Here is a 57,671-nt window from a genome sequence, read left to right as displayed (position 1 = left end):
CCAGAGCTGATCTGGGTTCATTTCACCCAAGCCCTTATAACGCTGCACAGATAGCCCACGCTGGCCCTCTTGCATTAGCCATGCCAGCACTTCTGAGAAGTGCGACACAGGCTTCTGACGCTCACCACGGGCAATAAAGGCGCCCTCTTCCAGAAAGCCATCCAGGGTTTCGCCCAGCTCAGCGATACCGCGATAGTCGGCACTTTCAAAGAAATCAAGACCCCACCTATACTCAGTCGTCACACCGTGAGCAACCAGCGAGACGGTGGGTAGGAAAAGTCCACGCTCAGAATCTTCTTGAAGATGGAAGTGGTAACGAGGCCCGCCTTCATAGGCAACCATATCATCCATTATCTTCTGGAGTTCATCAATCCAGTTCTGCATGGTCACACGGTCTTTCAGGCTCTCTTCACCCTTCAGTGCCGAAGCATGAACGATTTGCTTAAGCACTTCATTGGGATATACCCGCGACAAGCGATCAATCCGCTTCATCACATTGCGGTACTGGTTCACTAACGCTTCAAGCTGCGAACCGGAAATACCTGGTGCATTCGCGTTAACATGCAGGCCTGCACCATCCAAGGCCGTGGTGGTTAAATAATCCACCATTGCCTGTTCATCTTTCAGGTAAAGCTCTTGCTTGCCGCGCTTAATTTTATAAAGGGGTGGTTGCGCGATAAAGATATGACCACGCTCTATCAACTCCGGCATCTGACGGAAGAAGAACGTCAACAGCAGCGTTCGAATGTGCGAACCATCGACATCGGCATCGGTCATGATAATAACCGAGTGGTAACGCAACTTATCAGGATTAAACTCTTCACGGCCAATACCACAGCCCAGCGCCGTGATTAGCGTGCCCACCTCTGCAGAGGAGAGCATTTTATCAAAACGCGCTTTTTCAACGTTCAGGATTTTACCTTTGAGCGGCAAAATAGCCTGAGTACGGCGGTCGCGGCCCTGTTTGGCACTGCCACCTGCCGAGTCACCCTCCACCAAGTAAAGCTCTGACTGGCTGGGGTCTTTTTCTTGGCAATCCGCCAACTTGCCAGGTAAACCGGCAATATCCAACGCGCCTTTACGGCGGGTCATATCCCGCGCTTTGCGTGCTGCCTCACGTGCGCGGGCGGCATCCAGCATCTTATTAACGATCGCTTTGGCTTCATTAGGCTTTTCAACAAGATACTCGGAAAAGAGACGGCTCATTTCCTGCTCAACTGCTGTCTTCACTTCGCTGGAGACTAGCTTATCTTTTGTTTGAGACGAAAACTTAGGATCCGGAACCTTAACTGAAATAATAGCCGTTAGCCCCTCACGAGCATCATCGCCCGTGGTATTCACCTTGGCTTTTTTCAGCAGGTTTTCAGCTTCAATATAGTTATTGAGCGTACGGGTAAGACCTGCCCGGAACCCCGCCAAGTGCGCGCCGCCGTCTCGCTGAGGAATATTATTGGTATAGCAGAAAATGTTTTCAGTGAAGGCTTCGCTCCACTGCATGGCTACCTCTACTTCAACGCCATCATCACGAACAGCGTTAAAGTGGAATACTGGGTTAATCACACTTTTATTGGTATTGAGGTGATCAACAAAGGCTCTCAAACCACCTTCGTAGTGAAACAGCTCTTCTTTGCCGCTGCGCTCATCCAGCAAGCGGATAGCCACACCGGAGTTCAAGAAGGAGAGTTCGCGTAGCCGTTTGGCTAAAATATCAAAATGGAACTCGATATTACCAAAGGTTTCTGGCGATGGGCGAAAGTGAACCCGGGTACCGCTTTTTTCGGTTTTGCCCACAACGCCCAGTGGCGCTTGAGGAACACCGTGACGGTACATTTGTTCGAATACTTCACCCTGACGCCAAATCGTTAGGCGCAGCTCAGCGGAAAGCGCATTGACAACAGAGACACCGACGCCGTGCAAACCACCGGAAACCTTGTAGGAGTTATCATCGAATTTACCGCCTGCGTGCAGAACCGTCATAATAACTTCTGCAGCGGAAACACCTTCCCCTTCATGAAGCTCGGTAGGTACGCCACGGCCGTTATCACTCACGGTGACCGACTCATCGGGGTGGATGACAACGCGAATTTCACTGCAATGCCCAGCCAATGCTTCGTCGATGGAGTTATCCACCAATTCGAAAACCATGTGGTGGAGACCAGTACCGTCGTCGGTGTCACCAATATACATTCCTGGCCGCTTACGTACCGCGTCCAGTCCCTTGAGCACCTTGATGCTTGATGAATCGTAAGCCTGCTCGCTCATTGACCACTCCGTTGTGAAGTCTGTCTCATCCTGTATCGTCCTACCCTTTCTGCATTAGTCGGCTTTCTCTAAATCACTAAGCCCCTCTTTGCCATGTTTCACGTGAAACATTTTTACAGGGGTATCAGTGCGCCAGGCATTCTTTAATGTAGAAGGTTCGACACTGGTAATAAATGCTTGGCACTGCATATCTTCGAGTAAACCACAAAACTGATAACGATTTTGCTCGTCAAGTTCTGCGGGCAAATCGTCGATAAGATAAATACAGTGCCGCTGTGCTGTTCTTTCCAGAAACCGCCCTTGGGCAAGCTTTAATGCACTCACCACTAACTTTTGCTGGCCTCTGGAAAGCACTTCTACAGCAGGCTGTTTGTTTATCCTGATACGTAAGTCAGCGCGCTGCGGTCCTTGCTGAGTAAACCCCATCTGCTGATCAGTTGGTCGACTATCATGTAACACCGCTGCAAGAGATCGATCTTTATCCCAACCTCTAGCGTAGTGAAGCGACAATCCCGGCAAGGGAAGCAACACCTTAAGGGTCTCTTCAAAGACGGGCAAAAAATCACTAAACCAAGCACGGCGCAACGTATCCATCTGTTCACCCCAAGTGGCTAGCTCCTGCTCCCACACCACCATTTCCTGAGGCTGTATTCTACCACGCCTGAGAAGTGCATTCCGATGTTTCAACGCACGTCGTGTGCGCTTCCAGATGGCTAAAAAGTCATGTTTAACGTGAAACACGCCCCAGTCGAGAAACTCACGACGTCCGGCTGGAGAACCTTCCAGCAATCGAAAAGCATCTGGGTTAATTAATTGAAGTGGCATCGCCTCTACCAACTCCGCCAACCGAGCGTTTTTATCACCCTTTAAACGTAGTTCCAGCTCTCTCTGAGCACGCAAACGGCGCACACCAAGGGTAATCTCAGGCTCTCCACTTAACCGTCCGTACAGCGTCATATACGGCTTATCCGTTTGAATGGCGTGTTTTAACTGACGAGTGCGAAAAGAGCGCCCCATGCCTAGGATATGCACCCCCTCCAACAGGCTGGTTTTGCCGCTGCCATTAGCACCGCTAATGACATTGATATGCGAAGAGGGCGTTATCTCAACGGGTTGGAGATTGCGCAAAGCGTGGAAATTAAGCAGTGTCAGGCTCATCCTATTATCACCACTTAAAATATCCTCGAAAAAAGGGAGTATACCAACGCGTTAGCGGCGCTTCTGCTACCAGAAGCGCCGCTAACGTAGCTTGCTTACGTATTGCTGCTACACACCCAAATCGTTTACAGGCGCATCGGCATAACGACATAAAGTGCATCACCGCCGCCGGGCTCTTCCAGCAGCGCGCTACTGTTGGGGTCGGCCAGGGTAATCTGCACGCGCTCCTCATTTAGCACTGTCAGCACATCAACTAAATAGCCGACGTTAAAACCAACTTCCATTGCCCCGCCATTATACTCAACAGCGATATTCTCCTCCGCTTCTTCCTGCTCGGGATTGTTGGCCATTACCTTAAGGTTGTTCTCCTCAAGATAAAGGCGCACGCCACGGTACTTCTCATTAGAGAGGATGGCAGTACGTGAAAGTACTTGGCGAAGCTCCGCGCGCTCGGCAATCAGTACTTTATCGCCATTGCGCGGCACAACACGCTCATAATCAGGAAATTTACCGTCGATTAACTTGGAGGTGAAAGTAAAGTCACCGGTATGAGCACGCACATGGCTGGAGCCAAGCGTCAGGCTGACAGGCTCATCGCTATCGTCTAGCAAGCGCGAAAGCTCTAGAATCCCCTTCCGAGGCACAATCAGCTTTTGAGACTGGCTAACAGAGACTTCGATTGGCCGCGAACACATCGCCAAGCGGTGCCCGTCTGTAGCGACCGTGCGAAGTAAATTGCTTTGAATTTCCAGCAACATACCGTTGAGGTAATAACGCACGTCTTGCTGCGCCATGGCAAACGAGGTCGCTTCAATCAGATGCTTCAAGGTTCCACGGGGTACACTAATCTCCTGGCTACCGTCCGCATCTTCAATATTGGGAAATTCAGCGACCGGGAGAGTCGACAACGTAAAACGGGAGCGACCACTGCGCAGTACCGCGCGGCCCTCTTCAACGGCAAGCTGAATATCAGACTGATCGGGCAATGATTTACAGATATCCATCAGCTTACGGGCAGGCACTGTCGCGGAGCCCGCCTGATCGACCTGGCTTGCCACTGTGCGGCCCACGAGCTCGACTTCTAAGTCAGTGCCGGTGAGCGATACCTGGTCACCCTCTACCTGAATCAGCACATTAGACAGTACTGGCAGCGTCTGACGGCGCTCAACAACACCAGCGACCAGAGTCAGCGGACGTAGCAGCGCCTCTCGGGAAATCGAAAATTTCATCAATACTCCGGTTCTATATCCTGAAAGACCTGCGCATAACAGGCCCGTCCCATGGGATGATTAACTGGTCAACAGGCGCAGTAAATTCTTGTAATCCTCACGAATATCCGCGCTCTCTTCCTGCAATGATTTCACTTTTCGGCAAGCATGCAACACCGTTGTGTGGTCACGCCCACCAAAGGCATCGCCAATCTCAGGCAAGCTGTGATTGGTGAGCTCTTTAGCGAGCGCCATCGCCACCTGACGAGGGCGGGCAACCGAGCGTGAACGGCGCTTGGAGAGTAGATCCGCCACCTTAATTTTGTAATATTCTGCGACCGTGCGCTGAATATTATCTACCCCTACCTGCTTATCCTGAAGCGCTAACAGGTCTTTTAGAGACTCACGAATAAAGTCCTGGGTAATCGTTTTACCCATGAAGTGCGAATCAGCAATGACCTTTTTCAGCGCACCTTCCAATTCGCGCACGTTGGAACGAATTTTCTGCGCAATGAAGAAAGCCGCATCATGAGGCAAATCGACCTTAGCTTGGTCGGCCTTTTTCATCAAGATGGCCACACGGGTTTCAAGCTCTGGCGGCTCTATCGCGACCGTAAGGCCCCAACCAAAGCGTGATTTCAGGCGCTCCTCTACCCCACTGATCTCTTTAGGATAGCGATCAGAGGTGAGAATCATTTGCTGACCACCTTCTAATAACGCATTGAAGGTATGAAAAAACTCTTCTTGAGACCGCTCTTTTCCAGCAAAAAACTGAATATCATCAATAAGTAACGCATCAACACTGCGATAAAAACGCTTAAAATCATTAATCGCATTAAGCTGGAGCGCTTTAACCATATCGGCGACAAACCGCTCTGAGTGCAGGTATACCACCCGGGCGTTCTCACGCCGGGTTGCCAATGCGTTCCCCACCGCATGCATTAAGTGGGTTTTACCCAGGCCTACACCACCGTATAAAAACAATGGGTTATAAGCACCGCCAGGATTTTCAGACACCTGGCGGGAGGCGGCGCGAGCCAATTGGTTCGATTTACCTTCTACAAACGTATCGAAAGTAAAATTCGGATTAAGCCCGCTGCCATGTTTCAGACTGCCTTCTACCTGTACCTGACGTTCATTATTACGTCGACTCGGCGCTTCATCGCGCAGTCTATCGATTTCGCGCTCATCGGCGATATCGCCGCGGGGCGGCGTATGTACCGCAGGCGATGCTGGCCGCGACGGTGAAGCCGATACAGGATTACCTAAATCACGATGCTGAGGGGCCTGGGTGGCCAAGCGGCGACTACCCACCGTCAGGCTTACCTTTGGCGGTTTGGCCGGTGCAAGTTCTCGCATCAGCTCACTAATCCGCTTGGCATACTTATCGCTCACCCAATCGCGCACAAAACGATTCGGCGCCAATAAGCGCAGCTCGTTGGACTCTCCTTCTTCTGCCTGCAGCGGGCGTATCCAGGTATTGAACTGCTGTGAATTCAGCTCATCCTGCAGGTTGTCCAGGCACTGTTGCCAAAGCGTCAGTGACACTCATCTCACCATCGGTTGAAAACGGCCGACCATTGTAGCGCCCAAAGCCTCGGTTATCCACACGGGTTTACCCCTCAATCTTGGCCTGTGGACAACTTACAGTGAGCCTATGGGAAAACCTTGTGGAGGGAAGGGGACAATTGTTAAAAAGGTGTCTTATAAACGGGTTAATCACATCTAGCCAACACCTTGTGGACGGCTTATACGGGACTTACACACAGATTTTTTATTATCATAGGCCATTGAAAAGTAATAGTTAAAAACACTTATCCACAAATAGTATCCCCACTATTAATAACAACAGGTTTAGAACTACCTATTAGTAATAATAGTGACTTCATTAATCGTTACTCTCAGCGTATTAAGCACGCTGGCTGAGGTGTGTTAACGCTTTTATGCAAGGAAAAATTGCACCGAGCAGAGGAAGTCTCTACAATTTCCGGTCTTGAATTGAATCTCCCCGGCTAGTTCCTCACTGGACCGGGCTTTTTGGAATTCACTTTCCGTCCTAAACCACGTGGGAATAACGAGTTATGAAACGCACTTTTCAACCTAGCGTTCTCAAGCGCAAGCGCGCGCATGGCTTCCGTGCTCGTATGGCAACCAAAAACGGTCGCGCCGTCCTCGCACGTCGCCGTGCCAAGGGCCGCAAGCGTCTGAGCGCCTGATCTCAGATTGCGTGTGCCGCAGCAAGGCTTTCCCCGGCAATTACGGTTACTAAATGCTGGGGATTTTAGTCACGTGTTTGAGCAAGCCGACCTAAAAGTGCATGGCAAAGGTATGATGGCGTTAGTTCGCTTAAGTACTCGGGGTCATCCCCGCCTTGGACTGGTGGTCAGCAAAAAAAATGTTAAACGCGCCGTAGATCGCAACCGTTTCAAGCGTCTGGTTCGAGAATCCGTTCGTCTTCGTCAAGATCACCTGCCCTCAGTGGATATAGTGGTGCTTGCGCGACGCGGTGTTCAGGATATCGATAACGAGACTTTGCATCGCCAGTTACACGGCATGTGGAAACGACTACAGCGTGACGCACAGGCGGTGATCGCAGCACCAACGCCTAAGCGTGACACGTGACCTTTGGTGCACCCCTCGCCGCTCGACCTCGGCCTGCCAACTGGCAGGCTTTCGTGTGTCAAGAGTCGAGTAAATGACACTGCGCCATTAGCATGTTCACCACCCAGCGGGCAGAACCCTCATGGACGTAAAACGACTTTTATTACTGATTCCACTAGCCGTACTCGCTTACTTGCTAGTCGTCCAGTGGAATCAGGATTACGGGCAGCCGAATTACGATTCAGTGCCTGAAACGACGCAACGCAGCAATTCCACGTCTCCTAGCAATGCTGAAGATGGTGAAGGCGGCTTAGCAGTGCCAAGCGCGTCTTCACAGCAAAGTGCGGTAGGTGAAGGTATTCCTGATACCGAAAGCGATACATCAAGCCGCGACTTCATTGCCGTGACCACCGATGTTCTCGATGTGCGTATTGATCCACACGGTGGCGATATTGTTTATGCCGCGTTACCGCAGCACAAACTCTCCCTGGATTCAGACCGTAACTATGTGCTGTTATCCGATAACAGCAGCCGTAGCTACGTGGCTCGCTCAGGCCTGCAGCTCGATGGCCAAGCCAGCCGTATCGCGTTCACCCCTGAAAACTCTGAGTATCGTTTAGGCGATAACGATGATGAGCTAAGCGTTGATCTCACCGCTGATGTTAACGGCGTTGAGGTTATTAAACGGCTTACCTTTGAGCGCGGCAGCTATGCGGTCAACGTCAATTACTACTTGGCCAATAACACCGATGCACCCATTAGTGCGCGCTTTATTGGTCAGTTGGCACGCGACAATAGCCCTGACCCGTCAAGCGGTGTCTCTATGGGTATGAACTCCTATTTGGGGGCGGCTTACTCAACGCCTGATGCGCGCTACGAGAAGATCGACTTTGAGGATATTCAAAACCATAACTTTGAAAACCGTGAAGCACAGGGCGGCTGGATAGCCATTATTCAGCACTACTTTGTGTCAGCATGGGCGCCCCAGCAGGATCAGCAAAATCTTTTCTACGTCACTACCGACTCCAGTAATCGTAACGTCGTGGCCTTTGCTGGCCCCACCAACACAGTAGCCGTCGATAGTGAAACCACTCTAGGCGCCACTCTGTACGTGGGGCCAAAAGTGCAGGACTACTTGGAACAAGTCGCTCCTAACCTGCAATTAACCGTGGATTACGGCTGGTTATGGTTTATCGCTAACCCCCTCTTCTGGCTGCTGGATCATATCCACGATATCGTCGGCAACTGGGGTTGGTCGATTGTGCTGTTAACCGTGCTGGTTAAGACGGTGCTGTTCCCACTTTCCGCCAAAGCTTACAAATCCATGGGTCGGATGCGTAAATTGGGCCCGGAAATGCAGCGCCTAAAAGAGATGTATGGCGACGACCGGCAAAAAATGTCGCAAGAGATGATGAAGTTCTACCAGAAGGAGAAGATTAATCCGCTGGGGGGCTGTCTACCTATTGTGATTCAAATGCCTGTCTTCATCGCTCTCTACTGGATGTTGCTCGAGTCGGTTGAACTGCGTCACGCACCGTTCATCTTCTGGATTCAGGATCTATCGGTGAAGGATCCGTACTTCATTCTGCCGATTCTGATGGGTATTTCGATGTTCGTTCAGCAGATGTTGAACCCGACACCTCCGGATCCTATGCAGGCGAAGATCATGAAGATGCTACCCATCATCTTTACTTTCTTCTTCCTATGGTTTCCGGCCGGTCTGGTTATCTACTGGGTGGTCAACAACATCATTTCGGTGGCGCAGCAGTACTACATTACGCGCAAAATCGAAAATGATCCGAGTATCGGCAAAGGCATGAAAACCAAGTAGACTGCCTTTGTCATCGCCCTTCAGACCCCCGCCCCGAGCGGGGGTCTGGCGTTTTAAGGTCGACAAATCCAAACTATGTTGACCGATGCTAGACCGATCAAATACTACTACTGCCAATTGACTAAGAGATTCACCATGGCCGAACGCCTCTACACGCCTGACACCATTGCGGCGCTGGCAACTCCCCCAGGGCGCGGCGGCGTGGGTATTATCCGCGTCTCCGGCCCCGCCTGCCGCGAAATCGCTCAAGCCATGGTTGGGCATTGCCCTGCCCCGCGATACGCTCACTACGGCCCCTTCCAAGGCGCAGAAGGGAGCATTGATGAAGGCATCGCCCTGTTCTTCAGTGGCCCCCATTCGTTTACCGGTGAAGACGTACTGGAGCTCCAGGGACACGGCGGCCCAATTATTATGGATATGTTGCTGGAGCGCTGTGTGGCCTTGGGTGCTCGTTTGGCGCGGCCAGGAGAGTTTTCTGAGCGGGCGTTTTTGAACGACAAGCTCGACCTGGCCCAAGCAGAAGCCATTGCCGACCTCATCGATGCCACCTCACGCTCGGCGGCAGAAAACGCCGTGCGTTCGCTCCAGGGGGAGTTCTCAAAACGTGTATCTGCGCTGGTGGAGCGCTTGATAGAACTGCGCGTCTATGTGGAAGCAGCGATCGACTTCCCCGAAGAGGAGATCGACTTTCTTGCCGACGGTCACGTTGCCCAGCACTTAAGCAGCGTCCAGCAAGCGCTGAGCGACGTACGCCAGGCAGCAGGCCAAGGTGCACTGCTGCGCGAAGGGATGAGCGTGGTCATTGCCGGGCGGCCCAATGCGGGTAAGTCGAGCCTGCTAAATGCGCTGACCGAACAAGATACCGCCATTGTGACGGATATCGCGGGGACGACCCGGGACGTACTCCGTGAGCATATCCATATCGACGGTATGCCGCTGCATATTATCGACACCGCAGGATTGCGCGATACGCCCGATGCGGTGGAGAAAATTGGTGTCGCACGTGCCTGGGCCGAGATAGAGAAAGCCGACCGAGTGCTGCTACTCGTTGATGCCAGCACCACGGCTTCTACCGACCCCATGGCCATTTGGCCCGAGTTTGTCGCTCGCCTGCCCGACCAGACACGCTTAACCCTGGTACGTAATAAAATCGATACCAGTGCCGAACCGGCCGGTATTGATTTATCCACAACCACGCCAATCGTCAGGCTCTCGGCAAAAACCGGTACGGGTGTGGATAACTTAAAGGCTCATCTGAAGGATGTGATGGGCTTTGCCGCCACCACTGAGGGTCGCTTCTCCGCTCGCCGGCGCCACCTGGACGCCCTAGACCGTGCCATGGCAGCCCTTGATACCGGCCGCGCTCAGTTGGATGGCTATGGCGCAGGCGAACTGCTGGCGGAAGATTTGCGCGACGCCCAACAGGCCTTAGGCGAGATAACTGGCGAATTCAGCGCCGATGATTTACTGGGCGAGATTTTCGGCAGTTTTTGTATCGGTAAATAAAGCTACTTTTTTCAACAGCTACTCCCCAACCCACCAATCCGCCTGATAGCGACTATCAGCACCGAGCAGCGGGGTAATTTCTGCCATCGCTGCGTCCAGGCGTTTATCCAACCCCCAGGGCGGATTAATCACCAGCATACCGCTACCGAACATGCCGCGGGCCTGCTCTCCTGGTTCGCGCAGCAGCAGCTCGCTGCGCCATATCTTGCGTATTCCGCTGGCCTGCAGCACGTCCAATAGCATTTGGTGATGCCCGGCAGGCAACAACGGGTACCAGATCATCATCACCGCATGGCGAGCCTTTTCCAGCACCTGGATAGCGGTATCAGCGACCTCCTGATACTCCACCTTGCGTTCAAAGCTTGGGTCAATCAGCACGCATACCCTGGGTGTTGCTACCGGTAGCATCGCTCTAACCCCTGCTAGCCCGTCGCCATACACGCGCTTGGCCTGAACAGGGAACGCCTGGCTATTTAAGTGCTGGTGTTCGCCGGGGTGCAGCTCAAACAGGCACAGCCGGTCTTGCTCGCGCAGCGGCTGGCTCAGCCACCAGGGCGAGCCTGGGTAGAGGGTCAATTCATTACGATCTGGCTGAGCCCCAACAATAGTTTTTAACCAGCTACTCAGTAGCGCGTCGGTTAGCTGTTCACGCTTCTGCCACAGTGGCCAGATGCCCTCACGGTACTCTTGTAGTCGCTGGGTCTCTTTGGTGGCTAATGGATAAAGCCCTCTACCGGCATGTGTGTCTATATATGTAATAGATGTTTTTTTACGTAATAGATAATCAGTGACGGCGTAAAGCGTGAGATGCTTATGTGCATCGGCAAAATTACCGGCATGGTAGGCGTGTTGGTAGGACAGCATGGTAGCTCGTAAACAGGTGAACGAAAAAAGCCCGCTATAGAAGCATAGCGGGCTTTGAGCGGCAATGTGCAGCTTTAAGAGGCTTACTTAGCTCTGGCCGTTACCAGTAGGGGTTAAGGTAATTTCTACCCGACGGTTTTGAGCACGGCCCTGCTCATTGTCGTTGCTGGCGACTGGCCGAGTAGCACCGTAACCAGAAGTATTCAGGCGCATGGATGAAACGCCGTTCTGAGACAAGTAGCTGGCCACGGCTTGGGCACGACGCTCAGATAGACGCTGGTTATAGCTCGCATCACCGGTACTGTCAGTGTGGCCAGCGATACTAACGCGGGTATCCTGGTACTGGGAAAGTACATTAGCCACTTCATTGAGTGAACCACGCGCTTCACTAGTCAACTCAGCAGAGTCAAAGCCAAAGGTAACGCCGCTGGGCATATTGAGCACGATATCGTCACCACGACGATCAATCTCAATACGTGACCCTTGCAGGTTTTCACGCAGTTGCTGCTCTTGGCGATCCATGTAGACACCAATACCGGCGCCCGCCGCCGCGCCCACAGCCGCACCAATTAACGCACGATCCCGGCGGCTGGTACTACCATCGCCAGAAAGTGCCCCAGCAGCGGCACCAACGGCGGCACCAATCCCGGTACCCATCGCGGTGCTAGAGCGCTGCGTTTGGCCACCGTAAGGATCCGATGTAGCACAACCGGCCAGTAGAATAGCAGCCGCCAACGGTGTCAGTAGTCTAGAAATTCGCATCACTCACTCCTTGTTATGTTCGAGACATCTTTATATTCATCGCTAATCAATCATCACTGATCAAGGCTAGCAACTCATTCAAGAATAATAGACCTTGAGGCGATGCACGCAGCTTTTCAGGCATTTGCATCAAAAGTCCTTTTTTCTCGGCGGATTGTAAACGCGCCAGTAACATAGCATTTGGCTGCCCAGTGTTAGCTCTCCATGTCTCAAGTGACACCCCGTCGGTGAGCCGTAAAGCGTTCATGGCAAACTCTAACGGCAGCTCATCCGCTTTTATAAGCTGCTTACCGGCTATAAAGCCACGCAGGTCACCCGTGCGCTTTAAATATGCGTCCGGCTGGCGAGTTTTCCAGCGCCGCTCAATGTACCACTCCCCATTTGGGTCAATACGGCTAAGCTTGCCATGGGCACCCGCACCAATCCCGAGGTAATCACCAAACTGCCAGTAATTAAGGTTATGGCGGCTCTGATGATCAGCGGCTGCGTAAGCCGAAATCTCGTAGCGTTTAAACCCCGCCTTCTCTAAAAGCTGATGTCCCGTGTCCTGAATATCCCAAAGCGCCTCCTCTTCAGGCAGCACCGGCGGGTGAGAGTGAAAAGCGGTATTAGGCTCAAGGGTCAACTGATACCAGGAGAGATGTTCAGGTGCCAACGCCAGCGCTTGGTTAATATCATCCAGTGCCAATTGAGGCGTTTGATCAGGCAAGCCGTGCATAAGGTCAATATTAATGTTGCTAAAACCTGCCTGGCGAGCCTGCGTCACCGCAGTAATCGCTTCATCACCGCTATGAATTCGCCCCAGTGCATGCAGTTGATCGGGCTGAAAACTTTGAATACCCAGCGAGAGACGGTTAATCCCTGCTTTCCGGTAACCAATGAAACGCTCTTGCTCAGTGGTTCCTGGGTTCGCCTCTAAGGTAATCTCAATACCATCCGCGAAGGGTAAACGGGCTTCGATCTGTTTCAATAATTGTTCGTAAAACGCTGGCGACAGTAGGCTGGGTGTCCCACCGCCAATAAAGATCGTGTGAATTTCACGGCCAGCCACCAGATTAAGATCGTTATCCAAATCTTGTAACAGCGCATCTAAATAGGCGGCTTCAGGTAAATCCCGCGGTGTAAAACCGTGCGTGCCTGGCTCATGAGAATTGAAATCACAATATGGGCATTTACGGACACACCAGGGCGTGTGGATATAGAGAGAGAGTGGCGGCAGCGTATCAGCCATGCGCCACCTTCAGCAGCTCCACTAACCCCTGCAACGCGCGACCACGATGGCTAAGGCGATTTTTGCTTTCGCTGGGCAGCTCGGCAACGCTCATACCCTGATCGGGTAACCAGAAAAGCGGATCATAGCCGAATCCTTCCTTTCCCCGAGGATGAGCAAGAATCTCGCCTTCCCAACTTCGCTGCACAATGACAGGCACCGGGTCTTTCGGGTGGCGTAAATAAACTAGCACGCACCAGTAACGTCCACTCCGCTGGCCTTCCGCACAGTCACTTAATGCGGTTAACAACGTCTGGTTATTTTTCTCGTCGCTTCTCGGCTCACCGCCATACCGAGCGGAATAGATCCCGGGCGCACCATTGAGTGCATCTACTTCAAGCCCAGAATCGTCAGCTAATGCCGGCAATCCACTGATGAGGCTCGCTTCACGCGCTTTTAACAGTGCATTTTCGACGAAGGTTAGCCCTGTCTCTTCCACATCAGTGACACCAAAATCCGCCTGGGGTCGAACATCGAAACCCAAAGGGGAAAGTAATTGATTGAATTCTCTTAATTTTCCTGCATTGCCACTGGCAAGAACAAGGGTATTGACGGCGGCCATGGTATGTACTCCTAACAGTAGAGCATCAGTTTACGCGCTCAAAGATCGTATCAAAAGCCAGCAAAATGTTATCAAATGTATCTAATGATAAATAACTACAAAAACTCATTATCCTTAACAAGTAGTTGTTTTATAGAGATAAATTTTATAAAAGAAAATATAAGCCTTAATACAAGCAAAATAATTAGTAACAAAACTTTACGAAAAGCATCTTATGGTCAACACTTCTCTTGCTACCCGCTCACTCTTTCTTTCCACGAGGGCACCCCAATGTCGCAGGAAAAGTCTACCGGAACGGTGTATGTCGTTACCGAAAAAAGTCCCCAAGTCCAGCTGTTCGCTGAATACTTGAACAAGCACACCGGTTGCCAAATTAGTATCCATTCTCCCCACGCGGCGCTACCCATTTCTGCTTCCGGCAACATGTTGATTCTTATCGATAGTGATCATATAGGCATTGATGCACTGCCCGAATGGCAAGATAAGTTACCCGATGCACTCACTAAAACTCCCCTGGCCGCCTTTAACATTCACGATATGGATCACGCCCTTGAAGCGCTTTCATGCGCACAGCTAAAAGGCGTGTTTTATCGTAATGAAAGCCTTGAGGTCATCTGTAAAGGCATAACCGCGCTACTCGAAGGAGAGCTGTGGATGTCACGGGATTTGATGGCGCGTTTGATTCTGTTCTATCGCAAATACCAGAGTAATGCCTTTCGCCCAGCCTGCGGACTCACTAACCGAGAAATGGAAATTATTTCCCTACTTAGCGCAGGCTCTTCAAATCAACAAATTGCCGAAAAACTGTTTGTTAGTGAACACACCGTTAAGTCACACCTTTACAACATTTTTCGCAAAATTAACGTTCACAACCGCATTCAAGCGCTCAATTGGATTCATCAGAATCTGGGCCCAATTCTGCCCAATATTGAGGCCGCACGCAGTCTTCAACGACATCGTTCGCGCTAATGCGCAAGGGTAACTGTCATGTCATCAATGAACCGTTTATCCATCAATGTTTTCTTAATGGCGGTATGGATCGGGTCATCTTTAGCATTAGCTAACGAACCAGCAAACCCAACCGATGCATTACCTGCCAACGAACAAGAAGCGATTGACGCTATTAATCAGCTCTCCAGTCCTGATGGGCCTGAAGTGCAAGGCAGCACTAACGGAGGAAGTGAGCTAACTGGCGTCATGGTAGATAGAACAATCACCATGGCCGGTAAAACCTTCTACCGAGCCTTTAGCCAGCGGGCAATGGATAACCTGATTATCGGCAATGCCACCATCACTATTAAAGAGCGCCCCGATGCACGATGGGGAAGCCAAGTATGGGTGATGGAAGGTAACCGTATGTATTTCCGTACACAGCTCTCCCCCAGGATCAATGAAGCTGATCGTGCCGCTGGGGAAGCCGTGCAAACCGTCGAAGAAGCGCTGCTACGCCAACAGCTAGCCTCTGCGCTTACCTCTGACAAAGACCTGGGAAAAGAGGAGTTAAACTAATGAAAACAAATCGTTTACGTCCATCAGTAAAGTTGCTGACCGCAACCTCACTGTTAAGCGCACTATCACTTTCGGCCTTTGCCGGAGACCTCGTCTACCAACCCATTAATCCCTCATTCGGTGGTGATCCTTTCGTAGGTAGTTATCTACTGAGTAAGGCCCAGTCTCAGGATACCAATACAGATCCTAATGCTCGACGATCCGAACCATTGTCTTCAACAGCACGTTTGATTCAGAGCCTTGAAAGCCGACTTATTTCCCAACTTATTAGCGATGTAGGGAATGGCGATGTAGGTGAAGGCAGCTTTGATAGCGATGAGTTTGGTGTCGTGGTAAGGGATAACGGGGGGCAACTGACCGTTCAAGTGGTAGATAAAGTTACCGGCGACGTTACCACTATTAACGTCGGCGGTTTATTCAATCCTTAAGTCAAATTGTTGTACTCATGCTTAAAAATTAAGACGCAATAAAACAAGGGAACAATCATGAGAATCTTACTTGTTGGAATAATGGCAGTTTGGCTAAGTGGCTGTGCTGGCACCGTTGCTACCTCGGAAAATCTAGAAGGTGCCCCTCCTACGCTTACTCCTAGAGGTGCTGCATACCAAGACCTTGTGTCGCTGCCGCCTCCCGCCGGTCGTATCTTTGTTTCGGTATATGATTTCCGAGACCAGACAGGCCAGTATCGACCGGCACCGGCCAGTACCTTTTCCACGGCAGTCACACAAGGGGCAGCAGCAATGCTGACCGGGGCACTTGCAGACTCAGGTTGGTTTATCCCACTTGAGCGTGTTGGGTTGCAAAACCTGCTCACTGAGCGGCGTATCATCCGAGCAGAATTTGAACGCTTTGGTCAACCTGATACGCTGCCTTCACTTAGAGCGGCTTCCGTAATGCTGGAAGGCGGTATTATCGCCTATGAATCCAACGTACGTACCGGTGGTGCTGGCGTGGAGTACTTCGGGATCGGTGCATCAGGCCAATACCAAGTCGATCAGGTTACTGTGAATCTTAGAGCGGTAGAAATTTCGACTGGTGAAGTACTGGCAAACGTTACCACTACCAAAACTATCTATTCCAAAGAATTAAGAGCCGGTGTATACCGTTTCATCGACTTCAGTAGGCTACTTGAAGCAGAAGCTGGCATTACGACCAACGAGCCCGTACAAATGGCGGTGATGTCTGCCATCGAGTCTTCGGTCATTCATTTGATCGCACAAGGGGTGGAAAATCGACTGTGGAACCTACCTAACAATATAAATTTCGATGAAACGATATTGTCTGATTACATTAACGCCCCAATACCGCAGCTATAACTAATAAAATATAACTTGATATAACTACTGCTGTATAACTCAGCCACATCAATCAAGGGAACCTTCAAGGTCATGCTAAAGCATGGCCTTTTTAAAGTAAAATTCTATTTCTTTTTAAATAATTGAATTATATATAAATATTAATATCCCTATCAATAACCATTTACTGACTCTAAGTAGATTCATGGCCAATGCTACTTGATATAAATAATATTTTTATTGTTAGAAAAACTATTTTTAAAAAAGTCAAACCAAAAATTTCCTATACCAAAAAGGTTCAGAAGCCACAATAAGGTCATCTAAAAATAAACAGACATCCTTTGGAAGGGATAATAAGTGAATAACTGTTATGGCCATATCCCAATAAGGCGCATTTTGAAATGGTTTTTATTAGAATTAGCACTATCAATTATATTAGTTATAACGATATTTTCTTTCAGTGACAAATTAAAATTCAACATTAGCGCTTAACGCCGATATTCGTCAATTCGGCATAGCAAGCGACATCAGGATTACAAAATCGGGGAGTGACCTGCGGAGCATCAGTTTCGAACACCAAGCGTATTCGGACAATGCACTGCCGGTCATCATCGATGAACCACTGAATGGCATCAGGCTAGCTCAGTGATCACCAAAGCAAGATGATCGAAACCAAAGGGGAAATACCATGAAACTGCAACTTACCGTAATTGCTGCTGCTATTGCTCTTTCTGCCAGTGCCGCCTCATTGGCAGATGCAAGAGATCCTGTTTATGAAGTTAATGGTAATACTATGAATAACGGAAAGGGGGCATTTGATCAACAAGGAGTGATACGATCCGATATGGATGGTTGGAGCTCATTAAACATAGATAATGGCACTGCCGGTGTACGCGAAACAGACCATGAGCAAATCAATCAGACAGGCAGTACGTTGAACTCAGCACAGGCTGGTACTGAGCAATATTCTGAGATCATTCAAAGCGGCCCGTATGGTGGCTCTTCAACTGGAAATGAAGCTTATGTAGATCAAGGTCAAAATGGCGGAGGCAGTGAAGAGAACGTTTCTCTTATAAAGCAAATTAATGGATCCACTAACAAAGCAACTGTGTATCAAAAAGGGAATGGTTTCAATGAATCGCGTGTAGTTCAAATTAATGGGGATGCAAACACGGCAGCTGTAAACCAATATGGTATGAACGACCAGTCAGACATCAGCCAGTCCTATGGTGACCACAATACAGCTACAGTTAATCAATATAATGGAGAATATAATCAATCCATTATTATACAACGTAATGGGGACTGGAATAAAGCAACGGTTGAACAACGAAATAGTAACTGGAGTGATTCGTACATTGAGCAGAATGGATTTAATAACACAGCAGACGTAAGTCAACGAAATAATTCAGACTATAGTGACTCAATAATTCGTCAATCCGGTGATTATAATGAAGCCGAAGTTGATCAGCAAAATAACTCTGATCAAACTTGGAGTTTTATCGAGCAGCGTGATAATAATCACTTAGCCGAAGTCACTCAAAATAATGCTGATTTGAGCGCCTCATATATATACCAGGGTGGCAATAGTGGAGGGCATGAGGCCTATGTGACACAGCAAAACGAGTACAGTAGTGTATCAATGGTTCGTCAGAACGGGACTACAGCTATTGCCAACCATACTCAAACTGGTGGCTCGGGCAACGTCGCAAGCTCGTACCAGTGGTAAAAAGATATCCAATATATGACTATATTTACAGCCGCCCTAAGGGGCGGTTTTTTATTACCACTACTTATAAATTGACAGATAGCTTGATAAGTATGAAAAAAACCATTTACTAGTTACTCATAACTATTAGTTTTTTAATATTTTGATTCAATTTAAGTAACTATGGTAACTCCGCCTATTCCCTCCATACTTAAGTCAACAAAAAGTTACATAAGAACACAATATACTAATGAGGATATGTCCGTGGAAACCAAATGGGTCTTCAGAAGCGCTCTGAAGCGTGGAATTGAATCTAAGAGCAGAGGCACTGAGGCCAGCTTACTCATCACGCTGGTACCAGTACTCATGGTGTTGTCATTGTCAACTTCTGTTTCTGCCGAGGAGAATAGCTTTAATGCTCCTCAAATAGACGAACGGAAAGCCCAAGTGGTTATCAATGAAAATAACGTACAACTGGATAGTTTTGAAGAGGCATTTGCTCAAAGCCGTGCCAATGTGGCGTTGATCCGACAAATTGGTGACGAAAATAATAGCACTATTAACCAGAACCTTAATAGTCATGGCCGCGCCAACCTAGCTTCAGTTTATCAGAACGGTAATTTTAACGAAGCCATTATTAATCAAGAAGGCTCAAATAATACCGGCCTTATACACCAAAACGGTAGTCGACACGAAGCCAGTATTACTCAGAGTGGTAACCAACTCGAGTCTCAAATTAATCAGTATGGGTTTGATAGTAACATCACAATTTCACATTCGGGGAGTGGCTACCAAGGCATTAGCGTTGAACAACAAGCATTTTCAGGCAATGCACGCTCGGTCACCGTCGAAAATTACTGAACAATAATCGTTGTTCAGTAATAACCAAAGCAAGTAAATCATAAAGGGGAAACACCATGAAAACTCAAATCACCACTATCGCTGCTGCCATTGCTCTTGCTATGAGTGCCACTGCTCTTGCAGGTAGCGATTCGACTATCGACCAAACAGGTGACGACAACGTCAATAACGTCACTCAGTATGGCACCCAAGAATCCAGAATTTATCAATATGGTGATGACAATACAGCCACTGTCACACAAGATGATAATTATCGTGGTGGGGAAAACTATTCCAATATCGAGCAAACAGATGACGGTAATAGTGCCGTCGTTAACCAACTAGGCTATAAAAATGATTCGGGTGTTTATCAGACAAGTGATGATAACAACGCCGATGTTTATCAAAACGGAAATTATAATGAATCATGGATTAAGCAAAGCGGCTGGGGTGACCATAGCGCTAAGGTAGTTCAGGAAGGCAAGTCAAATGATTCCGGCATTCAGCAATATGGTTGGAATAACTCAGCCGATGTTTATCAAAACGGATATGATAATGAATCATGGGTTGAGCAAAATAATAGTGGAAATAATGCTAACGTCGTACAAGAGGGTACGGAAAACAAATCTGGAATTCAACAAGAAGGTGGCTATTTATTTGGCAATACAGCTAATGTCAACCAAGATGGTTATAAAAATGAGTCGTGGATTGAGCAAGATGGCTCTTTTAACACGGATAGTGTAATCCAGAATGGAGACTACTTAGATAGTACGATTATCACTACTGGTTATAATAACACTAGCAATACCTATCAGTCAGGTATGTTCAATGACTCATTTATCAAAACTGATGGCAATTTTAATGTTCATTCAGTAACTCAATCGGGATATAGCCATAACTCACATATCTCTACCTACGGCAATGGTAACAGCAATACTGTTACTCAAGCCCAGTAATTTTTTGATGATATTTTCTCAACCGCCCCTATCCAGGGGCGGTTTTTTATTACCGAATAGAAACCGTCAAAGTACCACCTGCTCCTTGGGTAGACGAACTGGAACGATTACTGCCTTTCTGAATATCCACTTCCAACCGCTCATCGTCACTTAACAGTTTTACCGTTCCTTCAAGCTCTGTACCAGTAAAGGTGTACTCCGCAGGCACTGTGCCGCTCTCTTCAACGTGCTCGGTGGTTTCGCCTTCATGGGTAATGCGCCAGTGGGCGGAAAACTCGGCGCCTGGCGAACCGCTCATGGTGATATGAATTTGGGTCATGTCCTGCTCCTGAGGCGACTGTGCAGCCAGCGGCAAGCAGGCTAGCAGCCCTGCTGCGCAGATCACATATCGCCAATCCGTTGATCGTGTCATGAGTTTAGCTCTCAACTAACATAAGAGCCGCTCAAGGTGAGCGGCTCTTGCAGTATAGCGGGCTTTAAGTTACTTGCCGTTACATTACTGCGAAGGCTTTTTCTGCAGCATCCAGGGTGAACTGAATGTCTTCCGGTGTGTGAGCGCTGGACATAAAACCTGCTTCGTAAGCCGATGGCGCCAAGTAAACACCGTGATCGAGCATCGCACCAAAGAAGCGGCGGAAGGCATCCGGGTTACAGGCGGTGGCTTGGGCAAAGTTATCCACACGACTTTGAGAGGTGAAGAAGAGGCCGAACATACCGCCGGCCGACTGCGTCATCATCGGTACCCGTGCGGCATTGGCTCGCTCCTGAAGGCCCGCACAAAGGGTATTAACCCGTTGGGTAAGCGCATCGTGGAAGCCCGGCACCTGAAGTTTGGTTAACAGTGCCACACCTGCGGCCATCGCCAACGGGTTACCCGACAACGTGCCCGCTTGGTAAACCGGCCCCAGGGGGGAGATATTTTGCATTATCTCGCGCTTGCCACCAAAGGCGCCCACCGGCATGCCACCACCGACAATTTTTCCCAAGCAGGTTAGGTCGGGCACTATACCGAAGTGGGCTTGGGCACCGCCCAATGCCACGCGAAAACCGGTCATCACTTCGTCAAAAATAAGCACGCTGCCGTGCTCGTTACATACCCGGCGCAGGGTTTCCAAAAAGCCAGGTTGAGGCGGGATACAATTCATGTTGCCAGCAACGGGCTCAACAATAATGCAGGCAATTTGTTCACCGATTTCGCTAAAACACGCTTCAACCCCTTCAGGGTCATTAAACGAGAGGGTAATAGTGTGTTCAGCCAGCGATGCAGGCACGCCCGGCGAGCTGGGTTCGCCGTGGGTAAGCGCGCCTGAGCCTGCCTTAACCAGCAGTGAATCAGAGTGACCGTGGTAGTTACCCTCGAATTTAACGATCTTATCGCGGCCAGTGGTACCTCGCGCCAGGCGTATCGCCGACATGGTGGCTTCGGTGCCCGAACTGGTCATGCGCACCATATCCATGGAGGGGATCATCTCGCAGATCAAATCCGCCATGGTGGTTTCGACTGCGGTAGGGGTACCGAAGGACAGGCCGTTGTCTAATCGCGCCCGCACGGCTGCCAATACGTCTTGATCGGCATGCCCGGTGATCATGGGCCCCCAGGAGCCGACATAGTCCACGTAGCGATTACCTTCGACGTCAAACAGAAAGGCGCCTTGGGCACGCTCCATAAAGACCGGCGGGCGGTGTAAGCCTTTAAACGCCCGCACGGGCGAGTTTACCCCACCCGGTATATGGCGACTGGCAAGATCGAACAGTTCAGCTGATGTAGTCATGGCATCCTCTCGGTCGATGGCGTACAGAAGATAGGATTAAAAACGGACAGCCCGTGAAAAACGATGTGGCAAACATTGCCCGCTGGGCGGCTGAAAGCCTTGAGACAGGCTTTGCCAAGTAAAGTGCTGCGCCTGTTCACAAGCAGTTGGTAAGCGCTCACCAACTGCTAGGCGAGCGGCAATGGCCGATGCCAGCGTGCAGCCAGAACCATGGAAGATGTCGGGCAAACGTGGCCACTGCCACTGGCGAGTGGTATCGGGCGAGTGCAAGGTATGCACTACCTGCTGGTCATTGCCGGGCAGCGGCTCATCCGTGGCAGTGACCAGAATGGCTTGGCACCCTTGTGACATTAGTACCACCGCACGGGCCGTATCATCGAAAGGGGTCATTATGTCGGGCGTAAGCTGGGCCAGCTCAGCACGATTGGGGGTTAAGATATCCACAAGCGGAAGCAAGCGATCAATAAACAATTGACGCAAAGCAGGTGTGGATAACTCAGTCCCACCACCGGCCTTAAAGACCGGATCGGCCACAACGGGAATGCCTGGAAAACGGCGAATGATTTGCTCCGCTGCGCGCAGGGTATCTTCGTCAGCGAGTAGACCAATCTTTATCGCCGCGACCTGCATCTCACTAATTGCCTCGGCCATTTGGCGCATCGCGGCCGGCTCAGCAGGAATCACGCGGGTCACATTATGACAATTCTGTACCGTCAGCGCAGTGGGAATCGTTACCGCCCAACCACCACAGGCCGCAATGGCTTCACTGTCAGCAATTAACCCTGCGCCACCAGTCGGGTCATGCCCGGCGAGTACCAACACCACGGGAGGAAGCGGTTGGCGCATCAAAAGGGCTTCACAACGGCAAGCAGAATAATTGCCACGAGCGCGATCACCGGCGCTTCGTTAAACCAGCGGAAAAACACATGGCCTTTGGTACAGCGATCCTGGGCAAACTGCTTCAAATAGATCAAACAAACGTGATGATAGGCGATAAGTAGAACCACTAGTGCCAGCTTGGCGTGCATCCAGCCCTGGCTAAACCATTCGGGCACCAGGTAGAGCATCCAGCCACCAAAAATGAGTACCGCAATCATCGACGGCGTCATAATGCCACGGTAAAGCTTACGCTCCATGGTTTTGAAATAGCTAATGGCCTGTTCGTCGCCGTTATCCCGCGCGGTGGCGTGATACACATACAGGCGGGGTAAATAGAACAGCGCAGCGAACCACGTTACTACGGCCATTAAGTGAATAGCCTTTACCCATAGGTACATTGTCGCTCCTTAAAGAGATGAATCCTTCTCGCGTTTATCAGTGCCAAGGGCATCGGCGGCGCGTGGGTCAGTGTAGTGATAATAACGCTCGATGGCGCCACGGGTGATAATACCTGAAATACGCCGCTGCTTTGGGCGATAGCCATGAACAACGTAGAGCGCCCCTAGAGCGTTATCCTGCAGTTTTAGAAACGCTTCGGAAAGCGTTGCCTGTAAACCAATCGGCGCCAGCTCTAAACGCTGCCCGGGGATTTCCAGTAGATCAATCAGCTCATCCTCAGGCGGCTCTTCCCCCTGCAGCGCTTCATCGTGCTCAAGTAGCCAGCGTGCCAGTTCAGCGGCTTTTAGCGCCAGCACAGGTTTTTCCTCTGTTGACCGCTCAATCACTAACCACACCGGGTTATTCTCTAATAAAAGCCGCGCTTGGTCAGGGGTAATCATTCGCTCGGTGCGCACTAGTTGACGCTCCATCACCGCAGGCACTGAAACCCGTGAAAGTGCCTGCATCAACGGCTGCTGAAGCGGGTGCAGCCCGTAGCGCACCGTGCTGATAAAAAAACCTTCACAGCCGGTCAATTGACGCGAGGTTAAGCACGCCACCACCACCGCCAACATGCCGGGAAGCATAATACTCGGCGTATGGGTTAACTCCAAAAGTGCCATTAGGGCAGCCAGGGGCGCTTGTAACACCGCCCCCATCATTGCGGCCATACCTAGCATCGCGTAAATGCCCGGATCCGCGGCTTTATCAGACCAAAGCCAGCCCCCCAGTAAACCAAACAGCGCGCCTGTAGCAGCGCCTATAACCAGCACCGGGCCGATAATACCGATGGGAACACCGCCAGCGACAGTGAGCGCAGTAAGCAGCAGTTTGACGATCATCAGCGCCAGCAGCACTTTAATTTCCAACTGATTATTGAGCGCCGCCGCCACGCTGTCATAGCCGATGCCTTGAACCTGGGGGAACCACCAAGCCACTGCGCCAGTTGCCACCCCCACCAAGCCAAGACGCATCCAGAGCGGCCACTGCATAATCCGCTGACTGCGTGAAATATGAATAAACAAGCCTGCGAGTAGGCCAATCACAAGCCCCGTCACGACAATCCACGGCAAATTGATCAATGAGCCTAGTGCTATCTCAGGAATACGGAAGGCGGGCTCGTTGCCATAAGCCAACTGCGCCACCAGCGCCCCCATGGTGGAGGCCAATATCACCGGCATAAAGCTCATCAAGGTGTACTCCATCATCACCACTTCCATAGCGAAGATGACACCCGCAATGGGGGTATTAAAGGAAGCGGAGATGGCGGCTGCAGTCCCGCATGCAACCAGCACCCTAAGGCTGTTATTAGGCAGGCGCATCTGCTGGCCAAGCCCGCTGGCCGCCGCGGCCCCCAAGTGAATCGCCGGCCCCTCACGGCCAGCAGAGAGGCCACCCAGGACGGATATGACACCGACCCACCACTGGTTGAGCCAGTTGCGCAGGGGAAAACGGCCTTGGTGGTAGGTAAGCCGCTCGATCACATGGCCAACACCCAGCTTACGCGCCGCCGGTTTTTGCCTGTACAGCAACACTCCCACTAGCGTTACTGCCAGCATGGGCAACAGCGCGCGCAGCCACGACGCCATGCTTTCAAACGCTTCTGGGTCACCATCGGTCATGTAGAGCGCGGCGCCCGCTTCCAAAAGCAGCCGAAACGCTACCATCACAGCGCCGGTAATAACGCCTGAGACCAGCCCCAGCACACATAGCTGTGGAAGGGCGTCGACGTTGGCCAGCTGGCGACGAAAACTCTCTAAGGTAAAATCCGACAGGGAAAAACGCGCCACAGCGACCTTCCTGATGATGAGTTCTAGTGTTCTTATCTCTCTACTCTCTTGTGTATCATAGACTGCTAAGCTTCGACAGCGCGCAGCAATCCGCTTAGGCTGTATAACTGAAGCGAATGTGAAAACCGTTCTGCGTAACCCGCAAGGAGTGATTTGTGATTAAGGTCGGCATTGTTGGCGGTACCGGGTATACCGGCGTTGAGTTACTGCGGCTACTCGCCCAGCACCCCCAGGTCAACGTCGCCATGATTACCTCGCGCTCGGAAACCGGCGTCAAGGTGTGCGATATGTACCCCAACCTGCGCGGCCATTACGACACCTTGGCGTTTAGCGAGCCGGACGCCAAACAGCTGGGTGCCATGGATGCGGTATTTTTTGCCACACCCCATGGCGTTGCCCACGCCCTAGCCGGTGAGCTACTCGAAAACGGCACTCGGGTGATTGATCTATCGGCCGATTTCCGGCTGCGCGATGCTGACGAGTGGAGCCGCTGGTACGGCCAGGCCCACGGTGCCCCGGAATTGTTGCAAGAGGCAGTATACGGGCTGCCGGAAATGCACCGGGAGAAAATCAAAAACGCACGCTTAATTGCGGTTCCCGGTTGCTACCCCACCAGCGTTCAGTTGGGCTACCTGCCGCTTCTGGAAGCGGGTTTGATCGACCCAGGCCAACTCATTGCTGACTGCAAATCCGGCGTTACCGGCGCAGGCCGCGGCGCTAAAGTAGGTTCACTGCTTGCCGAAGCTAGCGAGTCGATGAAAGCCTACGGCGCCTCGGGCCACCGCCATCTGCCGGAAATTAGCCAGGGACTTAGGGATATCCAGCAATCCACGGTGGGTTTAACCTTTGTGCCCCACTTAACGCCGATGATTCGCGGCATTCACTCCACCCTTTACGGCCAGCTAACCGCTGACCCCGGTGATCTGCAGGCACTCTTTGAGCAGCGCTATGCTAACGAACCCTTTGTTGATGTGATGCCTGCGGGAAGCCATCCTGAAACGCGCAGTGTCAAAGGTATCAACACCTGCCGCTTGGCAGTGCACCGCCCGGGCAATGGCAACACCGTCGTCGTGCTATCGGTGATCGATAACCTGGTCAAAGGCGCCTCCGGGCAAGCGATTCAAAACCTCAACCTGATGTTCGGCTTTGATGAGAACACCGGCCTCACCGCCCCCGCGCTGATGCCTTGAACCAAACAAAACACCAGCATTCAGAGAATACCTCAAAGGGGTTCTTTACCAAGGCAGTTAACGTGATGCGAGGGCAGGTTGGAGCGAGGGTCTTTTTCCAGGGCCGGAATAATGTTCCCGACAATTCCGGCATTTCCGCCATCCATGGCGGTCAGATGTCGAAAGTAGCGCCCAGACAGCGCCCTCGCGGAAACCTGCCCTCGCCAGCTAAGATTCACCTAACTAATTCCCAGCAATAGTTGACCAATTTGCTGGGAATTACCCATAATCACCCCCCAATGCCGATTTATTCGTTCTTAAAGCTCGCGGGAGGTACCCATGAGCGGTGCAGAAGCCTTTATTCCTACTCCACTACTGCTCTCTGATAGCGCACGCAAACGTATTAATGCGCTGATTGCAGAAGAAAATAACCCATCCCTTAAACTGCGGGTCTATGTAACAGGTGGTGGCTGTTCAGGTTTTCAGTACGGTTTCGACTTTGCCGAAAACGTCGCCGACGATGACACCGTTATAGAGTTCGGTAACGCAGCCCTAGTGGTTGATCCCCTCTCCTACCAATACTTGGTAGGCTCCACCGTCGACTACGAAGAGGGCCTAGCGGGCGCACGTTTTCGCATTCAAAACCCTAATGCAACCACCACCTGCGGCTGCGGCGCCTCCTTTATGGTCTAAACAGCGTTGGCCCGCAGCGCTCCCCGTGACTTGACGCCCTGACGGTTTCTCGCCAAGGTTAATAGGTCAACAACGGCTTAAATAACGGTTTATAAAGAGCATCAAACGGTAAAAACCGCTTTGTAACCCGCCACCAGCCACATAAAGCACGGGGAAACTTATGAAAGTAGCACTACCACTCAGCCTAACCAAAACGACGCTGGCGCTTGCACTGGGATTGGGCAGCGCCACTGCCGCCATGGCCCAAACGCCATCGGTGAACGTGGCCACTGACCCAAGCTTTGTTCCGTTTGAAATGATGGATCAAGAGACCGGCGAAATGGTCGGCTTCGATATGGATATCATCAACGAAGTCGCCGAACGCGCAGGCTTTGAAGTCAACCTCACGACCATGGAGTTCTCCGGCATCATTCCCGCCGTGCAAACCGGTAGCCAGGAAATCGCCATTGCCGGTACCACCATTACCGAAGAGCGTGCCGAAGTTGTCGACTTCTCCGACCCCTACTACGATTCCGGTCTTCGCATTATTGTGCGTGCCGATAACGACAGCGTCGAAACGCTAGAAGACCTTCAGGATCTCGCCGTCGGTACCAAAATTGGTTCCACCAGCTACGACTACCTGCAGCAAGAGCTTGGCGAAGATGCGGACATCACCCCCTTCCCGGGAACTGCCGACATGTACATGGCGCTGCTAGGCCGCAACGTAGACGCAGTGCTCTATGACGCCCCTAACGTCGCCTACTTCTCGCAAACACGTGGCGAAGGCCGTACCAAGGTTGTTGGCCCGCTATATGAAGGCCAGCAGTACGGCATCGTCTTCCACAAAGGCAGCGAGTGGGTGGAACCCACCAATGAAGCGCTCGCCGCGATGAAGGAAGACGGCACTTACGATGAGATCTACACCAAATGGTTTGGTGAAGCCCCCAGCGAAGAGTGAGCGTAAAACCTCAATAATAGCGTAACGCCATTACAGGGCCGGGTGGCCAAAACCCCCGGCCCTGCTGCGTTGATCATGTATTTTTTGCCAACTGCTTTTTTGTTTCAGGAGTCTACGCGTGGACGTCAATTTTCAGTTTGATTGGTCGGCGGCGTTTGGGTCTATCCCTTACCTGCTGCCGGGTATTCCCTGGACGCTACTTATCTCATTTGGCGGCTTGGCCATTGGTTTTTTTATCGGCATATTTTTTGGGCTGTTACGCATTAGCCGTCTGCGCTGGCTACGCTGGCCGGCCATCATTTATGTCGAAGTATTCCGCGGCACGCCAATTCTGGTGCAAGTGCTGTTTATTTTTTACGGCTTACCACAGCTTCTGGGTGGGCCAATCAACGCCCTGGTCGCCGGTATTGCCGCAATCGCCGTTAACTCCGGTGCTTACATCTCTGAAATCGTGCGTGGCGGTGTACAGTCGATTGAGCGCGGTCAAGGGGAAGCTTCGCTCTCCCTGGGCCTTTCCCGCACTCAGGCGTTTCGCTACGTTATCTGGCCCCAGGCGTTTCGGCGCATGATCCCCCCTCTTGGCAACCAGGGCATTATCAGTATCAAAGACACCTCCCTGTTCTCGGTAATCGGCGTCGGTGAGCTAGTGCGCCAAGGGCAGATCTATATCGCCACCACCTTCACGGCCCTTGAGGTCTACTTCATGGTCGCTCTGATGTATCTGGCGATCACCTGGACGCTCTCCATTATCCTGCGCCAACTTGAGCGCAGAGGCCTGGCCGGACAATAAGGACACGCGCAATGAGCGAGACATTGAACAACACAACGCAACCAATTGTGCGTATGCAGCAGCTCAACAAGCACTTTGGCAGCCTGCACGTACTCAACGATATTGACCTTACGATTGTGCCCGGTGAAGTAGTCGTGATCATCGGCGCCAGTGGCTCAGGCAAATCGACGCTGATTCGCTGTATTAACGGCCTGGAAGAGTTCCAATCAGGCAATCTGGTGGTCGATAACAACGAACTGCTACCCCATGGTAAAAGTACCCAAGCACTGCAGACCATCCGCACCGAAGTGGGCATGGTCTTTCAGCAATTCAACCTGTTTCCCCATCTCAGTGTCATTGATAACGTCACCCTGGCGCCAATGAAAGTGCGCGGTTTAAGCCGTGACGACGCGGTCAGCAATGCCAAGCGGCTGCTTGACCGGGTGGGTATCGCCGACCAGGCCGATAAGTACCCCAGCCAGCTCTCAGGCGGCCAGCAGCAGCGTGTGGCACTTGCTCGCGCCTTGGCCATGGAGCCCCGGCTGATGCTATTTGACGAGCCCACATCGGCGCTTGACCCGGAAATGATCGGTGAAGTGTTGGATGCCATGCGCGAACTGGCCAAAGAGGGCATGACCATGGTGATTGTGACCCATGAAATGGGCTTTGCCCGTGAGGTTGCCGACCGGGTGATTTTTATCCATAAAGGCGAGATTACCGAGCAGGGACACCCGGAAAAACTGTTCGATTCACCGCAGCATGAACGTACTCAATCCTTCCTTGCCCGGGTGCTTAAACACTAAATGTGATCACTTCATGCCTTCGCATAGACCTGCGCTTGGCACCTAAATAACCCGTTCGCTAATGCGAAATGACGCTTTTTTACTGGCCTGTCGACACGACAGGCCATTTTTTTGCCTGTGGATAAACTTTTTTTACATTGATCGTTTTTATCTCCGTAGGGCCTACCATGGGAGCCTCTTAGCATTAGCTCCACACCCAACGGTGGTTGTTCACAGGTGCGGTAACAACCCAGGTACTGGCCGGTGGATAAGGCGTGGCTAATTGCATCTGTGGATAAGGTGCTATTTCATCCACAGGCTTAACACCCTTTCTGCCCAGGCACTCCCGCCTTCAAACATGTAGAAGTCAACAATATAAGTTGATGAAATAATTAATGATTAATCGCTTATGCACAGAAATTGTCCACACTAGTAGTTACAACATTTACAGAACTTCTCTTATTTTATATTTATGTTGTTATTAATAGAGGCTGTTTATCGATTAGGGGTGTGGAAAAACCTGACGGTTACCCACAGGGGGTTTATACTTGCCGCCTCATTGATCTAAGGTGGCTGCGTCTAGAATCGACTGCCTGGCCACATCATCCGTGCCAATTGGCACAAGACGAGGTGTCTCTTGAATTACCCCGACCGCTTTGACGTGATAGTCATCGGCGGTGGCCATGCGGGAACCGAAGCCGCACTGGCCTCTGCTCGCATGGGCTGTCAGACCCTACTGCTCACCCATAACATCGAAACTCTGGGCCAAATGTCGTGTAATCCCGCCATTGGCGGCATCGGCAAAAGTCACTTGGTCAAGGAAATTGATGCACTGGGCGGCGCCATGGGGCTTGCCACGGACTTGGGTGGCATCCAGTTTCGCGTGCTCAATGCCAGCAAAGGGCCCGCCGTTCGGGCCACTCGTGCCCAGGCTGACCGCATCCGTTACAAGGCAGCGATCCGCGGAATGCTGGAAAACCAGCCCAACTTAACGATCTTCCAGCAAGCCGCTGGCGATCTGATTGTGGATAACGACACCGTACGAGGCGTCGTCACCGAAACCGGTATCCGCTTTCATGCGGACAGCGTCGTGCTGTGTACCGGGACATTTTTGGGTGGCGTGATTCACATTGGTTTGGATCAAAGCAAAGGTGGCCGAGCAGGCGATCCACCCTCCAATGCGCTGGCCGAACGTCTGCGCGCACTGCCGTTTCGGGTTGATCGCCTAAAAACCGGTACGCCACCGCGGATTGATGCCAAAACGGTAGATTTTTCCCAGTTGGAAGAGCAGCCCGGCGATAGCCCAACGCCGGTTATGTCCTATCTGGGATCACGGGAAATGCATCCTCAGCAAGTGAGTTGCCATATTGCTCACACCAATCAGCAGACTCATGATCTGATTCTGGCCAACCTTGATCGCTCGCCGATGTATTCCGGCGTCATTGAAGGGATCGGACCGCGTTACTGCCCATCGATCGAAGACAAGGTTCATCGCTTTGCCGATAAATCCAGCCACCAGGTATTTATCGAACCCGAAGGCCTGGATACCCATGAGCTCTACCCCAACGGCATCTCGACCTCGCTACCCTTTGACGTGCAGATTCAGGTCGTGCGTTCTATCAAAGGTCTGGAAAACGCCCATATCACCCGGCCTGGCTACGCCATTGAGTACGACTTTTTTGATCCGCGGGATTTAAAACACTCGCTGGAAACAAAATTTATCCACAACCTGTTCTTTGCCGGCCAAATCAACGGCACTACCGGTTACGAAGAAGCCGGCGCGCAAGGGTTGCTAGCGGGCCTGAATGCCGCCCGCCGTTCCCAGGAGTTGGACGCCTGGTATCCCCGTCGCGATGAAGCCTATCTTGGTGTACTGGTCGACGACTTGATTACCATGGGCACCAAAGAGCCGTATCGCATGTTTACTTCACGTGCGGAGTACCGCCTGCTGCTGCGGGAAGACAACGCGGATCTGCGCTTAACCGAAGCGGGCCGGGAATTGGGTATTGTCGACGACACGCGCTGGGCAGCGTTTAGCCAAAAACGCGAGGCTATCGAACAAGAGAGCGCGCGGTTAAGCACCCTGTGGATACAACCGGGAAGCCCTGCGGCTGAACAAGTGGCCGAAAAAACTGGGGCACCGCTCACTCGCGAGTATTGCCTGAGTGATCTGCTTAAACGTCCTGAATTGAATTACAGCGATTTGGCCAATCTACCCGGCATTGAGGGCACCCTGGTCACTGACCCGGCAGTCGCCGAGCAGGTGCAGATTCAGGCAAAGTATCAAGGTTATATCGATCGCCAGCAGCATGAGATCGATAAACTCAAACGCCACGAAGCCACGCCACTGCCTGCAGAACTGGATTATTTAAAAGTGGAAGGTTTGTCTAACGAAATTCGCCAAAAGCTGGCTGAAGCGCGGCCGGAAACGCTTGCCCATGCGGCGCGGATTTCAGGCGTCACCCCGGCGGCCGTCTCTATTTTGCTGGTGCATCTGAAAAAGCGCCGGTTGGTGGCCGCAGCTGAGGTAGTTAACGGATGAGTTCGTTGAACCCACTGTTGAAAACTCTGCCTGCAAGCGTTGCACCACGGCTCGATCAAGGCCTTAGCCAGTTAGGCATCGCCGTTGACGAACATCAACGCCAGCAGCTGCTAGGCTTATTGGCACTGTTGCACAAGTGGAACCGGGCTTATAACCTCACAGCGGTACGCGAGGTGGATGACATGGTGTCGCGCCACGTGTTGGATAGCGCCGCTGTGCTGCCCTATGTGCAGGGGCCGCGGCTACTGGATGTGGGCGCGGGCCCAGGACTTCCTGGCATCGTATTAGCGATATTAGCCCCTCAGCTTGATGTGACACTGCTGGACAGCAATGGCAAAAAGGTGCGCTTTCAGCGCCAGGCGGTAATGGAGCTCGGGCTTGAAAACGTCACTCCCGTACAGGCGCGGGTGGAACAGTTTGAAGCCGCCACTTTCGATCAGGTGATTTCCCGGGCATTTGCCAGCTTGGTCGATTTTGTCACCTTGACCCGCCAGCTACCCAGCGCCGATGGCCAGTGGTTAGCCATGAAAGGCCCGGGGGCGGATGATGAACTGCGCGACCTGCCCGCCGGTATACGTTTACACCAGCGTCATTTGTTGGAAGTACCCTTTGAGGCAGCCCAGCGGCAGCTGCTGATCTTGGATGTTGAAAGCTAAATGTGAAAGCTGAATATTGATTGAAAGCTGAACGTTGATTCTGACCCCCAGAAGGAGTTGAGCAAGTGAGCCAGATCATTGCCCTGACCAACCAAAAAGGCGGCGTGGGCAAGACCACCTCGGCCGTTAACCTGGCGGCCAGTCTCGCTGCGCTCGACCGTCGCGTACTGCTGGTGGATCTTGACCCCCAAGGCCATGCCAGCATGGGCAGCGGCATAGATAAGTACGAGCTCAATAAAAGCGTGCTTGACGTTCTACTGGGCGAAGCAACGGCCGCTGATACGATTGTCAAAAAGCTGGCGGTCAAGTATGACGTACTGCCGGGTAACGGTGATCTCACCGCCGCTGAAGTCGAGCTGTTGGATCGCGATAAAAGCGAGAGCTGCTTAACCAGCGCACTGGCTTCGGTCTCGGATGCCTATGACGTAGTGTTGATCGACTGCCCGCCCTCTTTGAACATGCTAACCGTGAATGCATTAACGGCTTCCGATAGCGTGCTGATCCCTCTTCAGTGCGAATTTTACGCCCTGGAGGGGCTGTCGGCCCTGCTCGATACCGTTGAGCAGATTAAGCAAAATGTGAATCCTGATCTGGCCATTGCGGGCATTTTGCGCACTATGTACGACAAGCGCACCAGCTTAACGCGGGAAGTGGATAAGCAGTTGCGAGACTATTTTGGCGACATGCTGTTGAAAACGACCATTCCTCGCAACGTAAAAGTTGCCGAAGCGCCGAGCCACGGGTTACCCGTTACGCAATATGCCCGATTCTCCCGGGGTAGCCAGGCCTATCGTGTGTTGGCGAAAGAGATGATTCGTCGCCTAGCGTTATAAAATGAGGAAAAGCAAATGACGCGTAAACCCGCGCTGGGACGTGGCCTGGATGCCCTGATTGGTGCCGGTGCCCGTCGCCGTGACAGCTTAGAACTTGCCGGTAGTGGCACCCTGTTGGAGCTTTCTGACGCCGCGCGTAGTGCCGCGGCCGACGACGTTAGCGAAGATCGCCTTGAACGCCTGCCGTTAGGGCAATTAACGCGGGGTAAATATCAGCCGCGCCGGGATATTCAGCCCGAAGCGCTAGAAGAGCTGGCAGACTCCATTCGGGCCCAGGGCGTGATGCAGCCCATCGTCGTGCGCCCAATCGGCGTGGATCGCTACGAAATTATTGCCGGTGAGCGCCGCTGGCGGGCAGCTCAGCTCGCCGAGCTGGACGTTATCCCGGCGGTGATCCGTGAAGTCAGTGATGAAGTTGCCCTGGCGCTGGCGCTGATTGAAAACATTCAGCGTGAAAACCTCAACGCCATCGAAGAAGCCATGGCGCTCAAGCGTCTGGGCGAAGAGTTTGAGCTTACCCAGCAGCAGATTGCCGACGCAGTGGGTAAGTCGCGCACTCAGGTGGCCAACCTGTTACGTCTGTTGGCGCTAGATCCGGAAGTGCAAACCCTGCTCGAACGCGGCGACCTGGATATGGGCCACGCACGGGCGCTGTTAACGCTCAACAGCACCCAGCAGCGGCAGGTGGCTCATGAGGTGGTCAATAACGATATGACGGTGCGGGCCACCGAAGCGCTGGTGAAAAAAGTCCAAACCAGCCAAACGCCAATCAAAACGCCTAGTCGTCAAAGTAAGCAGCCCGATGTGGCCAAGCTTGAAACCCACCTTGGCGAGCTGCTTGGCGCGCCAGTTTCCATTGATCATGGTCAAAAAGGCAAAGGTAAGTTAACGATACGCTATACCAGCCTCGAAGAATTGGACGGTATCTTAAATCATATTAAATAGCAGGCTATTAAATATCACGTCAGAAGCGCACACGTTTTCCCCCTTTGGTCGCAAATCAGCCCTTAAGCGAGCAAAATCGGTGCGACTTCGGTTGAAGGTGTGATAGCGCTTCCCTATAATCGCGCAAGATTTGTGCAGGTTGCCTTGGTTTGTCTAGCTATTAGCTTGTCGAGGTATTGGTTTTTATCAGTGAGGCTGGGCCGGTATGCAGCGATACGAAACCCAGCGTCGAAAAGCCTATGTCGTTCGACTCACGATCGCGCAACTGATGATCACCTTCGTTGGTATGCTGGCCGCCTATCTAGTCGCCGATTTAGAAGGCGTGTCATCGGTGTTTAAAGGGGCGCTGGTAGCCTTATTACCGCATGCCTTTTTTATCAAGCGAATGGGGGTTTTGCGCGGGACTAGCCCTTCAAAGGCTGCGATGCGCCTGTTTCGTGCCGAGGCTGGCAAGTTTGGTTTGACGGTGGCACTGTTTGTCGCAGTGTTCGTGGCAGCGCCCCCCTCAAACCCTACTTTCTTTTTTTATGCTTATGTTGCGGTTGTTCTAACGCATTGGCTTACGCCTTGGTTAATGCCAAAAAACGCTAATGCCTAGAAAATTGCACAACTGATTGAGGTGACACATCCATGGCCGCAGGAAACGAAGTCTCAACGACTTACTATATCCAGCACCACTTGCAGAATTTGACCTTTGGCAATCACCCTGAAAACGGCTGGTCGCTGGCGCATTCAGCAGAAGAAGCAAGTGAAATGGGCTTTTGGGCCATTCACCTGGATACCATGGGCTGGTCGATTGCCATGGGGTTGCTGTTTATCTGGATTTTCCGCAAAGCGGGCAAAATGGCCACCACGGGTGTACCCAGTGGCCTACAAAATGCGGTTGAAATGGTCGTCGAGTTTATCGAGGACATGATCAAAGGAACATTCAAAGGGCATAACCCGATCATTGCTCCTTTGGCCTTAACGCTGTTCGTGTGGATTCTGTTCATGAACACGCTCAAAATTATTCCGGTCGACTACTTCCCCGTGCTGTTCAGTAAGCTGGGCGTGGACTACATGAAAATTGTCCCCACCACCGATGTGAACGCCACGCTGGGCTTGGCACTAGGGGTATTCGGGCTGATCCTTTACTACAGCTTTAAGGTTAAAGGCGTGGGTGGTTTCGCCAAAGAGCTGTCACTGACGCCGTTTAATCACTGGGCGCTGATTCCTTTCAACCTCCTGTTGGAAATCGTCGCGCTGCTGGTTAAACCGTTTAGTTTGGCGATGCGTCTGTTCGGCAACATGTTTGCCGGTGAAGTGATCTTTATCTTGATCGCCATGCTGCCGTTCTGGGCTATCTGGGTGCTGGATGTGCCGTGGGCCATTTTCCATATTTTGATCGTCGTACTACAAGCTTTCATCTTTACAGTGCTGTCCGTGGTGTATCTAAGTGCTGCACACGAGCATCACTAATCCGAGCAATGCTTGAAACACATTAACCCTTAACCTCAACCCTCGACCTTTAACTTGAAAAACTAGGAGCATTACCATGGAACTTATCTACATTGCCGCTTCCATCATGATCGGTCTCGGCGCTCTAGGTACCGGCATTGGCTTCGCTATTTTGGGTGGTAAGCTGCTGGAATCTACAGCGCGTCAGCCTGAACTAGGCGACCAGCTGCAAACCAAAACCTTCCTAATGGCAGGTCTGCTGGATGCCGTTCCGATGATCGGTGTTGGTATCGCAATGTACCTGATCTTCGTTGTTGCCGGTTAATGACAGCTCAGCCGAGCGTTAATCGCTCGGTTTTGTTTCACTCCGGTCGCCACGAACTTGTCAGAGGTACATTCCTGTGAATATCAACATGACGCTAATCGGGCAGACGATCGCCTTCGCGATCTTTGTCTGGTTTTGCTTAAAGTATGTGTGGCCTCCGATCAGCAACGCGCTTCATGAGCGTCAGAAAAAAATTGCTGATGGCTTGGATGCAGCCAGCCGTGCTAACCGTGATCTTGAGCTTGCTCAAGAGCGGGCAGAACAGACGCTGCGCGAAAGCAAGGAGCAAGCTTCTCAGATTCTTGAGCAGGCCAACAAACGCTCTGCCCAGATAGTTGAAGAAGCCCGCGAACAGGCTCGCGCCGAAGGCGAACGCCTAGTAGCGAGTGCACGTTCCGAGATTGAGCAAGAAGTGAATCGCGCTAAGGATGAACTTCGTGCCCAGGTCTCTTATCTCGCCGTTATGGGTGCCGAGCGTGTTCTTGAAGCGTCGGTCGACGAACAAGCCCATCGCAAGTTACTCGATGAGCTTGCTGCTGAACTGTAAGGAGGTGAACCATGGCGGAATTACTTACCGTCGCTCGTCCTTACGCTAAGGCAGCGTTTGAATACGCGCGTGATCATGAGGCGCTTGATAGCTGGTCACAAGCGCTGAGTTTTTTAAGTGTTGCGGTAGCAGATGACGTCGTTCGCCATCGGCTAAGCAGTCCCAAATTAGACAGCGAGCAAAAAGTGTCGCTGCTTGTCGAGCTTATTCCTGAGCAACAGGATGAGGCTTTGCAGCGATTTTTGACTGTTTTGGCTGACCAGGGCCGCCTGATGGCGTTGGCATCCATTGCTGATCAGTTCGAGCACCTGCGTGCCGAACACGAGCAGCGGGTTGAAGTGAACGTCACCTCTGCTTACGAGCTTGATAGTCAGCAAGAAACGAAGCTAGCGAACGCGCTTAAGAAACGTCTGAATCGCGAAATCTCTATTACTACTCAGGTGGACAAGTCGCTTATTGGCGGTGTCATCCTGCGTGCTGGCGATACCGTCATTGACGGCTCCGTACGTGGTCGATTGAACCGCCTAACTGACGCGCTAACCGCTTGAGTCTGAGGGACATGGCATGCAGCAACTGAATCCTTCCGAGATCAGCGACATCATCAAGCAGCGAATTGAAAAGCTTGACGTCGCATCCGAAGCCCATAATCAGGGCACCATCGTCACCGTTTCCGACGGTATCGTGAAAATTCACGGCCTCGAAGACGCGATGTTTGGTGAAATGATCGAATTCCCCAACAGCATCTTTGGCATGGTACTCAACCTGGAGCGTGACTCCGTGGGTGCCGTGGTGCTGGGTGACTACCTGCAGCTCGAAGAGGGCATGACCGCCAAGTGTACCGGTCGTATTCTCGAAGTGCCGGTGGGCCCTGAGCTGATTGGTCGCGTGGTCGATGCGCTGGGTAACCCCATCGATGGTAAAGGCGACATCAACACCACCATGACCGACGCCGTTGAGAAAGTGGCGCCAGGTGTTATCACTCGTCAATCCGTCGATGAGCCGATTCAAACCGGTCTGAAATCGATCGACGCCATGGTGCCGATCGGTCGTGGTCAGCGTGAGCTGATCATCGGTGACCGTCAGATCGGTAAGTCCGCCATTGCCATTGATGCCATCATCAACCAGAAAGGCAAAGGCGTGACCTGTGTCTACGTGGCTATCGGTCAGAAGCAGTCGACCATTGCCAACGTGGTGCGCAAGCTCGAAGAGCATGGCGCCATGGAGCACACTATCGTTGTCGCCGCTGGCGCCGCCGATCCTGCTCCGATGCAGTTCTTGGCCGCTTACTCTGGCTGCACCATGGGCGAATACTTCCGCGACCGCGGCGAGAACTCGCTGATTGTGTATGACGATCTCTCGAAGCAGGCCGTTGCCTACCGTCAGGTATCGCTGCTGCTGCGTCGTCCGCCAGGTCGTGAAGCTTACCCTGGTGACGTCTTCTATCTCCACTCGCGTCTACTTGAGCGTGCTGCGCGCGTTAACGCCGACTATGTTGAGAAGTTCACCAACGGTGAAGTGAAAGGCAAAACCGGTTCTTTAACCGCCCTGCCGATCATCGAAACCCAGGGGGGCGACGTTTCTGCGTTCGTTCCGACTAACGTGATCTCGATCACCGACGGTCAGATCTTCCTGGAAACCAACCTGTTTAACTCCGGTATTCGTCCGGCGATTAACGCAGGTCTGTCGGTTTCTCGTGTTGGTGGTTCGGCGCAGACCAAAATCATCAAAAAGCTTGGCGGTAGCGTACGCCTAGCCTTGGCCCAGTACCGTGAACTGGCGGCGTTCTCGCAGTTTGCCTCTGATCTTGATGAAGCGACGCGTAAGCAGCTTGAGCACGGTCAGCGTGTTACCGAGCTGATGAAGCAGAACCAGTACTCGCCAATGTCAGTTGCCGAGATGGCGCTCTCGCTGTACGCCGCCAACGAAGGTTATCTGGACGACGTCGACGTGACCAAAGTGTTGGACTTCGAGCGTGCGTTGCACGACTACATGAAGTCTGAGCACGGTGATCTACTCGACAAGATCAACCAGAGCGGTGACTACAACGGTGAGATTCAAGACAGCTTGAAGTCGGGTCTCGAGAAGTTCAAGGCGACTCAGAGCTGGTAATGTCTGGCCCGCCTGCGGGCGGGTTTGCATGCTTTCTGAGAGCCACGAACGAAGGGTAGATCGCTATGGCAGCTGCAAAAGAGATACGCACCCAGATCGGGAGCATTAAAAATACGCAGAAGATCACCAGCGCCATGGAAATGGTGGCTGCATCTAAAATGCGTAAAGCGCAAGATCTGATGAGAGCTAGTCAGCCTTACGCTAAGCAGATCCGCAACGTGGTCGGCCACATTGCTGACGCTAACCCCGAGTACAGGCACGACTATATGGTCGAGCGTAGCGAGGTTAAGCGCGTTGGTTACATTGTGGTCTCTACAGACCGTGGTCTGTGCGGTGGCTTGAACCACAACCTCTTCAAAGCCTTACTCAAACAGGCCAGCGAGTGGAAAAAGCAGGGCGCAGAGCAGGATTTCTGTGCTCTGGGCGCTAAGGCCAGCACCTTTTTCCGCAACTACGGTGGCAATTTGGTGGCGGCGAAAAGTGGTTTAGGCGAAGCCCCGACCGTTGAAGGTTTGATTGGCAGTATTAAGGTCATGCTCGAAGCGTACGATGAAGGACGTCTCGACCGGCTTTACGTGGTGCACAACGAGTTTGTGAACACCATGACCCAAAAGCCAGTGGTTCGTCAGCTTCTTCCGCTGTCGCCTGATATGGGTGCAGACGCTGAGCAAGACGACGAAAACGCCCGTCCCGGAAGCTGGGACTACCTGTATGAACCGGATGCCAAGGCGTTGCTTGATAGCCTGCTGGTTCGTTTCATCGAATCGCAGGTGTATCAGGCGGTAGTGGAAAACGGCGCTTGTGAACAAGCCGCCCGAATGATCGCTATGAAAAGTGCCACTGACAACGCAGGCGGCCTTATCGACGATCTGGAGATGGTCTACAACAAGGCCCGTCAGGCCGCCATCACCCAGGAAATTTCTGAGATCGTCGGCGGCGCTGCTGCCGTATAACGCCTAGGGAGCCAATTATTTAAACGGCTCCCGGCAGACAGGTTTCATTTGCAGGTTTTAGAGAGGAACCAAGATGAGCGGACGTATCGTACAAATCATCGGCGCGGTGATTGACGTAGAGTTTCCGCGGGACTCTGTGCCCAAGGTCTACGACGCGCTGAAGGTCTCCGATGTTGAGACCATCCTCGAAGTCCAGCAGCAGCTGGGCGACGGCGTGGTGCGCACCATTGCCATGGGCTCCACTGAGGGCTTGAAGCGTGGCATGGACGTGACCAGCACAGGTGCCGCTATTTCCGTACCGGTAGGTAAGGAAACGCTGGGCCGTATTATGAACGTACTTGGCGAGCCGATCGACGAAGCGGGATCGATCGGTGAGCAAGAGCGTATGCCGATCCACCGCAAAGCACCGAGCTATGCCGACCAAGCAGCCTCTAACGAGCTGCTGGAAACTGGTATCAAGGTTATCGACTTGGTCTGCCCGTTCGCTAAGGGTGGTAAAGTTGGCCTGTTCGGCGGCGCCGGTGTTGGTAAAACCGTTAACATGATGGAGCTTATCCGCAACATCGCCACCGAGCACAGCGGCTACTCTGTATTTGCCGGTGTGGGTGAGCGTACGCGTGAGGGTAACGACTTCTATCACGAAATGACGGAATCCAACGTTATCGATAAGGTATCGCTGGTTTACGGTCAGATGAACGAGCCTCCGGGTAACCGTCTGCGCGTAGCGTTGACCGGCCTGACCATCGCTGAGAAATTCCGTGATGAAGGCCGCGACGTTCTGTTGTTCGTCGATAACATCTACCGCTACACCCTGGCAGGTACCGAAGTATCGGCACTGTTGGGTCGTATGCCTTCAGCGGTAGGTTATCAGCCTACGCTGGCTGAAGAGATGGGCGTTCTGCAGGAGCGTATTACCTCGACGAAAACCGGCTCAATCACCTCGGTACAGGCCGTTTACGTACCTGCGGATGACTTGACCGACCCGTCGCCGGCGACCACCTTCTCGCACCTGGATGCTACCGTGGTATTGGCACGTTCTATCGCCGAACTGGGTATCTATCCGGCGATCGACCCGCTGGACTCCACCTCGCGTCAGTTGGATCCGCTGGTCGTCGGTGAAGAGCACTACGCCACCGCCCGCGGTGTGCAGAACGTTCTTCAGCGCTACAAAGAGCTTAAGGATATTATCGCCATTCTGGGTATGGACGAGCTGTCTGATGAAGATAAGCTGGCCGTTTCCCGGGCGCGTAAAATCCAGCGCTTCTTGTCGCAGCCGTTCTTCGTGGCCGAAGTATTTACCGGTTCACCAGGTAAGTATGTCTCACTGAAAGACACTATCAGTGGCTTCCAGGGCATTCTCGCTGGCGAATACGACGATATGCCGGAACAGGCCTTCTATATGGTCGGCTCCATCGACGAAGCCGTCGAGAAAGCCAACCAGATGAAGAAGTAATCCCGTCCATTAGGGGGATTCGCTATGGCGAATAGCTTTACTTGCAATATCGTCAGCGCTGAAGCATCGATCTTCTCAGGTACCGTTGAGCAGGTGATTGCTTCCGGGATTATGGGTGACCTGGGTGTTTTGCCGGGTCACGCTCCGCTGCTGACCGAGCTTCAGCCGGGTCCGGTTCGCGTGATTCACGATGATGGCAAGGAGGAGAACTTCTTTGTCTCGGGGGGCTTCATGGAAGTCCAGCCGGATGTCGTGACGATTCTGGCCGACTCTGCATCGCGTGCCAGCGACCTCAACGAGGCCGCTGCCGAAGAAGCACGTCAGCAGGCGCTGAAAGCCTTTAATGAGAAGTCATCGGAGCTCGATTATACTCGCGCTGCCGCTGAACTTGCCGAAGCCGTTGCACAGCTGCGAACGATTCAGCAGCTGCGTAAAAAGGCGGGTAAAGGCTAACACCCACGCACTTGGCGTGTGTCCAACGCCCCTTAAACCCGCTACCAGGGTTTAAGGGGCGTTTTTTTTGTTTGGCAGTTAAATAAGTAAGTATGACGAGCTTGGTCAGTAGGATGGGCTGGGCGATGGATTAGTTCGGCAGCACGACGCTTGTAAGCGCAAGGGGGAGAGTCATGGCACTGAATGATGAAAGCCTACAGGAATTAAAAGCCGAGCTGCTCGACGAGTTGGCCAAGGAAGTGCCCAGTAAATCGGTGCTCTCCTTGCGTTTGGCCGAAACCCGCTCCGCGGATATCGGTGAAGTGCTCGAAGAAATGATTGAAGATGACGAAGAGCTGCCTGCGGCTCTCTCGTTGCTGGATATTCTGTCTGCCGAGCGTGCTGCGAACGTACTGGGCTATTTGCCCGGTGAGAGCCAGCTTGAGGTCGTCGGGGAACTGAATGACAGCCAGGTACTTAAGCTGCTGGAAGAGATGGGGTCGGACGAACGCGCCGATTTGTTTAATCTCCTCAGTGAAGATCGCCGTGAAGCACTCCTGCGTCGCATGGCCCACCGCGAGCGGGAAGACCTAAAGCGGCTTGCCAGCTACGAAGAGGGTACCGCCGGCGCCATTATGACCTCTGACTATGTCTCCATAGCCAGTGGCATGACGGTGTCGCAAGCAATGATGCGGGTACGCCAGACGGCCCCCGATGCGGAAACGGTCTACCAGCTATATATTCTCGATAGCGACGGGCAATTGATCGGAACCATGTCGCTGCGTCAGCTTATGGTGGCACGCCCCGGTGCCATTGTTGATGACATTATGATCAAAGATGTCATCAGTACCCGGGTTGATAATGCCCAGGAAGATGTCGCCCGAATTGTGGCGAAGTACGACCTGTTAGCACTGCCGGTGATTGATGCGGAAGATCGTATGGTCGGTATCGTGACTCACGATGACGCCATGGACGTGGCCGAATCGGAGGCCACCGAAGATTTCCACAAAGGCATGTCGATCGGCCAGTTGGAAGATGGCGTTAGCCGTGTGCCGCTCTGGAGCCTGTACCGCAAACGGGTGTTTTGGCTGGTACTGTTGGTCTTTGCCAACTTGTTTTCGGGAGCTGGGATCGCCTATTTTGAAGAGACCATTGCCGCCCAGGTAGCGCTGGTGTTCTTTTTACCGCTGTTGATCGGTAGTGGCGGTAACGCTGGGGCCCAGGCAGCCACACTGATGGTGCGCGGTATGGCGACCGGTGACGTGGGTGTCAAAGATTGGGGCAAACTACTGGGCCGCGAGCTACTTGTCGCCGGGTCACTGGGTATCACCATGGCCATCGCGGTAACGCCGATTGGCATAATGCGAGGGGGCGAAGCGCTGGCGATGGTAGTTGCCTTTAGCATGGTCACCATCGTGCTGTTCGGTAGCCTGCTGGGGATGTGCCTGCCGTTTGTATTAGAGCGCTTTAAGGTCGACCCCGCCACGGCATCGGCACCGCTGGTGACCACGCTTATCGATGCTTCTGGCGTGGTGATCTACTTCAGTATCGCCACGTTGCTGCTTTCTTAAGCGCAGTGTAAGGGTTTAAGGATTAGCGCATGGAGCTGCTGGCCGCTCGGGTAATAAACAGCACCTCAACGTGGCCGAGCCACTCGATATCGCTAGCCAGCGCTTTTAGCTGACTAGCGAGGCACTGGGGCGGCTGATGCACCGCGTCATCAATGATCAACGATACCGACACCTTATCCTCCAAGTAGTGCAACTGAAGCTCGTTCAGGGTGCGCCACACCGGGTGTTTGTACCAGCGCGCATCCAGCGCGGCCTCTACTTCAGGGCGGAGCGGGAGGCCGGGAAGGCGGCTTGGATCACCCGCCCCGGCGTCGTCTTCGGGGTCAACGTGGAAGATGACGTCGGTGAGCGCGGGAAACTCATGGCGTAGGCGGCGGCTGACTTCGTTTCCGATTTCGTGGGCTTCCGACACGGTAATTTTCGGCCCCACCACCACGTGTAGATCAACCATTACCCAGCCGGCGGATTGCCTGGTACGCAGATCGTGAACACTATCCACACCCGGAACGCTGCAGGCCACATCGTGCATCTGATCCTGTACATCTTCAGGTAGCGCAGTATCCACCAATTCCCGTGCCGACTCCCACAGCAAGTCCAAACCTACCTTGCCGACCAATAAACCCACAATGATGGCGGCCACGGCATCCAACCAACCCAGGCCGAACTGGGCACCCACCAATGCCACCAGTACTACGGCAGTGGAGAGCGCATCGCTACGTGAGTGCCAAGCGTTGGCTTCAAGTAATTTCGACTTTACCCGCTTGGCGACCCGCATGGTGTAGCGAAAAATCCACTCTTTGCTAAACAGTGCAATGACGGTAATCACGATTGCCACCGCGCCCGGGGCGTTAACGTCAGTGCCGCTAAACAGGCGATCCAGGCTCGACCAGGCAATCGCGCCAGCCACGAAAATCAGTACGCTTCCCAGCAGCAGGGTCGTCAGGGTTTCGATACGGCCGTGGCCGTAGTGGTGATCTTTATCGGGCTCCTGACGCCCATAGTGAATGGCCGCCAAGACAAAGCCATCGGTGACTAAATCTGATAGAGAGTGAATACCGTCGGCAATCAATGCCGCTGAGCCAACCATAAAGCCGATCGTGACTTTGACGATGCTCAACAGGGCATCCAACCACGCACCGATGTAGGTAACACGCTTGGCCTCTTGGCTAAGTCGCGCTTGGTCGTGAACCACTGGCGTTTCGATGGTCTGAGTCATGGGTACCTTGCAAGGGCGCACGCATTCAATAGACGCCTATTGTAGCGCACTCCTTATATCCTCTATAGCCTCCACTGTCTTTAGGCTGCGAAACGGCGCCTTTGTGTGTCAGTGGTGGCGAGTGTCAGCAACGGCATTGGCGGACAACGAATAAGCGGATGTGTATCCTTAAGCGCCATTGCAAACCACTAAATTGTTTCTATACACAGGATTTTTTATGGATTGGCTCCAGGTGGTGGTGTTAGCGGTTGTTCAGGGAGTGTCAGAATTTTTACCCGTTTCAAGCTCTGCTCACCTAATCTTGGTGCCTGTGCTGACCGAGTGGCAAGATCAGGGCCTAGCCTTTGATGTTGCCCTGCATTTAGGCAGCCTTTCTGCGGTGATTATCTACTTCCGGCAGGAAATTTGGCAGATGGTGGTGAGTAGCCTGGCTGCGATCAGCGGTAAAGGGGTTAATGAAGACGCGCGACTGGCTTTATGGGTGACGTTAGCGACCATCCCGGTGGGGCTTATTGGTTTGCTACTGCACGATGTTATTTCTCATTTTATGCGCTCTACGCTGATTATCGGCTTCAGTTTAATTGGTTTCGGGCTATTGTTGGGGTATGCCGATTGGCGTAAAGAGGGGACACGCAGCGAGTACCAACTGCGTTTGAAGGATGTGCTGATTATTGGCGGTGCCCAGGCGCTAGCGCTCATCCCAGGCACCTCGCGCTCGGGGATTACTATTACCGCGGCGCTGATGGTAGGTATGAGCCGAGAAAGTGCCTCGCGCTTCTCTTTCTTACTGTCAATTCCGGTGATTGTGCTGGCAGGTGGCCTCGAAGCAGTGGGGCTGTTTAGCGCTCCACAGTCGATTGATTGGATCGCGATGTTGGCGGGCACTCTGCTATCGGGAATAAGCGCGTACTTGTGTATTCACTACTTTCTGGTGGTTATAAAAAAATTGGGAATGCAGCCCTTTGTGATTTATCGCGTGCTGTTCGGCGCCTGGCTGCTGTGGTTCTTTTATTTTTAGGATAAAGCAACGATGAAAAAGGCTGTTGAATGCACAGCAAGGTGGGGACGTGCGCTGATCGTAACGGGTTCACTGCTGGGCTTGGGGTTAGGCTTGGCAGGCTGTTCAGAGAGTGATCGACCTCTGGAACCACCGGTACGCTTTGATGGCAATATTTTCGGCACCTTCTACCAGGTGACCATTATGGATCCGCTCACTCAGGGCGAGTCCCTTGAATTGGAAGAGGGCTTCAAAGCAGAGCTAGAGAACGTTGATCAGGTAATGTCCACCTATCGCGATGATGCCGAACTGATCGCTTTTAACGAGGCTCCGCTGGAGGAGTGGCAGCCGCTCTCCAATGAGCTCATTGAGGTATTGGCGATTAGCCAATCCGTCGCTGAAGCCAGCCATGGCGCCTTTGATATTACCGTGGGCGATCTGGTCAATTTGTGGAGCTTCGGCCCCGGTGCGCGGCCAGAAGAGGTGCCCGCCGATGATGCTCTTGCTGAGCAGTTGTCCCAGGTAGGTTATGACGCTTTAGAAGTCGATACCCAAAATATGCAGGCGCGGCGTATCCGCGATGTGTTTGTCGATCTTTCTGGCGTGGCCAAAGGCCATGGAACGGATCGGGTCGCTGCATACCTGGAGCAGCAGGGGCTGGAGCACTACTTAGTCAATATTGGCGGAGAACTAATCGCCCGTGGCCTGCGTGATGAGGAAGAACAAACGCCCTGGCAGATTGGCATTGAGGTGCCTGAAGATGGCCAGCAGCGTGCTCAGCATATTATCCCGCTAGAGAGTATGTCGGTGGCCACCTCGGGTGATTACCGCAACTATTTTGAAGCAGACGGACAGCGCTTTTCCCACACCATCGATCCGCGCACAGGCCGACCGGTGACCCACCAGCTTGCCTCGGTGTCGGTTTTTCACCCCTCCAATGCCTGGGCGGATGCCTGGGCGACGGCGCTATTAGTGGTTGGCGAACAGGAGGCGATGCAACTGGCCGTTGAGAACAATCTCAAAGTACTCCTGCTGGTGCGTGATGGCGAGCAGTGGCGTAGCATTGCGAGCCCTGAATTTGTTAATTATTTTGGGGAAGCGTTGATAAATGAGTTGGGCATTGAACAACGACAACCCCCAACGACCAGCAGCCCCGCCGCAGCCGACCAAGCGCCCGCTGACCCATCAGTAATAGGTGAATAGTATGCAAGGATTGGATATCGTCATTCTCGCCGCGGGAAAAGGCACGCGGATGCATTCACAAATACCTAAAGTGCTTCACACTCTGGCGGGTAAGCCAATGGTGCAGCACGTGCTGGATACTGCTTTAGGGTTGCAGCCGGATCGAACCCATGTCGTGATTGGTCATGGCGCTGACCAACTGCGCGAAGCGCTAGCAGAAAATGCCGTGCAGTTTGCCGTTCAGGCCGAGCAGAAGGGCACCGGGCACGCGGTGGCGCAAGCGCTCGAGCAGTTGGGTAGCGGCAAGGTGTTAATCCTTTACGGCGATGTACCGCTGCTGCAGCGTGAATCCCTTAGCGAGCTGTTGGCCCATGTGGATGAGCAGCACATGGGGCTGTTGACGGTAACGCTAGCTGACCCTTCGGGTTATGGACGGATTGTGCGTGACGACGCAGGCGAAGCGGTGGCCATTGTTGAGCAAAAAGATGCCAGCAGCGCCGAGCTTGCGATCACCGAGTGCAATACCGGTATTATGGCCATGACGAGTACCCAGCTTAAACGCTGGTTACCACAGCTCTCCGCAGATAATGCCCAGGGTGAGTACTACCTGACCGATGTCATTGCCATGGCCGCAGCGGAAGGTATCAAGGTATGCACCGCTCAACCGGCCTCCGCCGTTGAAGTGGAAGGGGTTAATAATCGAGCGCAAATGGCCCGCTTGGAACGCGTTTATCAACGCCAGTTGGCTGATCGGTTAATGGCAAAGGGCGTCGCTCTTGCCGACCCCGAACGGCTCGATGTGCGCGGTCGTTTGACCTGCGGTCACGATGTGTTTATCGATGTGGGTTGTGTATTTGAAGGTGAGGTTGAACTAGGCGAGGGCGTACGCATTGGCCCCTACTGCGTGATCAAAAACAGCACCATTGGTGCAGAGAGTGTCGTCGATACCCACAGCGTTATAGAGCGCACCGTGGCGGCGGGCCTCAACCAGATTGGCCCCTTTGCACGACTTCGCCCCGGCACGCGGTTAGCGGTAAAAGCCAAGGTAGGTAATTTTGTTGAAACCAAAAACGCCGATGTGGGCGAGGGCAGTAAGATTAATCATTTAAGCTATGTGGGTGATGCCCGTTTAGGCCGAGATGTGAATGTCGGCGCGGGTACCATCACCTGCAACTACGACGGCGCTAATAAGCACCACACTGAGATAGGCGATAATGCTTTTATTGGCTCTAACACTGCGCTAGTGGCGCCTGTCACCGTGGGCAAAGGCGCTACCATAGGAGCTGGGTCTACGATTGCTAAAGACGTCACCGATTACGCGTTGGCCGTCACCCGAGGCCGCCAGTTAGAGAAGATTGATTGGCTGCGTCCCTGTAAAGTGACAAAGCCATAGGGCGGAAAGAAAGCAATTAAAGAGGGCTCTTGAGTAAGCCCTTAAAAGAGCCCTTAAAAATCGTTTTTAAAATGATGCTAAGAATCATTAAAAAGCCGTATACATAATCAATGGCCGTCGTTCTACCGTTCAGCGGGTTGGGCGAGTAGCGTTTGTGAAGAGCTATGGTTAATAAACTAGGAGAGTGACTATGTGTGGCATTGTGGCCGCCGTTGCCCAGCGCAACGTCCAAGAAATTCTATTAGAAGGACTAAAACGCCTGGAGTATCGCGGCTACGATTCGGCCGGTATGACGGTGTGCAATGACGGCGTATTAACCCGCCATCGTGCGCTTGGAAAAGTGGCTGAGCTTGCCGCTCAATTGGATAAGGCCGCGCTACCGGGTTTTTCGGGCATTGCACATACCCGCTGGGCAACCCACGGGAAACCCTCTGAGGCCAATGCGCACCCGCACCATAGTAGCGATCAGGTTGCCGTTGTGCACAACGGTATTATTGAGAACTACGAGGCTATAAAAGAGAGCCTTCAGCGCAGCGGCTATGCGTTTAGCTCCGAAACCGATACCGAAGTGATAGCTCACTTACTCTCTGAAAAGCTGGCTGATGGGCTCACTCTGTTTGATGCTACGCAGCAGATTGTTAACGGCTTAGGCGGCGCCTACGCGCTGGGAGTAATGAGTGTTAGAGAACCTGGGGTCGTGGTTGGCGCGCGCCAGGGTAGTCCGCTAGTGGTCGGTGTGGGGATTAATGAGGCCTTTTTAGCCTCTGACCCGCTGGCGCTGCTGCCGGTCACAGATCGCTTTATTTACCTTGAAGAGGGTGATTTGGTCGAGCTGCGCGAGCAGGGGAGCATTCGCATTGTAGATCGCCAGGGTAACGACGTTGAGCGCCCTACCCATACCTTTGAACACGGCGATGGCGCGGCCAGTAAGGGCGATTACCGCCACTATATGCTCAAGGAGATTTTCGAGCAGCCAACGGTGATTGAGGCGGCATTAGAGGGGCGGCTGAGCGCTAAAAGCGTGTTAGTCGAGAGTTTTGGCCCCGATGCGCTGGCGCTTTTCAAGCGCACCCGCCAGGTACACATCATTGCCTGCGGCACCAGCTACCATGCGGGGCTGGTGGCGCGCTATTGGCTGGAGCGATACGCGGGGGTGCCGGTGCAGGTCGAGGTGGCCTCTGAGTACCGCTACCGTCATCCGGTCGTGCCTGAAGGCACCCTGTTTGTCACTCTTTCCCAATCCGGTGAAACCGCCGATACCCTGGCCGCGCTACGCTTTGCTAAAACCCTCGACTATATCGGCTCGCTGGCGATCTGTAACGTGCCCGGTAGTTCGCTAGTGCGTGAGTCTGACATTACCCTCATGACCCGCGCGGGCCCTGAAATTGGCGTTGCTTCGACCAAAGCTTTTACCACTCAGCTGGTAGCACTTATGCTGCTAACGCTTTCAGTCAGTAAAGCTAAAGATCAAGCCGAATATCCGGATATCATCGCTGCGCTACACACGTTGCCTGAGGTATGTCAGCGGGTGCTGGCGCTGGATAGCCAGATCGAAATACTTTCCCAAGCGTTTGCAGAGAAACACCACGCGCTCTTCTTGGGCCGTGGGGCCCACTATCCGATTGCCCTTGAAGGGGCGTTAAAGCTCAAAGAGATTTCCTATATTCATGCCGAGGCGTACCCCGCCGGGGAATTAAAGCATGGCCCGCTGGCGCTGGTGGACAGTGAAATGCCAGTGATCTCGGTCGCCCCCAACGATGACCTGCTTGAAAAGCTAAAATCCAACCTTCAGGAAGTCCGTGCCCGCGGCGGTCAACTGTTTGTATTTGCTGATGAGAGCGTGGGTATCGATGCCCAGGAAGATATACGTGTGCTGACCCTACCACACGTGCACGAAGCGCTAGCGCCGCTGCTGTACACCCTTCCGCTACAGCTATTGAGTTACCACGTGGCTGTGCTCAAAGGCACCGATGTAGACCAGCCCCGTAACCTGGCTAAAAGCGTGACGGTGGAGTGATTTAGGCGTCAGACTTTATATTTAATTAAGCCAATAAAAACGCTTTACAAGATGCGGCAATTAGTCGCATCTTATGCGCAACCGTTGCGTTGCAGCATGTGGTTAGGGTGCTTATTATCGTGGCGGTCTTTCTCCCCCCTGATTGGATAACATCGCCATGAAACCACCAAACGTCCACGTAACCCGGCATTATGCTAGCCGGGTCGCTTGGTTGTTGCTCGCCTGTACGCTTTTTGTTTTTCCTTCTCTCTCTTATGCCGCCGCCGGGCCCCTCGATCTTACTCTTTCGCTTGCCGGTATTTCTTCTGTCGTGATCTTCGTGCTCGCCTATGCGTTGGTGATGAGTGAAGAGCTACTGCATATGCGTAAGTCTAAGCCGGTGCTGGTGGCGGCTGGGCTTATCTGGGCGCTAGTGGCCTGGGTCTATGTACAAGCGGGGATGCCGGAAGAGGCGGAAACCGCTTTCCGTGAAACGTTGCTTGAATACGCTGAGCTGCTGCTGTTTTTGCTGGTGGCGATGACCTATATCAACGCCATGGAAGAGCGCCGGGTATTTGATGCGCTGCGTTCTTGGCTTGTGCGTAAAGGCTTTAGCTACCGCACCCTGTTCTGGATCACCGGTGTCATGGCATTCGGTATTTCGGCGATCGCCAACAATATGACCACCGCCATGCTGATGTGCGCCGTGGTACTTAAAGTGGCCGAAGGGGATAATAAGTTTATCGGTCTGTGTTGCGTCAACGTAGTAGTGGCTTCCAACGCCGGTGGTGCCTTTAGCCCATTTGGCGACATCACCACGCTGATGGTGTGGCAGGCGGGCCAGGTACCGTTTGAAGGCTTCTTTGCCCTGCTGCTTCCCGCGGTGGTTAATTTCATGGTGCCTGCGGTTATCATGAATTTCTTTATCGTCAATCGTCAGCCTGCCTCACTTAAAGAGAATGTCTGGCTCAAGCGCGGCGCTCGGCGGATTATCGTACTGTTTTTGATTACCGTGGCCATCTCGGTACTGTGTCACTCTATCCTCTACTTACCGCCTGCCATGGGCATGATGTTTGGTTTAGGTCTACTGCAGTTCTTTGGTTACTATCTGCGCCGCAGCCTGCCGCGTTCGCTTGAACGCAAGCGGGAGCGCTATTCTCGCCGCGGCGACTGGAAGAAGTTGGAGCAGTTGGGTAGCGTAGTTCCCTTCGATATTTTCAGCCGTATCGCCCGTTCCGAGTGGGACACGCTGCTGTTCTTCTACGGGGTTGTAATGTGTGTCGGTGGCCTTGGCTTTATGGGCTATCTCAGCCTGCTTTCCGAAACGCTCTACGGCAGTTGGGATCCGGTGTGGGCGAACGTTGTGCTGGGGCTTATCTCGGCCGTTGTGGATAACATCCCAGTGATGTTCGCGGTACTTTCCATGGCCCCGGATATGTCCGAGGGGAACTGGCTATTGATTACCCTAACGGCCGGTGTCGGCGGCAGTCTGCTCTCAATGGGCTCAGCTGCAGGTGTTGCCCTTATGGGCCAGGCGCGAGGTATTTATACCTTTGCTGTACACCTTCGCTGGGTACCAGCCATTTTGTTGGGTTATGCCGCTAGCATTGCAACGCATCTTTGGATTAACAGCGCGTTGTTTTAAACGCTGTATAGCAAACTGAAAACGCCCCTCACTGAGTAACCAGTGAGGGGCGTTTCTAGATGTAGATTAAATCGGTTAACGATCAGTCATTATAGGTCGTGGCCAGTTATGACTTGGCAAATATCGGCGAAGCTTTTCGCCATAGGCATCGGGTTGATCTCTTTACCTACCGCACTCTGTATATCGCTGGCTGAGATAATGCCGCGAATCCTAAGTTCGTGGTTATCGTTTTGCTCAGTGATTAACAGGTGTTGATCGGTCACGGCCTCCATCGACAGCACCAGATCCTCAATGGTTAACGATGCCAACTGGGAGACGGGCATGGCGCTAAGCTTGTGCCACGGGGTCATGATCATTTCAGCGGTTACCTCTTCACGACTAAGGTTGCGCTGCTGCATGGCGATGTTGATGCGCCGCGTACCAATCACTTCTTTTGAGGTAATAATGCCGATGCAGTGTGCTTGCTGATCCATCACGAACAGTAGCCTTACGCCGCTATAACGCATCTTGAGGTGCGCCTCGTCGATAGGCGTGTCGGCATCAACGGATTGAGGCATGACTTGGGAAAAGTCGGTCAATACCGTCATCGCTGGGCTAGTAGGCAGTAGACGCCGCGCTGAAGGCTTGGCTAGCAGTGGTGCTGAGCCAAGTTGAATTAAGGGTTTAGGTGAAAAAGTCACTTGGTTCATCAGGGTACCTCCATGTGGAGAAAAGAGGGAGCCGTTGGTATCTGGCTCGCCTTGCAACTCCACAGTTGCACGCATTTCTTATCGCAACCTTAAGAGAGCCATAAAACTCAGCGTAAGAAGCAAAGAAAGTGTTATTGCTCTCTTGGACGCTGCAGATAAATAGCTACGCGTAACCCCCCACTGGGCGCGTCATCCAACTGAAGCTTGCCGCCGTGGCGTGTGACCAGCCGTTCAACAATGGAAAGCCCTAATCCTGAGCCGGCGCTGGGGCCCGCGCGTTGAAAGCGCTCGACCACTTTTTTGCGTTCATTGACCGGTATCCCTGGGCCCTGGTCATCCACCGTCAATTGAAAGCCTTGTGGCGTCGCCGCTAGGGATATGCTGATGATACTTTGATTAGGCGAGTGTTGGATGGCATTACCAACCAGATTCTGTACCAGCGTTTCAATGGCACCGGGCTCTTCTAACATCGACCAATCTCCCTGTTCATCTGCATTTAGCAGCAGTTGCTGTTCGCGCTCAGCAGCCAGGGGCGAAAGCTTGGCCAGGGTCTCGCGCACTTCACTAAGTAACTGGCTAGTACGGTATTCAGGCTGTGACTCCTCCTCAGGCTCCAGGCGAGCCAGTGTTAAAAGCTGGGTAACCAAGCGCGTGGCCCGTGCGACGCCACCGCGCAGGTGATTGAGCGCTTCCTGACGATCTTCGAGGTTTTCGGCAGTTAGGGCGTTCTGAGCGTGTAGATCGAGTACCGCTAAGGGAGTGCGTAGCTCATGGGCGGCATCGGCAATAAAGCGCTTTTCGCGCACGCGCATCAAGCGGATTCGCTTTAACAGCCGGTTGAGCGCACCGGCGATAGTGTCTAGTTCCTGGGGCAATGGGCTGAGGGTTAGGGGCTGTAAATTATGCGGATCACGATTGCGAATTTGCTCGGCCATGCGCGACAGGGGAACCAAGCCCCAGCCAATCGACCACCATAGCAGGGCGGTGAGTAGCGGCAGGCCAATCAGGTCGGGCAGTAACGTGCGTAGCGCTACTGCTCTAATCAGTTCCCCGCGAACGTCTTCGCGCTCGCTAACCACAATCCGCTGCGTGGAGTTAGGTATGTCGAGCACATAAATGCGCCATTGGATCTCATTAATAGACCGACTGGTGAATCCCACAGGGAGATCTTCCAACGGCGACTCGGGGGCATTAGCTGAGCGCAGCAGGAGGCGGCTCTCTTCCCACAGCTGAAAGCCCAGCTGGCTATCTGCTCGGTAACCTGCAAAGCGTCGATCAGATCTCGCCGTTTTTCCTAGAGCACTTTCTAGGCTGCTAAGCAGCACACCCTGGGTTTCATCCGGCAGTGGTGCTTGCAACAGGCCTTCCAATAGGCGCGCATTTTGCTCAAGACTGGCATCGTACAGTGCTTCAATTTCATGGGCAGCGTAGCGATAGCTGATAAAGCCAATCACCAGCATGCTTATGCCAAACACCAGCAGCGCTAGCCCCAGGGTGCGTTGGCGGATAGAGGTCATGGGTGCTTATCCTGATTCGTTTTATCCATTACGTAACCAATACCGCGTAGCGTGCGAATCAGGTGAGGAAAAAATTTGCGCCGAAGGTGGTGCACATGTACCTCAATGGCGTTGCTCTCCACGTCCTCATCCCAGCCATAGACCAAGCGTGTTAGCGTATCGCGGGTGAATACTCGTCCGGGGTGGCTCATAAACTCTTGAAGTAAGATCAATTCCCGTCGTGACAACACCACGGGCTTCCCCTGGTAGCTCACCTGCATGGTGAGCGGGTCGAGGCGGATACCACGGCACTCCAGAGCGCTGTTTACCTGGTCACTACTGCGCCGCAGTAGGGCTCTCAGACGAGCTTTTAATTCAGCCACTTCAAACGGCTTGGTTAAATAATCATCGGCACCCGCATCTAACCCAGTGATTCGTTCATCGACGGCATCGCGAGCCGTTAATACCAAAATGGGTACGCGATTGCCCAACCGCCTCACGGCTTCCAATACCTGCATACCATCCATACGCGGCAGCCCCAGATCGAGAATGACCGCATCAAAAGGTTCGCCTTCCTTTAACGCGGCCAGGGCGCTAAAGCCGTCGCTAAGGTGATCCACCGTGAAATTCTCGGGTTTTAATGCCAAGCGAATGCCCGAGGCTAAGCTCGGATCGTCTTCTACCAGCAATATACGCATGGCGGGATGGTTACTCCTTTAAATTCTTCACTACCCTTAACCCTTGAAATAAGCACGGATAAGGGTGGTATGCAAAGGCTTAGGTCGTCAGGATGAGGTTATAAATTGTAGGTTAATAACCTAGCATGCTTTGTTACTCCTTCGGAGCTCGGTATTTGATTGATCAGCCATGACATTTAGTTATTCCTCAAGTAGCCCAGAGGTAGTACTTTGCCCGCCAGCACGACGACGCGAAGCACTGCTGCAGCTTGCTGCCGCCCATGACCCTAAGCTTCAAGCAGCCCTGAGCGCTGCCGTAAAGGCAATGTACAATCAGCCGGATACCCAGTGGGATGGGCTATGGGTAACGCTTGAGGCGGGACAACTGACGGCCGCTATCTGGGTACAACCCCTGCCCATGAACATGGCGCAGCTATGGTTACCCAAGCAGTTGCCCAGCGAACAGGGTGTGCATACTAGCGCGCTATTGCGTGCGGCCAATGCATGGGTAGAAGCTCACAATATTCGCTTATGCCACTTGGAGCTGTCATCCCAGGCGCCCGTATCAGAAGCGCTGTTACGTGAGCATGGTATGCAGCGTTTGGCTTGCTTGGAGCATTTAATCGGCAGTAGCCGCTACCGCTTATCAATGAATGAAGTACTACCATTGTCACTGCAGCCGTTTGGCGAACTTTCTCTGAAGGAGCAGGTGAGTCTGTTGGCCGCAGTGGGGCAAGATTCGCTGGATAGCCGCCCCTTGCGCGACGTACTCTCAGTGGAAGAGTTATTGGATGGTTTTTATCAGCAGGCTCCCCAGGCACCACAGCACTGGTACGCTGTTGGCTATCGCGATGCCGTGGTGGGTGTGCTACTGCTTGCGCCGCGCCCTGCCCTAGGCCGTTGGGAGCTAATGTTAATGGGACTAACAACGGATTGGCGTGGCAAAGGCTTGGGCCGCGCGCTGTTAAATAAAGCTCTTACGCTTGCCCAGCAGGCTGGCGTGCAGGAGGTCATGCTGGCGGTAGATGATGTCAATGTACCGGCTAAACGGCTTTACCAGCAGGCAGGTTTTATACGCTATGCGCAGCAACGTTTATTCGCCTGGAAAGGCAGTGATGAGAGGAGGGATTTGCCAAATTAAGCTGCCAATAGTAGTCAACGGTTGAATAGGCGCGCTTAGTAGCATTTTCTTGCGCTTTGCGTTGCCGTTATACTAGTCCTATATGCACGTCTTGGCGTCTCAGCTGCGCACCGTCAATTTTGGCGCTGCCACGCACAGGGGTTGAGGATAAAAGTTTGATGACAATACTCAAGAGGTGGTGAGAGTGAAAGCTAAGCTGATCATGAGCGGGCTGGCGGCCCTCGGCTTCATGGCGGGCACATCCAGTGTTTATGCCCAAGATGACGCCGCACGTGATGCGATTGCCGAGCGTTTGGCGCCGGTGGGTCAACTCTGTTTACAAGGCCAAGACTGTGGCACCGCAGCGGCACCCCCTAGCGATAGCAGCAGTGGTGGCGGTATAGACGGTGCGGGCATCTATAATAATATCTGTATGGCATGCCATGAAACGGGTGCTGCAGGCGCGCCTATTCGTGGTGATGAAGCTGCCTGGTCTGCACGCACTGAACAAGGTTTCGCCACGCTGCTAGACCACGCCATTAACGGCATTGGCGCCATGCCAGCGAAAGGCGGTAACCCCAACCTTTCCGATGAGGAAGTGGAAGCAGCGGTTGCCTATATGGTTGAGCCGGTTATGGAAGTACCCGAGTTGAGTAGTGGTGACGAAGCTGCTGCAGACGACGAAGCTTCTAGCGACGAAGGCGCCGATGAAGCCGCTAGCGAAGAGACCGCCGCTGCTGAAGGTGAAGAAGCGGCAACTGAAGAAGCAATGGCTGCTAATGACGACGCAGCGAGTGAAGAAGACGCGGCCGCCTCTGAAGAAGCCAGCGGTGGCAGTGGCTTGGACGGTGAAGCGCTTTACGCAAGCTCTGGATGTGTGGCTTGCCACGCATCCGGTGTAGCCGGTTCGCCGAAGTTGGGCGATTCTGAAGCTTGGGCAGCGCGTTTGGAAAAAGGTGCTGACGAGCTCTACGTCAGTGCCATTAACGGCATTGGCGCTATGCCAGCGAAAGGCGGCAACCCTAACCTTTCAGATGAAGAAGTGATGGCTGTTGTCGATTACATGATGGCTGAAGCTCAGTAACAGCAATTGGTACACTGATTTAGCTTGGTAAATTTATCCACAGGGTGTTTTAGTCACCGCCCTGTGGATATTCTTGTTTTAAAGGCCTGGTTTTAAAAGCAGCGGTTTTAATGTTCTAGTTTTACAACGCCCGCTTGATCACCCTAGCAACGAGCGGAGCCCTGCTATGGCGTCTTTACCACGGGCCTGTTTCTTATCCGGATCCTCTTTATCGGCACGACCTTCCCACTCCAAATCCTCCCCGGGCAATTCGTCTAAAAAGCGGCTGGGTGCACAGTCCATAAGCTCACCGTAGGCTTTGCGCTGGCGGGCAAGTGTTAACGTTAGTGTGCGCCGCGCCCGGGTAATGCCCACATAAGCTAATCGCCGCTCCTCTTCCACTGTGCCTACTTCGATGGCGTTGCGGTGGGGCAGCAGATCCTCCTCTAAGCCCATCAAATAGACATGCGGAAACTCCAGGCCTTTAGAGGCGTGCATGGTGAGTAGCTGTACTCTATCCGAGTCATCCTCTTCCGCCTGCTGCTCCAGAATATCGCGCAGTACCAGGCGCGAAATAGCCGCTTCTACGCCGTCGGTTTCGGTCTCGGTGGAATCGGTATCGTCTTCCGGGTCGCGGTTGAGCGATTTTTCTAGCTGGTCGATGAGAATCCACACGTTGGCCATGCGGCGTTCTGCGACGGTGGGTGCGCTGGCGTTTTGATACAGCCAGGCTTCGTAATCCATATCCCGCAGCATGTCGCGAATGGCGGCAATGGCATCGCCTTGATCCATGCGCTTGCGCACGCCGTCGATGAAGTGGGTGAACCGGCTTA

General features: G+C 52.8%; 55 protein-coding genes (2 of these 55 only partly in view). 37 read left to right on the top strand and 18 right to left on the bottom strand.

Going from position 1 to position 57,671, the window contains the following annotated elements:
- From gyrB to dnaA, 4 genes are all read right to left on the bottom strand, one after another.
- Positions 1–2,262, bottom strand: partial view of a DNA topoisomerase (ATP-hydrolyzing) subunit B gene (gene gyrB, locus KF947_RS11630; protein ID WP_133733123.1) — the 5' portion only. 159 nt of this gene lie to the left of the window's left edge; the window shows 2,262 of its 2,421 coding nt (coding positions 1–2,262); the start codon lies at positions 2,260–2,262; its stop codon lies beyond the left edge, outside the window.
- Between the two features lie 54 nt (positions 2,263–2,316).
- Entirely contained in the window at positions 2,317–3,420 is a 1,104-nt protein-coding gene (recF, locus tag KF947_RS11625) for a DNA replication/repair protein RecF (RefSeq protein WP_227404040.1), read from the bottom strand.
- Positions 3,421–3,545: 125 nt separating this feature from the next.
- Positions 3,546–4,649 (bottom strand): DNA polymerase III subunit beta, encoded by a 1,104-nt coding sequence (gene dnaN, locus KF947_RS11620; protein WP_133733125.1) that lies wholly within the window; start codon positions 4,647–4,649, stop codon positions 3,546–3,548.
- Positions 4,650–4,709: 60 nt separating this feature from the next.
- On the bottom strand, positions 4,710–6,176 hold the full coding sequence (gene dnaA, locus KF947_RS11615; RefSeq protein ID WP_035582418.1) for a chromosomal replication initiator protein DnaA: 1,467 nt from the start codon (positions 6,174–6,176) through the stop codon (positions 4,710–4,712).
- A 533-nt stretch (positions 6,177–6,709) separates the two neighbouring features.
- On the opposite strand from dnaA, the gene rpmH reads away from it, so the two are divergent.
- The 4 genes from rpmH (at position 6,710) to mnmE (ending at position 10,566) form a co-directional block, all read left to right on the top strand.
- Positions 6,710–6,844 (top strand): 50S ribosomal protein L34, encoded by a 135-nt coding sequence (rpmH, locus tag KF947_RS11610; protein ID WP_008959105.1) that lies wholly within the window; start codon positions 6,710–6,712, stop codon positions 6,842–6,844.
- A gap of 13 nt (positions 6,845–6,857) precedes the next feature.
- Positions 6,858–7,250 (top strand): ribonuclease P protein component, encoded by a 393-nt coding sequence (gene rnpA, locus KF947_RS11605; RefSeq protein ID WP_133733126.1) that lies wholly within the window; start codon positions 6,858–6,860, stop codon positions 7,248–7,250.
- 121 nt (positions 7,251–7,371) lie between these two features.
- Entirely contained in the window at positions 7,372–9,060 is a 1,689-nt protein-coding gene (gene yidC, locus KF947_RS11600; protein ID WP_223289077.1) for a membrane protein insertase YidC, read from the top strand.
- 135 nt (positions 9,061–9,195) lie between these two features.
- Entirely contained in the window at positions 9,196–10,566 is a 1,371-nt protein-coding gene (mnmE, locus tag KF947_RS11595; protein ID WP_227404039.1) for a tRNA uridine-5-carboxymethylaminomethyl(34) synthesis GTPase MnmE, read from the top strand.
- Between the two features lie 18 nt (positions 10,567–10,584).
- Here mnmE and KF947_RS11590 read toward each other — a convergent pair whose 3' ends face one another.
- The 4 genes from KF947_RS11590 to rdgB all read right to left on the bottom strand — a co-directional run bounded on the left by KF947_RS11590 (position 10,585) and on the right by rdgB (position 14,024).
- Entirely contained in the window at positions 10,585–11,430 is an 846-nt protein-coding gene (locus tag KF947_RS11590; protein ID WP_227404038.1) for a 23S rRNA (adenine(2030)-N(6))-methyltransferase RlmJ, read from the bottom strand.
- An 87-nt stretch (positions 11,431–11,517) separates the two neighbouring features.
- The gene (locus tag KF947_RS11585) at positions 11,518–12,192 is read right to left on the bottom strand and encodes an OmpA family protein (RefSeq protein ID WP_133733130.1); all 675 of its coding nucleotides are present in this window, start codon (positions 12,190–12,192) and stop codon (positions 11,518–11,520) included.
- A 46-nt stretch (positions 12,193–12,238) separates the two neighbouring features.
- A complete protein-coding gene (hemW, locus tag KF947_RS11580; RefSeq protein WP_223289074.1) occupies positions 12,239–13,423 on the bottom strand; it encodes a radical SAM family heme chaperone HemW in 1,185 nt (394 codons plus the stop codon).
- On the bottom strand, positions 13,416–14,024 hold the full coding sequence (gene rdgB, locus KF947_RS11575) for an RdgB/HAM1 family non-canonical purine NTP pyrophosphatase (RefSeq protein ID WP_223289073.1): 609 nt from the start codon (positions 14,022–14,024) through the stop codon (positions 13,416–13,418). The genes hemW and rdgB overlap by 8 nt, the downstream gene beginning before the upstream one ends.
- 270 nt (positions 14,025–14,294) lie before the next feature.
- Between rdgB and KF947_RS11570 the strand changes: the two genes are divergently transcribed.
- From KF947_RS11570 to KF947_RS11540, 7 genes are all read left to right on the top strand, one after another.
- A complete protein-coding gene (locus KF947_RS11570) occupies positions 14,295–14,993 on the top strand; it encodes a response regulator transcription factor (protein WP_133733133.1) in 699 nt (232 codons plus the stop codon).
- An 18-nt stretch (positions 14,994–15,011) separates the two neighbouring features.
- Complete coding sequence (locus tag KF947_RS11565; RefSeq protein WP_223289072.1) at positions 15,012–15,533, top strand: curli production assembly/transport protein CsgE; 522 nt, start codon at positions 15,012–15,014, stop codon at positions 15,531–15,533.
- The gene (locus tag KF947_RS11560; protein ID WP_227404037.1) at positions 15,533–15,961 is read left to right on the top strand and encodes a curli assembly protein CsgF; all 429 of its coding nucleotides are present in this window, start codon (positions 15,533–15,535) and stop codon (positions 15,959–15,961) included. The genes KF947_RS11565 and KF947_RS11560 overlap by 1 nt, the downstream gene beginning before the upstream one ends.
- A 57-nt stretch (positions 15,962–16,018) precedes the next feature.
- A complete protein-coding gene (locus KF947_RS11555) occupies positions 16,019–16,849 on the top strand; it encodes a CsgG/HfaB family protein (protein ID WP_133733136.1) in 831 nt (276 codons plus the stop codon).
- Positions 16,850–17,516: 667 nt separating this feature from the next.
- Positions 17,517–18,557 carry a hypothetical protein gene (locus KF947_RS11550; RefSeq protein WP_227404036.1) on the top strand — a complete coding sequence of 347 codons (1,041 nt, stop codon included), beginning with the start codon at positions 17,517–17,519 and terminating at the stop codon, positions 18,555–18,557.
- A gap of 243 nt (positions 18,558–18,800) precedes the next feature.
- Positions 18,801–19,397: a hypothetical protein gene (locus tag KF947_RS11545; RefSeq protein WP_166650424.1), complete on the top strand. Its 597-nt coding sequence runs from the start codon at positions 18,801–18,803 to the stop codon at positions 19,395–19,397.
- 56 nt (positions 19,398–19,453) lie between these two features.
- Positions 19,454–20,332, top strand: coding sequence for a curlin subunit CsgB (locus KF947_RS11540; RefSeq protein WP_223289071.1), 879 nt, complete (start codon positions 19,454–19,456; stop codon positions 20,330–20,332).
- 49 nt (positions 20,333–20,381) lie between these two features.
- Here KF947_RS11540 and KF947_RS11535 read toward each other — a convergent pair whose 3' ends face one another.
- From KF947_RS11535 to KF947_RS11515, 5 genes are all read right to left on the bottom strand, one after another.
- A complete protein-coding gene (locus KF947_RS11535) occupies positions 20,382–20,744 on the bottom strand; it encodes a hypothetical protein (protein WP_227404035.1) in 363 nt (120 codons plus the stop codon).
- A 79-nt stretch (positions 20,745–20,823) separates the two neighbouring features.
- Complete coding sequence (gene hemL, locus KF947_RS11530) at positions 20,824–22,104, bottom strand: glutamate-1-semialdehyde 2,1-aminomutase (protein ID WP_133733140.1); 1,281 nt, start codon at positions 22,102–22,104, stop codon at positions 20,824–20,826.
- A gap of 36 nt (positions 22,105–22,140) precedes the next feature.
- Positions 22,141–22,950 carry a bifunctional hydroxymethylpyrimidine kinase/phosphomethylpyrimidine kinase gene (gene thiD, locus KF947_RS11525; protein ID WP_088698250.1) on the bottom strand — a complete coding sequence of 270 codons (810 nt, stop codon included), beginning with the start codon at positions 22,948–22,950 and terminating at the stop codon, positions 22,141–22,143.
- Complete coding sequence (gene hemJ, locus KF947_RS11520) at positions 22,950–23,381, bottom strand: protoporphyrinogen oxidase HemJ (RefSeq protein WP_022521043.1); 432 nt, start codon at positions 23,379–23,381, stop codon at positions 22,950–22,952. The genes thiD and hemJ overlap by 1 nt, the downstream gene beginning before the upstream one ends.
- Positions 23,382–23,390: 9 nt before the next feature.
- Positions 23,391–25,211, bottom strand: a complete 1,821-nt coding sequence (locus tag KF947_RS11515) for a chloride channel protein (protein WP_227404034.1) — start codon at positions 25,209–25,211, stop codon at positions 23,391–23,393.
- A gap of 155 nt (positions 25,212–25,366) precedes the next feature.
- Between KF947_RS11515 and argC the strand changes: the two genes are divergently transcribed.
- The 19 genes from argC to mgtE all read left to right on the top strand — a co-directional run bounded on the left by argC (position 25,367) and on the right by mgtE (position 43,364).
- Entirely contained in the window at positions 25,367–26,401 is a 1,035-nt protein-coding gene (gene argC / locus KF947_RS11510; RefSeq protein ID WP_223288264.1) for an N-acetyl-gamma-glutamyl-phosphate reductase, read from the top strand.
- A gap of 318 nt (positions 26,402–26,719) precedes the next feature.
- Entirely contained in the window at positions 26,720–27,073 is a 354-nt protein-coding gene (gene erpA, locus KF947_RS11505; RefSeq protein WP_227404033.1) for an iron-sulfur cluster insertion protein ErpA, read from the top strand.
- A 160-nt stretch (positions 27,074–27,233) separates the two neighbouring features.
- Positions 27,234–28,010 (top strand): transporter substrate-binding domain-containing protein, encoded by a 777-nt coding sequence (locus tag KF947_RS11500; protein WP_133733143.1) that lies wholly within the window; start codon positions 27,234–27,236, stop codon positions 28,008–28,010.
- 118 nt (positions 28,011–28,128) lie between these two features.
- Complete coding sequence (locus KF947_RS11495; protein WP_180090860.1) at positions 28,129–28,800, top strand: amino acid ABC transporter permease; 672 nt, start codon at positions 28,129–28,131, stop codon at positions 28,798–28,800.
- Between the two features lie 11 nt (positions 28,801–28,811).
- Positions 28,812–29,582 carry an amino acid ABC transporter ATP-binding protein gene (locus tag KF947_RS11490; RefSeq protein ID WP_246638146.1) on the top strand — a complete coding sequence of 257 codons (771 nt, stop codon included), beginning with the start codon at positions 28,812–28,814 and terminating at the stop codon, positions 29,580–29,582.
- Positions 29,583–30,198: 616 nt separating this feature from the next.
- Complete coding sequence (mnmG, locus tag KF947_RS11485; RefSeq protein WP_223288265.1) at positions 30,199–32,103, top strand: tRNA uridine-5-carboxymethylaminomethyl(34) synthesis enzyme MnmG; 1,905 nt, start codon at positions 30,199–30,201, stop codon at positions 32,101–32,103.
- On the top strand, positions 32,100–32,759 hold the full coding sequence (gene rsmG, locus KF947_RS11480; RefSeq protein ID WP_223288266.1) for a 16S rRNA (guanine(527)-N(7))-methyltransferase RsmG: 660 nt from the start codon (positions 32,100–32,102) through the stop codon (positions 32,757–32,759). The genes mnmG and rsmG overlap by 4 nt, the downstream gene beginning before the upstream one ends.
- A 65-nt stretch (positions 32,760–32,824) precedes the next feature.
- On the top strand, positions 32,825–33,592 hold the full coding sequence (locus KF947_RS11475; protein WP_133733147.1) for a ParA family protein: 768 nt from the start codon (positions 32,825–32,827) through the stop codon (positions 33,590–33,592).
- A 15-nt stretch (positions 33,593–33,607) separates the two neighbouring features.
- Positions 33,608–34,537, top strand: coding sequence for a ParB/RepB/Spo0J family partition protein (locus KF947_RS11470; RefSeq protein ID WP_227404032.1), 930 nt, complete (start codon positions 33,608–33,610; stop codon positions 34,535–34,537).
- Positions 34,538–34,742: 205 nt separating this feature from the next.
- The gene (locus tag KF947_RS11465; RefSeq protein ID WP_133733149.1) at positions 34,743–35,135 is read left to right on the top strand and encodes an ATP synthase subunit I; all 393 of its coding nucleotides are present in this window, start codon (positions 34,743–34,745) and stop codon (positions 35,133–35,135) included.
- 32 nt (positions 35,136–35,167) lie between these two features.
- The gene (gene atpB / locus KF947_RS11460; protein ID WP_133733150.1) at positions 35,168–35,995 is read left to right on the top strand and encodes a F0F1 ATP synthase subunit A; all 828 of its coding nucleotides are present in this window, start codon (positions 35,168–35,170) and stop codon (positions 35,993–35,995) included.
- Between the two features lie 76 nt (positions 35,996–36,071).
- A complete protein-coding gene (gene atpE, locus KF947_RS11455; protein WP_022521051.1) occupies positions 36,072–36,299 on the top strand; it encodes a F0F1 ATP synthase subunit C in 228 nt (75 codons plus the stop codon).
- Positions 36,300–36,375: 76 nt separating this feature from the next.
- Positions 36,376–36,846: a F0F1 ATP synthase subunit B gene (locus tag KF947_RS11450; RefSeq protein ID WP_022521052.1), complete on the top strand. Its 471-nt coding sequence runs from the start codon at positions 36,376–36,378 to the stop codon at positions 36,844–36,846.
- Between the two features lie 11 nt (positions 36,847–36,857).
- Positions 36,858–37,394: a F0F1 ATP synthase subunit delta gene (locus KF947_RS11445; RefSeq protein ID WP_223288268.1), complete on the top strand. Its 537-nt coding sequence runs from the start codon at positions 36,858–36,860 to the stop codon at positions 37,392–37,394.
- A 16-nt stretch (positions 37,395–37,410) separates the two neighbouring features.
- Positions 37,411–38,955, top strand: coding sequence for a F0F1 ATP synthase subunit alpha (gene atpA, locus KF947_RS11440; RefSeq protein ID WP_133733152.1), 1,545 nt, complete (start codon positions 37,411–37,413; stop codon positions 38,953–38,955).
- Between the two features lie 65 nt (positions 38,956–39,020).
- The gene (atpG, locus tag KF947_RS11435) at positions 39,021–39,908 is read left to right on the top strand and encodes a F0F1 ATP synthase subunit gamma (protein WP_009286339.1); all 888 of its coding nucleotides are present in this window, start codon (positions 39,021–39,023) and stop codon (positions 39,906–39,908) included.
- Positions 39,909–39,981: 73 nt separating this feature from the next.
- Positions 39,982–41,361 carry a F0F1 ATP synthase subunit beta gene (gene atpD / locus KF947_RS11430; protein WP_227404031.1) on the top strand — a complete coding sequence of 460 codons (1,380 nt, stop codon included), beginning with the start codon at positions 39,982–39,984 and terminating at the stop codon, positions 41,359–41,361.
- A 24-nt stretch (positions 41,362–41,385) separates the two neighbouring features.
- Positions 41,386–41,814 carry a F0F1 ATP synthase subunit epsilon gene (locus tag KF947_RS11425; protein ID WP_088698265.1) on the top strand — a complete coding sequence of 143 codons (429 nt, stop codon included), beginning with the start codon at positions 41,386–41,388 and terminating at the stop codon, positions 41,812–41,814.
- 173 nt (positions 41,815–41,987) lie between these two features.
- Positions 41,988–43,364 carry a magnesium transporter gene (mgtE, locus tag KF947_RS11420; protein ID WP_133733153.1) on the top strand — a complete coding sequence of 459 codons (1,377 nt, stop codon included), beginning with the start codon at positions 41,988–41,990 and terminating at the stop codon, positions 43,362–43,364.
- A 22-nt stretch (positions 43,365–43,386) separates the two neighbouring features.
- Here the strand turns inward: mgtE and KF947_RS11415 are convergent, their stop codons facing one another.
- Entirely contained in the window at positions 43,387–44,580 is a 1,194-nt protein-coding gene (locus KF947_RS11415) for a cation diffusion facilitator family transporter (RefSeq protein WP_223288270.1), read from the bottom strand.
- Between the two features lie 217 nt (positions 44,581–44,797).
- Between KF947_RS11415 and KF947_RS11410 the strand changes: the two genes are divergently transcribed.
- The 5 genes from KF947_RS11410 (at position 44,798) to nhaD (ending at position 51,793) form a co-directional block, all read left to right on the top strand.
- Positions 44,798–45,598, top strand: a complete 801-nt coding sequence (locus KF947_RS11410; RefSeq protein ID WP_227404030.1) for an undecaprenyl-diphosphate phosphatase — start codon at positions 44,798–44,800, stop codon at positions 45,596–45,598.
- A 12-nt stretch (positions 45,599–45,610) separates the two neighbouring features.
- Positions 45,611–46,780: an FAD:protein FMN transferase gene (locus tag KF947_RS11405; RefSeq protein WP_227404029.1), complete on the top strand. Its 1,170-nt coding sequence runs from the start codon at positions 45,611–45,613 to the stop codon at positions 46,778–46,780.
- Position 46,781: 1 nt separating this feature from the next.
- Complete coding sequence (glmU, locus tag KF947_RS11400) at positions 46,782–48,152, top strand: bifunctional UDP-N-acetylglucosamine diphosphorylase/glucosamine-1-phosphate N-acetyltransferase GlmU (protein WP_227404028.1); 1,371 nt, start codon at positions 46,782–46,784, stop codon at positions 48,150–48,152.
- Between the two features lie 190 nt (positions 48,153–48,342).
- Positions 48,343–50,169 (top strand): glutamine--fructose-6-phosphate transaminase (isomerizing), encoded by a 1,827-nt coding sequence (gene glmS, locus KF947_RS11395; protein WP_223288273.1) that lies wholly within the window; start codon positions 48,343–48,345, stop codon positions 50,167–50,169.
- 157 nt (positions 50,170–50,326) lie between these two features.
- A complete protein-coding gene (gene nhaD, locus KF947_RS11390) occupies positions 50,327–51,793 on the top strand; it encodes a sodium:proton antiporter NhaD (RefSeq protein WP_223288274.1) in 1,467 nt (488 codons plus the stop codon).
- Between the two features lie 89 nt (positions 51,794–51,882).
- Here nhaD and KF947_RS11385 read toward each other — a convergent pair whose 3' ends face one another.
- From KF947_RS11385 to KF947_RS11375, 3 genes are all read right to left on the bottom strand, one after another.
- Positions 51,883–52,482, bottom strand: coding sequence for a CBS domain-containing protein (locus KF947_RS11385; RefSeq protein WP_223288275.1), 600 nt, complete (start codon positions 52,480–52,482; stop codon positions 51,883–51,885).
- 131 nt (positions 52,483–52,613) lie between these two features.
- Positions 52,614–53,999: an ATP-binding protein gene (locus KF947_RS11380; protein WP_223288276.1), complete on the bottom strand. Its 1,386-nt coding sequence runs from the start codon at positions 53,997–53,999 to the stop codon at positions 52,614–52,616.
- Positions 53,996–54,676: a response regulator transcription factor gene (locus KF947_RS11375; protein WP_227404027.1), complete on the bottom strand. Its 681-nt coding sequence runs from the start codon at positions 54,674–54,676 to the stop codon at positions 53,996–53,998. Before KF947_RS11375 ends, KF947_RS11380 begins: the two co-directional genes overlap by 4 nt.
- Positions 54,677–54,845: 169 nt before the next feature.
- On the opposite strand from KF947_RS11375, the gene KF947_RS11370 reads away from it, so the two are divergent.
- Positions 54,846–55,796, top strand: coding sequence for a GNAT family N-acetyltransferase (locus KF947_RS11370; RefSeq protein ID WP_227404026.1), 951 nt, complete (start codon positions 54,846–54,848; stop codon positions 55,794–55,796).
- 184 nt (positions 55,797–55,980) lie between these two features.
- Entirely contained in the window at positions 55,981–56,859 is an 879-nt protein-coding gene (locus KF947_RS11365; protein WP_227404025.1) for a c-type cytochrome, read from the top strand.
- Between the two features lie 138 nt (positions 56,860–56,997).
- On the opposite strand, the gene rep is transcribed toward KF947_RS11365, so the two are convergent.
- Positions 56,998–57,671 carry the end of a DNA helicase Rep gene (gene rep, locus KF947_RS11360; RefSeq protein ID WP_133733165.1) on the bottom strand. 1,396 nt of this gene lie beyond the right edge of the window, so only the last 674 of its 2,070 coding nucleotides appear in the window; its start codon lies beyond the right edge, outside the window; its stop codon occupies positions 56,998–57,000.

The organism is Halomonas sp. FeN2, from assembly GCF_020595105.1.
Classification (GTDB): Bacteria; Pseudomonadota; Gammaproteobacteria; order Pseudomonadales; family Halomonadaceae; genus Vreelandella; species Vreelandella neptunia.
The sequence above is the reverse complement of the archived record's forward strand: the minus strand, read 5'-3'. Positions and strand labels throughout refer to the sequence as shown.

What these genes read in the sequence shown, in the direction of transcription:
- KF947_RS11590 (WP_227404038.1), bottom strand. Translation starts at nt 11,430, where the DNA reads ATGCTGTCCTACCAACACGCCTACCATGCCGGTAATTTTGCCGATGCA.
- atpG (WP_009286339.1), top strand. Translation starts at nt 39,021, where the DNA reads ATGGCAGCTGCAAAAGAGATACGCACCCAGATCGGGAGCATTAAAAAT.
- glmS (WP_223288273.1), top strand. Translation starts at nt 48,343, where the DNA reads ATGTGTGGCATTGTGGCCGCCGTTGCCCAGCGCAACGTCCAAGAAATT.
- KF947_RS11465 (WP_133733149.1), top strand. Translation starts at nt 34,743, where the DNA reads ATGCAGCGATACGAAACCCAGCGTCGAAAAGCCTATGTCGTTCGACTC.
- KF947_RS11550 (WP_227404036.1), top strand. Translation starts at nt 17,517, where the DNA reads ATGAAACTGCAACTTACCGTAATTGCTGCTGCTATTGCTCTTTCTGCC.
- atpB (WP_133733150.1), top strand. Translation starts at nt 35,168, where the DNA reads ATGGCCGCAGGAAACGAAGTCTCAACGACTTACTATATCCAGCACCAC.
- mnmE (WP_227404039.1), top strand. Translation starts at nt 9,196, where the DNA reads ATGGCCGAACGCCTCTACACGCCTGACACCATTGCGGCGCTGGCAACT.
- KF947_RS11500 (WP_133733143.1), top strand. Translation starts at nt 27,234, where the DNA reads ATGAAAGTAGCACTACCACTCAGCCTAACCAAAACGACGCTGGCGCTT.
- thiD (WP_088698250.1), bottom strand. Translation starts at nt 22,950, where the DNA reads ATGCGCCAACCGCTTCCTCCCGTGGTGTTGGTACTCGCCGGGCATGAC.
- hemW (WP_223289074.1), bottom strand. Translation starts at nt 13,423, where the DNA reads ATGGCTGATACGCTGCCGCCACTCTCTCTCTATATCCACACGCCCTGG.
- KF947_RS11535 (WP_227404035.1), bottom strand. Translation starts at nt 20,744, where the DNA reads ATGACACGATCAACGGATTGGCGATATGTGATCTGCGCAGCAGGGCTG.
- KF947_RS11560 (WP_227404037.1), top strand. Translation starts at nt 15,533, where the DNA reads ATGAAAACAAATCGTTTACGTCCATCAGTAAAGTTGCTGACCGCAACC.
- KF947_RS11410 (WP_227404030.1), top strand. Translation starts at nt 44,798, where the DNA reads ATGGATTGGCTCCAGGTGGTGGTGTTAGCGGTTGTTCAGGGAGTGTCA.
- rsmG (WP_223288266.1), top strand. Translation starts at nt 32,100, where the DNA reads ATGAGTTCGTTGAACCCACTGTTGAAAACTCTGCCTGCAAGCGTTGCA.
- glmU (WP_227404028.1), top strand. Translation starts at nt 46,782, where the DNA reads ATGCAAGGATTGGATATCGTCATTCTCGCCGCGGGAAAAGGCACGCGG.
- rpmH (WP_008959105.1), top strand. Translation starts at nt 6,710, where the DNA reads ATGAAACGCACTTTTCAACCTAGCGTTCTCAAGCGCAAGCGCGCGCAT.
- KF947_RS11555 (WP_133733136.1), top strand. Translation starts at nt 16,019, where the DNA reads ATGAGAATCTTACTTGTTGGAATAATGGCAGTTTGGCTAAGTGGCTGT.
- rdgB (WP_223289073.1), bottom strand. Translation starts at nt 14,024, where the DNA reads ATGGCCGCCGTCAATACCCTTGTTCTTGCCAGTGGCAATGCAGGAAAA.
- KF947_RS11585 (WP_133733130.1), bottom strand. Translation starts at nt 12,192, where the DNA reads ATGCGAATTTCTAGACTACTGACACCGTTGGCGGCTGCTATTCTACTG.
- KF947_RS11570 (WP_133733133.1), top strand. Translation starts at nt 14,295, where the DNA reads ATGTCGCAGGAAAAGTCTACCGGAACGGTGTATGTCGTTACCGAAAAA.
- KF947_RS11470 (WP_227404032.1), top strand. Translation starts at nt 33,608, where the DNA reads ATGACGCGTAAACCCGCGCTGGGACGTGGCCTGGATGCCCTGATTGGT.
- atpD (WP_227404031.1), top strand. Translation starts at nt 39,982, where the DNA reads ATGAGCGGACGTATCGTACAAATCATCGGCGCGGTGATTGACGTAGAG.
- KF947_RS11425 (WP_088698265.1), top strand. Translation starts at nt 41,386, where the DNA reads ATGGCGAATAGCTTTACTTGCAATATCGTCAGCGCTGAAGCATCGATC.
- KF947_RS11380 (WP_223288276.1), bottom strand. Translation starts at nt 53,999, where the DNA reads ATGACCTCTATCCGCCAACGCACCCTGGGGCTAGCGCTGCTGGTGTTT.
- atpA (WP_133733152.1), top strand. Translation starts at nt 37,411, where the DNA reads ATGCAGCAACTGAATCCTTCCGAGATCAGCGACATCATCAAGCAGCGA.
- KF947_RS11490 (WP_246638146.1), top strand. Translation starts at nt 28,812, where the DNA reads ATGAGCGAGACATTGAACAACACAACGCAACCAATTGTGCGTATGCAG.
- nhaD (WP_223288274.1), top strand. Translation starts at nt 50,327, where the DNA reads ATGAAACCACCAAACGTCCACGTAACCCGGCATTATGCTAGCCGGGTC.
- KF947_RS11405 (WP_227404029.1), top strand. Translation starts at nt 45,611, where the DNA reads ATGAAAAAGGCTGTTGAATGCACAGCAAGGTGGGGACGTGCGCTGATC.
- KF947_RS11540 (WP_223289071.1), top strand. Translation starts at nt 19,454, where the DNA reads ATGAAAACTCAAATCACCACTATCGCTGCTGCCATTGCTCTTGCTATG.
- yidC (WP_223289077.1), top strand. Translation starts at nt 7,372, where the DNA reads ATGGACGTAAAACGACTTTTATTACTGATTCCACTAGCCGTACTCGCT.
- KF947_RS11415 (WP_223288270.1), bottom strand. Translation starts at nt 44,580, where the DNA reads ATGACTCAGACCATCGAAACGCCAGTGGTTCACGACCAAGCGCGACTT.
- KF947_RS11565 (WP_223289072.1), top strand. Translation starts at nt 15,012, where the DNA reads ATGTCATCAATGAACCGTTTATCCATCAATGTTTTCTTAATGGCGGTA.
- KF947_RS11385 (WP_223288275.1), bottom strand. Translation starts at nt 52,482, where the DNA reads ATGAACCAAGTGACTTTTTCACCTAAACCCTTAATTCAACTTGGCTCA.
- mgtE (WP_133733153.1), top strand. Translation starts at nt 41,988, where the DNA reads ATGGCACTGAATGATGAAAGCCTACAGGAATTAAAAGCCGAGCTGCTC.
- hemJ (WP_022521043.1), bottom strand. Translation starts at nt 23,381, where the DNA reads ATGTACCTATGGGTAAAGGCTATTCACTTAATGGCCGTAGTAACGTGG.
- recF (WP_227404040.1), bottom strand. Translation starts at nt 3,420, where the DNA reads ATGAGCCTGACACTGCTTAATTTCCACGCTTTGCGCAATCTCCAACCC.
- KF947_RS11375 (WP_227404027.1), bottom strand. Translation starts at nt 54,676, where the DNA reads ATGCGTATATTGCTGGTAGAAGACGATCCGAGCTTAGCCTCGGGCATT.
- hemL (WP_133733140.1), bottom strand. Translation starts at nt 22,104, where the DNA reads ATGACTACATCAGCTGAACTGTTCGATCTTGCCAGTCGCCATATACCG.
- atpE (WP_022521051.1), top strand. Translation starts at nt 36,072, where the DNA reads ATGGAACTTATCTACATTGCCGCTTCCATCATGATCGGTCTCGGCGCT.
- dnaN (WP_133733125.1), bottom strand. Translation starts at nt 4,649, where the DNA reads ATGAAATTTTCGATTTCCCGAGAGGCGCTGCTACGTCCGCTGACTCTG.
- KF947_RS11445 (WP_223288268.1), top strand. Translation starts at nt 36,858, where the DNA reads ATGGCGGAATTACTTACCGTCGCTCGTCCTTACGCTAAGGCAGCGTTT.
- erpA (WP_227404033.1), top strand. Translation starts at nt 26,720, where the DNA reads ATGAGCGGTGCAGAAGCCTTTATTCCTACTCCACTACTGCTCTCTGAT.
- KF947_RS11370 (WP_227404026.1), top strand. Translation starts at nt 54,846, where the DNA reads ATGACATTTAGTTATTCCTCAAGTAGCCCAGAGGTAGTACTTTGCCCG.